General features: G+C 73.7%; 58 protein-coding genes and 4 tRNA genes (2 of these 62 running past the window's edge). 44 read left to right on the top strand and 18 right to left on the bottom strand.

Annotated elements, in window-relative coordinates; genetic code table 11:
• The 3 genes from ACFQPP_RS00695 to ACFQPP_RS00685 form a co-directional block, all read left to right on the top strand.
• Positions 1-543: the 3' portion of an alpha/beta fold hydrolase gene (locus ACFQPP_RS00695; protein ID WP_376914549.1), read on the top strand. 360 nt of this gene lie to the left of the window's left edge; the window shows 543 of its 903 coding nt (coding positions 361-903); the start codon falls outside the window, past its left edge; it ends in the stop codon at positions 541-543.
• 134 nt (positions 544-677) lie between these two features.
• On the top strand, positions 678-1,280 hold the full coding sequence (locus ACFQPP_RS00690; RefSeq protein ID WP_376914548.1) for a hypothetical protein: 603 nt from the start codon (positions 678-680) through the stop codon (positions 1,278-1,280).
• A 44-nt stretch (positions 1,281-1,324) separates the two neighbouring features.
• Positions 1,325-2,374: a biotin/lipoate A/B protein ligase family protein gene (locus ACFQPP_RS00685; RefSeq protein WP_376914546.1), complete on the top strand. Its 1,050-nt coding sequence runs from the start codon at positions 1,325-1,327 to the stop codon at positions 2,372-2,374.
• A gap of 90 nt (positions 2,375-2,464) precedes the next feature.
• Here the strand turns inward: ACFQPP_RS00685 and ACFQPP_RS00680 are convergent, their stop codons facing one another.
• The gene (locus ACFQPP_RS00680; RefSeq protein ID WP_376914545.1) at positions 2,465-2,941 is read right to left on the bottom strand and encodes a DUF4190 domain-containing protein; all 477 of its coding nucleotides are present in this window, start codon (positions 2,939-2,941) and stop codon (positions 2,465-2,467) included.
• Between the two features lie 59 nt (positions 2,942-3,000).
• Between ACFQPP_RS00680 and ACFQPP_RS00675 the strand changes: the two genes are divergently transcribed.
• From ACFQPP_RS00675 to ACFQPP_RS00665, 3 genes are all read left to right on the top strand, one after another.
• Positions 3,001-3,885, top strand: coding sequence for a TerC family protein (locus tag ACFQPP_RS00675; protein WP_376914544.1), 885 nt, complete (start codon positions 3,001-3,003; stop codon positions 3,883-3,885).
• A 150-nt stretch (positions 3,886-4,035) separates the two neighbouring features.
• Positions 4,036-4,109 (top strand) — tRNA-Gly (locus ACFQPP_RS00670).
• Between the two features lie 119 nt (positions 4,110-4,228).
• Entirely contained in the window at positions 4,229-4,810 is a 582-nt protein-coding gene (locus tag ACFQPP_RS00665) for an antibiotic biosynthesis monooxygenase (RefSeq protein WP_376914542.1), read from the top strand.
• A gap of 13 nt (positions 4,811-4,823) precedes the next feature.
• Here ACFQPP_RS00665 and ACFQPP_RS00660 read toward each other — a convergent pair whose 3' ends face one another.
• Positions 4,824-5,492, bottom strand: coding sequence for a response regulator (locus ACFQPP_RS00660; protein ID WP_376914540.1), 669 nt, complete (start codon positions 5,490-5,492; stop codon positions 4,824-4,826).
• The gene (locus ACFQPP_RS00655) at positions 5,458-6,756 is read right to left on the bottom strand and encodes a sensor histidine kinase (RefSeq protein ID WP_376914538.1); all 1,299 of its coding nucleotides are present in this window, start codon (positions 6,754-6,756) and stop codon (positions 5,458-5,460) included. The genes ACFQPP_RS00660 and ACFQPP_RS00655 overlap by 35 nt, the downstream gene beginning before the upstream one ends.
• A 147-nt stretch (positions 6,757-6,903) precedes the next feature.
• On the opposite strand from ACFQPP_RS00655, the gene ACFQPP_RS00650 reads away from it, so the two are divergent.
• A complete protein-coding gene (locus tag ACFQPP_RS00650; RefSeq protein WP_376914537.1) occupies positions 6,904-7,476 on the top strand; it encodes a DUF4352 domain-containing protein in 573 nt (190 codons plus the stop codon).
• An 88-nt stretch (positions 7,477-7,564) separates the two neighbouring features.
• Here ACFQPP_RS00650 and ACFQPP_RS00645 read toward each other — a convergent pair whose 3' ends face one another.
• The 3 genes from ACFQPP_RS00645 to ACFQPP_RS00635 form a co-directional block, all read right to left on the bottom strand.
• Entirely contained in the window at positions 7,565-7,975 is a 411-nt protein-coding gene (locus ACFQPP_RS00645; RefSeq protein ID WP_376914535.1) for a hypothetical protein, read from the bottom strand.
• A 38-nt stretch (positions 7,976-8,013) separates the two neighbouring features.
• A complete protein-coding gene (locus ACFQPP_RS00640) occupies positions 8,014-8,901 on the bottom strand; it encodes a DMT family transporter (protein ID WP_376914533.1) in 888 nt (295 codons plus the stop codon).
• A gap of 98 nt (positions 8,902-8,999) precedes the next feature.
• Complete coding sequence (locus ACFQPP_RS00635) at positions 9,000-11,975, bottom strand: alpha-mannosidase (protein ID WP_376914531.1); 2,976 nt, start codon at positions 11,973-11,975, stop codon at positions 9,000-9,002.
• A 224-nt stretch (positions 11,976-12,199) separates the two neighbouring features.
• On the opposite strand from ACFQPP_RS00635, the gene ACFQPP_RS00630 reads away from it, so the two are divergent.
• From ACFQPP_RS00630 to treZ, 7 genes are all read left to right on the top strand, one after another.
• A complete protein-coding gene (locus ACFQPP_RS00630) occupies positions 12,200-12,859 on the top strand; it encodes a pentapeptide repeat-containing protein (protein ID WP_376914530.1) in 660 nt (219 codons plus the stop codon).
• 199 nt (positions 12,860-13,058) lie between these two features.
• Positions 13,059-13,505 (top strand): DoxX family protein, encoded by a 447-nt coding sequence (locus tag ACFQPP_RS00625; protein ID WP_376914528.1) that lies wholly within the window; start codon positions 13,059-13,061, stop codon positions 13,503-13,505.
• Between the two features lie 19 nt (positions 13,506-13,524).
• On the top strand, positions 13,525-13,998 hold the full coding sequence (locus ACFQPP_RS00620) for a YbaK/EbsC family protein (protein ID WP_376914527.1): 474 nt from the start codon (positions 13,525-13,527) through the stop codon (positions 13,996-13,998).
• The gene (locus tag ACFQPP_RS00615) at positions 13,998-14,828 is read left to right on the top strand and encodes an InlB B-repeat-containing protein (protein WP_376914525.1); all 831 of its coding nucleotides are present in this window, start codon (positions 13,998-14,000) and stop codon (positions 14,826-14,828) included. Before ACFQPP_RS00620 ends, ACFQPP_RS00615 begins: the two co-directional genes overlap by 1 nt.
• Before the next feature lie 116 nt (positions 14,829-14,944).
• Positions 14,945-17,275, top strand: a complete 2,331-nt coding sequence (glgX, locus tag ACFQPP_RS00610) for a glycogen debranching protein GlgX (RefSeq protein WP_376914524.1) — start codon at positions 14,945-14,947, stop codon at positions 17,273-17,275.
• Positions 17,275-19,581, top strand: a complete 2,307-nt coding sequence (gene treY, locus ACFQPP_RS00605; RefSeq protein ID WP_376915280.1) for a malto-oligosyltrehalose synthase — start codon at positions 17,275-17,277, stop codon at positions 19,579-19,581. Before glgX ends, treY begins: the two co-directional genes overlap by 1 nt.
• A gap of 139 nt (positions 19,582-19,720) precedes the next feature.
• Complete coding sequence (gene treZ / locus ACFQPP_RS00600; RefSeq protein WP_376914522.1) at positions 19,721-21,502, top strand: malto-oligosyltrehalose trehalohydrolase; 1,782 nt, start codon at positions 19,721-19,723, stop codon at positions 21,500-21,502.
• 160 nt (positions 21,503-21,662) lie between these two features.
• Here the strand turns inward: treZ and ACFQPP_RS00595 are convergent, their stop codons facing one another.
• Positions 21,663-22,640 carry a helix-turn-helix domain-containing protein gene (locus ACFQPP_RS00595; RefSeq protein ID WP_376914520.1) on the bottom strand — a complete coding sequence of 326 codons (978 nt, stop codon included), beginning with the start codon at positions 22,638-22,640 and terminating at the stop codon, positions 21,663-21,665.
• A gap of 99 nt (positions 22,641-22,739) precedes the next feature.
• Between ACFQPP_RS00595 and ACFQPP_RS00590 the strand changes: the two genes are divergently transcribed.
• The 3 genes from ACFQPP_RS00590 (at position 22,740) to ACFQPP_RS00580 (ending at position 25,844) form a co-directional block, all read left to right on the top strand.
• Positions 22,740-23,024: a hypothetical protein gene (locus ACFQPP_RS00590; RefSeq protein ID WP_376914519.1), complete on the top strand. Its 285-nt coding sequence runs from the start codon at positions 22,740-22,742 to the stop codon at positions 23,022-23,024.
• A gap of 158 nt (positions 23,025-23,182) precedes the next feature.
• Entirely contained in the window at positions 23,183-24,169 is a 987-nt protein-coding gene (locus tag ACFQPP_RS00585; protein ID WP_376914517.1) for an EamA family transporter, read from the top strand.
• 268 nt (positions 24,170-24,437) lie between these two features.
• Positions 24,438-25,844: an amidohydrolase gene (locus ACFQPP_RS00580; RefSeq protein WP_376914515.1), complete on the top strand. Its 1,407-nt coding sequence runs from the start codon at positions 24,438-24,440 to the stop codon at positions 25,842-25,844.
• A gap of 18 nt (positions 25,845-25,862) precedes the next feature.
• Here the strand turns inward: ACFQPP_RS00580 and ACFQPP_RS00575 are convergent, their stop codons facing one another.
• Positions 25,863-26,321, bottom strand: a complete 459-nt coding sequence (locus ACFQPP_RS00575; protein WP_376914514.1) for a hypothetical protein — start codon at positions 26,319-26,321, stop codon at positions 25,863-25,865.
• A gap of 13 nt (positions 26,322-26,334) precedes the next feature.
• Positions 26,335-26,904 (bottom strand): hypothetical protein, encoded by a 570-nt coding sequence (locus ACFQPP_RS00570; RefSeq protein ID WP_376914512.1) that lies wholly within the window; start codon positions 26,902-26,904, stop codon positions 26,335-26,337.
• A 125-nt stretch (positions 26,905-27,029) separates the two neighbouring features.
• Here ACFQPP_RS00570 and ACFQPP_RS00565 point away from each other — a divergent pair, with 125 nt between their 5' ends.
• The 3 genes from ACFQPP_RS00565 to ACFQPP_RS00555 all read left to right on the top strand — a co-directional run bounded on the left by ACFQPP_RS00565 (position 27,030) and on the right by ACFQPP_RS00555 (position 30,747).
• Positions 27,030-29,117, top strand: coding sequence for an acyl-CoA dehydrogenase (locus ACFQPP_RS00565; RefSeq protein ID WP_376914510.1), 2,088 nt, complete (start codon positions 27,030-27,032; stop codon positions 29,115-29,117).
• 107 nt (positions 29,118-29,224) lie between these two features.
• Entirely contained in the window at positions 29,225-29,836 is a 612-nt protein-coding gene (locus ACFQPP_RS00560) for a cyclodeaminase/cyclohydrolase family protein (protein WP_376914508.1), read from the top strand.
• Positions 29,833-30,747, top strand: coding sequence for a tetrahydrofolate dehydrogenase/cyclohydrolase catalytic domain-containing protein (locus ACFQPP_RS00555; protein WP_376914507.1), 915 nt, complete (start codon positions 29,833-29,835; stop codon positions 30,745-30,747). The genes ACFQPP_RS00560 and ACFQPP_RS00555 overlap by 4 nt, the downstream gene beginning before the upstream one ends.
• A gap of 36 nt (positions 30,748-30,783) precedes the next feature.
• Here the strand turns inward: ACFQPP_RS00555 and ACFQPP_RS00550 are convergent, their stop codons facing one another.
• Together ACFQPP_RS00550 and ACFQPP_RS00545 are read right to left on the bottom strand one after the other, a co-directional pair.
• Positions 30,784-31,149: a hypothetical protein gene (locus ACFQPP_RS00550; RefSeq protein WP_376914506.1), complete on the bottom strand. Its 366-nt coding sequence runs from the start codon at positions 31,147-31,149 to the stop codon at positions 30,784-30,786.
• A gap of 99 nt (positions 31,150-31,248) precedes the next feature.
• The gene (locus ACFQPP_RS00545; protein WP_376914504.1) at positions 31,249-32,259 is read right to left on the bottom strand and encodes an isopenicillin N synthase family dioxygenase; all 1,011 of its coding nucleotides are present in this window, start codon (positions 32,257-32,259) and stop codon (positions 31,249-31,251) included.
• Positions 32,260-32,375: 116 nt separating this feature from the next.
• Here ACFQPP_RS00545 and ACFQPP_RS00540 point away from each other — a divergent pair, with 116 nt between their 5' ends.
• The 3 genes from ACFQPP_RS00540 to ACFQPP_RS00530 all read left to right on the top strand — a co-directional run bounded on the left by ACFQPP_RS00540 (position 32,376) and on the right by ACFQPP_RS00530 (position 33,695).
• On the top strand, positions 32,376-32,612 hold the full coding sequence (locus ACFQPP_RS00540; protein ID WP_376914503.1) for a hypothetical protein: 237 nt from the start codon (positions 32,376-32,378) through the stop codon (positions 32,610-32,612).
• Positions 32,609-33,274, top strand: a complete 666-nt coding sequence (locus ACFQPP_RS00535) for a response regulator (protein ID WP_376914502.1) — start codon at positions 32,609-32,611, stop codon at positions 33,272-33,274. Before ACFQPP_RS00540 ends, ACFQPP_RS00535 begins: the two co-directional genes overlap by 4 nt.
• 109 nt (positions 33,275-33,383) lie before the next feature.
• The gene (locus ACFQPP_RS00530; RefSeq protein WP_376914501.1) at positions 33,384-33,695 is read left to right on the top strand and encodes a hypothetical protein; all 312 of its coding nucleotides are present in this window, start codon (positions 33,384-33,386) and stop codon (positions 33,693-33,695) included.
• A 24-nt stretch (positions 33,696-33,719) separates the two neighbouring features.
• Here ACFQPP_RS00530 and ACFQPP_RS00525 read toward each other — a convergent pair whose 3' ends face one another.
• Positions 33,720-34,166 carry a hypothetical protein gene (locus tag ACFQPP_RS00525; protein WP_376914500.1) on the bottom strand — a complete coding sequence of 149 codons (447 nt, stop codon included), beginning with the start codon at positions 34,164-34,166 and terminating at the stop codon, positions 33,720-33,722.
• Between the two features lie 117 nt (positions 34,167-34,283).
• Between ACFQPP_RS00525 and ACFQPP_RS00520 the strand changes: the two genes are divergently transcribed.
• A complete protein-coding gene (locus ACFQPP_RS00520; protein WP_376914499.1) occupies positions 34,284-34,868 on the top strand; it encodes a 1-acyl-sn-glycerol-3-phosphate acyltransferase in 585 nt (194 codons plus the stop codon).
• Between the two features lie 42 nt (positions 34,869-34,910).
• Here ACFQPP_RS00520 and ACFQPP_RS00515 read toward each other — a convergent pair whose 3' ends face one another.
• Together ACFQPP_RS00515 and ACFQPP_RS00510 are read right to left on the bottom strand one after the other, a co-directional pair.
• Positions 34,911-35,234: a DUF1653 domain-containing protein gene (locus tag ACFQPP_RS00515; protein WP_376914498.1), complete on the bottom strand. Its 324-nt coding sequence runs from the start codon at positions 35,232-35,234 to the stop codon at positions 34,911-34,913.
• Between the two features lie 76 nt (positions 35,235-35,310).
• A complete protein-coding gene (locus ACFQPP_RS00510; RefSeq protein ID WP_376914497.1) occupies positions 35,311-35,664 on the bottom strand; it encodes a hypothetical protein in 354 nt (117 codons plus the stop codon).
• Between the two features lie 117 nt (positions 35,665-35,781).
• Between ACFQPP_RS00510 and ACFQPP_RS00505 the strand changes: the two genes are divergently transcribed.
• Positions 35,782-36,096 (top strand): hypothetical protein, encoded by a 315-nt coding sequence (locus tag ACFQPP_RS00505; protein WP_376914496.1) that lies wholly within the window; start codon positions 35,782-35,784, stop codon positions 36,094-36,096.
• An 82-nt stretch (positions 36,097-36,178) separates the two neighbouring features.
• On the opposite strand, the gene ACFQPP_RS00500 is transcribed toward ACFQPP_RS00505, so the two are convergent.
• The 3 genes from ACFQPP_RS00500 to ACFQPP_RS00490 form a co-directional block, all read right to left on the bottom strand.
• A tRNA-Phe gene (locus ACFQPP_RS00500) sits at positions 36,179-36,251 on the bottom strand.
• A gap of 63 nt (positions 36,252-36,314) precedes the next feature.
• A tRNA-Asp gene (locus tag ACFQPP_RS00495) sits at positions 36,315-36,389 on the bottom strand.
• A gap of 16 nt (positions 36,390-36,405) precedes the next feature.
• Positions 36,406-36,478, bottom strand: a tRNA-Glu gene (locus ACFQPP_RS00490).
• Positions 36,479-36,795: 317 nt separating this feature from the next.
• Here ACFQPP_RS00490 and ACFQPP_RS00485 point away from each other — a divergent pair.
• On the top strand, positions 36,796-38,181 hold the full coding sequence (locus tag ACFQPP_RS00485; protein ID WP_376914495.1) for a M23 family metallopeptidase: 1,386 nt from the start codon (positions 36,796-36,798) through the stop codon (positions 38,179-38,181).
• A 79-nt stretch (positions 38,182-38,260) separates the two neighbouring features.
• On the opposite strand, the gene ACFQPP_RS00480 is transcribed toward ACFQPP_RS00485, so the two are convergent.
• Complete coding sequence (locus ACFQPP_RS00480) at positions 38,261-38,791, bottom strand: inorganic diphosphatase (protein WP_376914494.1); 531 nt, start codon at positions 38,789-38,791, stop codon at positions 38,261-38,263.
• A gap of 45 nt (positions 38,792-38,836) precedes the next feature.
• Between ACFQPP_RS00480 and tilS the strand changes: the two genes are divergently transcribed.
• From tilS to lysS, 18 genes are all read left to right on the top strand, one after another.
• On the top strand, positions 38,837-39,832 hold the full coding sequence (tilS, locus tag ACFQPP_RS00475) for a tRNA lysidine(34) synthetase TilS (protein ID WP_376914493.1): 996 nt from the start codon (positions 38,837-38,839) through the stop codon (positions 39,830-39,832).
• Between the two features lie 116 nt (positions 39,833-39,948).
• Positions 39,949-40,704 (top strand): hypothetical protein, encoded by a 756-nt coding sequence (locus ACFQPP_RS00470; RefSeq protein WP_376914492.1) that lies wholly within the window; start codon positions 39,949-39,951, stop codon positions 40,702-40,704.
• 147 nt (positions 40,705-40,851) lie between these two features.
• A complete protein-coding gene (hpt, locus tag ACFQPP_RS00465; protein ID WP_376914491.1) occupies positions 40,852-41,403 on the top strand; it encodes a hypoxanthine phosphoribosyltransferase in 552 nt (183 codons plus the stop codon).
• Positions 41,404-41,410: 7 nt separating this feature from the next.
• Entirely contained in the window at positions 41,411-42,184 is a 774-nt protein-coding gene (locus ACFQPP_RS00460) for a hypothetical protein (RefSeq protein WP_376914490.1), read from the top strand.
• A gap of 95 nt (positions 42,185-42,279) precedes the next feature.
• Complete coding sequence (gene ftsH, locus ACFQPP_RS00455) at positions 42,280-44,253, top strand: ATP-dependent zinc metalloprotease FtsH (RefSeq protein WP_376914489.1); 1,974 nt, start codon at positions 42,280-42,282, stop codon at positions 44,251-44,253.
• Positions 44,254-44,255: 2 nt separating this feature from the next.
• Positions 44,256-44,825, top strand: coding sequence for a GTP cyclohydrolase I (gene folE / locus ACFQPP_RS00450; protein ID WP_376914488.1), 570 nt, complete (start codon positions 44,256-44,258; stop codon positions 44,823-44,825).
• Positions 44,822-46,003, top strand: coding sequence for a dihydropteroate synthase (folP, locus tag ACFQPP_RS00445; protein WP_376914487.1), 1,182 nt, complete (start codon positions 44,822-44,824; stop codon positions 46,001-46,003). The genes folE and folP overlap by 4 nt, the downstream gene beginning before the upstream one ends.
• On the top strand, positions 46,000-46,509 hold the full coding sequence (gene folK, locus ACFQPP_RS00440) for a 2-amino-4-hydroxy-6-hydroxymethyldihydropteridine diphosphokinase (RefSeq protein WP_376914486.1): 510 nt from the start codon (positions 46,000-46,002) through the stop codon (positions 46,507-46,509). Before folP ends, folK begins: the two co-directional genes overlap by 4 nt.
• The gene (locus ACFQPP_RS00435) at positions 46,506-46,955 is read left to right on the top strand and encodes a DUF3180 family protein (RefSeq protein WP_376914485.1); all 450 of its coding nucleotides are present in this window, start codon (positions 46,506-46,508) and stop codon (positions 46,953-46,955) included. The genes folK and ACFQPP_RS00435 overlap by 4 nt, the downstream gene beginning before the upstream one ends.
• A 273-nt stretch (positions 46,956-47,228) precedes the next feature.
• Positions 47,229-47,717, top strand: coding sequence for a PH domain-containing protein (locus tag ACFQPP_RS00430; RefSeq protein ID WP_376914484.1), 489 nt, complete (start codon positions 47,229-47,231; stop codon positions 47,715-47,717).
• Positions 47,714-49,627, top strand: coding sequence for a PH domain-containing protein (locus ACFQPP_RS00425; RefSeq protein WP_376914483.1), 1,914 nt, complete (start codon positions 47,714-47,716; stop codon positions 49,625-49,627). Before ACFQPP_RS00430 ends, ACFQPP_RS00425 begins: the two co-directional genes overlap by 4 nt.
• Complete coding sequence (locus tag ACFQPP_RS00420; RefSeq protein ID WP_376914482.1) at positions 49,624-50,343, top strand: DUF2520 domain-containing protein; 720 nt, start codon at positions 49,624-49,626, stop codon at positions 50,341-50,343. The genes ACFQPP_RS00425 and ACFQPP_RS00420 overlap by 4 nt, the downstream gene beginning before the upstream one ends.
• Entirely contained in the window at positions 50,331-51,179 is an 849-nt protein-coding gene (gene panC / locus ACFQPP_RS00415) for a pantoate--beta-alanine ligase (RefSeq protein WP_376914481.1), read from the top strand. Before ACFQPP_RS00420 ends, panC begins: the two co-directional genes overlap by 13 nt.
• A gap of 172 nt (positions 51,180-51,351) precedes the next feature.
• Complete coding sequence (locus ACFQPP_RS00410) at positions 51,352-51,936, top strand: RNA polymerase sigma factor (protein ID WP_376914480.1); 585 nt, start codon at positions 51,352-51,354, stop codon at positions 51,934-51,936.
• Positions 51,933-52,814 (top strand): hypothetical protein, encoded by an 882-nt coding sequence (locus tag ACFQPP_RS00405; protein WP_376914479.1) that lies wholly within the window; start codon positions 51,933-51,935, stop codon positions 52,812-52,814. Before ACFQPP_RS00410 ends, ACFQPP_RS00405 begins: the two co-directional genes overlap by 4 nt.
• An 87-nt stretch (positions 52,815-52,901) precedes the next feature.
• Positions 52,902-54,128 (top strand): hypothetical protein, encoded by a 1,227-nt coding sequence (locus ACFQPP_RS00400; RefSeq protein ID WP_376914478.1) that lies wholly within the window; start codon positions 52,902-52,904, stop codon positions 54,126-54,128.
• Between the two features lie 622 nt (positions 54,129-54,750).
• Positions 54,751-55,047 (top strand): hypothetical protein, encoded by a 297-nt coding sequence (locus tag ACFQPP_RS00395; protein ID WP_376914477.1) that lies wholly within the window; start codon positions 54,751-54,753, stop codon positions 55,045-55,047.
• 43 nt (positions 55,048-55,090) lie between these two features.
• Positions 55,091-55,116, top strand: the 5' portion of a protein-coding gene (lysS, locus tag ACFQPP_RS00390; RefSeq protein ID WP_376914476.1) for a lysine--tRNA ligase. The gene runs 1,705 nt beyond the window's last position; only the first 26 of its 1,731 coding nucleotides appear in the window; it begins with the start codon at positions 55,091-55,093; its stop codon lies off the right edge, out of view.

The following is a 55,116-nucleotide window of genomic DNA, read 5'->3' as shown; positions in this document are numbered from 1 at the left end:
CACTCGTGGGGCTCGCTCACGCTGCAGCGCCTCCTCAACCGCCACGCACCGCTCATCGACGCGGCCGTGCTCTCGGGCACGGCGTACCGGCTGCCGGGGTGGATGACGGCCGGCGACCTCAACGTGCGCCACAAGCACCTCGGCGACACGGGCTACGAGTGGCTGTCGCGCGATCCGGCCGTCGTGCAGGCGTTCCAGGAGGATCCGCTGACCTTCCCCGCCGACGTCGTCAAGCTCTTCGGCGTCGTCGAGGCCGCGCGCCTGCTGGGCGTGCCCGCGCGCTCGCTCGGCACCGACATCCCGCTGCTGGTCGCCGTCGGATCCGACGACACGCTGGGCGGCGAGGCCTCCGCGCGCCGTCTCGTGCGCGCCTACGAGGAGCGCTCGGGCCTCACCGACGTCACGCTGCGCGTCTACCCGGGTGCGCGCCACGAGATCTTCAACGAGATCACGAAGGCGAAGGTGCTGGAGGACGTGACGACGTGGCTCGACGCGCACCTCACGGCCGACCGCACGGGGCGCCGCTCGGCGCCCACGCCGTAGGGCCTCGCTCGAGGTCGAGGTCGAGCGAGATCCAGCCCGCACCTGAGCCCGAGCCCCGAGCCCGATCGAGCCCGCGCGCCACGCGCGATGCGGATGTGCCGCGCATCCGCGCGACGCAGGAGCACCATGGGGGCATGGACGAGGTCCCGCACCCGCGGGCCTGGCGCGTCGCGGCGCCGGCCCTGCTGGGCTGGAACGTGCTCGGCGGCGTCGTCGGCGGCGTGGCCGTCGTCGTCGCGGTGCAGCTCTCGCCGAGCGGCGGCGCCTTCGCGCCGGGCGCGCCGTCGCTCACGGTGCTGGTCGTGGGCGTCGCCGCGATGCTCGGCGCCGTCGGCGGCCTGCTCGGGGGCGGCACGCTCGTGCTCGCGCGAGGCCGCAGGCCCACGCGCCGCACGCTCGCGCGCGGCACCGTCGCAGGCGTCGCCGTGTGCGCGCTCGTCGCCGTCGCGGCGCTCGTCGTGCCGATCATGCCCGACGCCACGCGGCCCCTCGCCGTCGCCATCGGCCTGGTGATCGGCGCCGTCATGCTGGGGCTCGCCTTCCGCTCGCACGAGGTGCAGTGGCAGGAGCGCGAGCCCGCGCATCGCGACCTGCATCCCGGCGACGCGCCCGTGTACGCCACAGACCCCATCGGAGACCTCGTCGATCCCGAGGCTCGCGGCTCCGAGGCTCGCGGCCCCGAGGCTCGCGGGGGCGAGGCTCGCGGTGGCGACGCCACCACCGCATCCGAGCGCTGACGCCGCCTAGGCTGGATGCCGTCCCACGCAGGCGAGGAGGCACCGTGCACGGCGAGTACAAGGTCCCAGGCGGCAAGCTCGTGGTCGTCGACGTCGAGGCCGACGGCGACCGCATCACGGCGTTCCGGCTCTCGGGCGACTTCTTCCTCGAGCCCGACGACGCCCTCGAGCAGATCGACGCCGCCGTGCTCGGCCTGCCCGCCACGGTGACGGCCGCCGAGATCGGCACCGCCATCCGCGAGGGGCTCCCCGACGGGGTCACGATGCTGGGCCTCACGCCCGAGGCCGTCGGCGTCGCCGTGCGGCGCGCGCTCGCGAAGGCGACGTCGTTCGCCGACTACGAGTGGCAGGTCATCGACGACGAGCCGCGCCTGCCGATCCTGCACGTCGCGCTCGACGAGGTGCTCGCCAACGAGGTGGGCCAGGGGCGCCGCGGACCGACGCTGCGCTTCTGGAACCTGTCGGGACCCGCCGTGTACATCGGCTCGTTCCAGTCGTACCGCAACGAGGTCGACCCCGAGAGCGCCGAGCGCTTCGGCATCCCCATCATCCGCCGCATCTCCGGCGGCGGCGCGATGTTCTCGGAGCCCGGCAACGCCATCACGTACTCGATGTACGTGCCTGCCGACCTCGTGCAGGGCATGAGCTTCGCCGACTCGTACGCCTTCCTCGACGCCTGGGTCATCGAGGCGCTGCAGGGGCTCGGCATCGACGCGCGCTACGCCCCGCTCAACGACATCACGTCGCCGCAGGGCAAGATCGGCGGCGCCGCGCAGAAGCGCCTCGGCTCGGGTGGCGTGCTGCACCACGCGACGATGTCGTACGACATGGATGCCGAGAAGATGGTGCAGGTGCTGCGCATCGGCCGCGAGAAGCTATCCGACAAGGGCACGACGAGCGCGAAGAAGCGCGTCGATCCGCTGCGCTCGCAGACCGGCATGGCACGCGACGCCGTGCAGGATGCGCTGAAGGCGACGTTCCGCAGGCTCACGAACGCGACCGACGGCACGCTGAGCGCCGACGAGCTCGCCGCGGCCGACGAGCTCATCGCCTCGAAGTTCTCGACGGAGACCTGGCTGCACCGCGTGCCGTAGCGGCGCGGTGGGCCCCGCGGCGCCGTGGGCTCAGCAGGCCCCGCGGCGCCGTGAGCGCCGCAGGCTCCGCGGCCGTGCGCGCGCTGGCGCTCAGACGGTCGAGGTGACGGCGGACGCCATCCAGCCGAAGAAGGTCACGACGTGCAGCAGGATCCAGCCCGCGGATCCGAGGATGCCGAGCGCGCCGAGCACGATGGCCCACACGGCGCGCCCGCCACCCGCGAGCCGCTGCATGCGTGCCGCTGCGCCGAACTGGATCGCCACGATGCCGGGCACGAGGGTGAACCAGTTGAGCACGGGCACCATCGACACGACGAGGGCCACGACGCCCCATACGAGCGCACGCGTCGCGAAGCGCGTCGACCGCTGCGACTCGAGCATCGCATCGGGCACGGGCCGGAACTGCCTGGGCGCCGCGTAGCGCTGCTGCGCCGCCCACGCCGACGGCGCGTGCTGCTGCTGCGTCGGCTGCTGCACGACGTCCCATCGCGACGGCTGCACCCATCCCTCGGGCGTCGGATGCGGGGCGCGCTGCGGGTCGCCCGGTGGCGGAGGGGTGGTGGTCACCGCGTCATCGTGCCACGCGTGTCCGAGCGTTCCCAGCGATCTTCGGCCAGGATCGACCCATGCTCGACTTCTCCCTGGAGTTCACCCCCGACCTCGTCGCGGTCTTCCTCACCCTCTTCGTGCTCGAGGTCGTCCTCGGCGTCGACAACGTCATCTTCATCTCGATCCTCGCCGCCAAGCTGCCGGCCGACCAGCAGGCGAAGGCGCGGAACCTCGGCCTCACGCTCGCGATGGTCATGCGCGTGCTGCTCGTCCTGCTCGCCGGCTGGATCATCACGCTCACGCAGCCGCTGTTCACGCTCGGCTTCCTCGACGGCACCCCGTTCGACGCGGAGTTCTCGGGCAAGGACCTCATCCTGATCCTCGGTGGCGGATTCCTGCTCTACAAGGCGGTCACCGAGATCCACCACAAGCTCGAGGGCGCCGACGACCACGGCACGGGCGCGGCCGCCAAGGCGACCTTCGGCGCGGTGCTGGCGCAGATCCTCGCGCTCGACCTCGTGTTCTCGCTCGACTCCGTCATCACCGCCGTCGGCATGACCGACCGCATCGTCGTCATCATCACGGTCGTCGTGCTGTCGTTCGCGATCATGCTCGTCGCCGCGAAGCACATCTTCACGTTCGTGAACAACCACCCGACCGTGAAGATGCTCGCGCTCGCCTTCCTGGTGCTCATCGGCGTCTTCCTCGTGGCCGAGGGCTTCGGCTTCCACATCGAGAAGGCGTTCATCTACGGCCCGATGGCGTTCGCCGTGCTGGTCGAGGTGCTGAACCTCGCGTACGCCGCGCGCAAGCGGAAGCGGGCCGACGCGGCGAAGGCCGACGCGCCGAAGCCCGAGGCCGTGCGCCTGCACTCGGGCTACACCGTGGAGGAGGAGCGCGAGGCGCTGCAGTCGTCGTCGAAGGCGACCACCGCCGAGCCCTCGCCGAAGCGCACGCGGTAGTCGCGCGCACGAGATGAGCGTGCGCGGCACGTCGAGGGTGCATTCCACTCGGCGGGCCGCTCACGCTCATCTCGTGCCGACCCCGCGGCCGATGCGCCCGCTGCGACGGACGTGGCGTACGATGGCTCCTGCTGCCCTCGGGCGGCGCTCGGGGATGTAGTTCAATGGCAGAACTGGTGCTTCCCAAGCACCCAGCGCGGGTTCGATTCCCGTCATCCCCTCCAGTGGGCCTCGCGACCGCCACCGCGTCGCGGCCCATCTGACGACGCGGTCGCATCCGCTCGGCACACCCTCCTGGCGGAGCAGCATCCGCCGTCGAAGGCCTTCGACCCGAGGGGATGCCATGTCCGAGCCCATCACCGTCGCCATCGAGCGGCAGGTCGACCCGACGAAGCAGCGCTACGCGCTCAGCTGGGTGCGGCAGGGCATCGACCTCGCGCACACGTACCCGGGCTTCCTCGGCTCGGGATGGGTGCAGGTGCGCCCCGGCAGCGACACGTGGCACATGCTGTACCGCTTCGACTCGCCCGCGAGCCTGCACGCGTGGGAGGCGAGCGACGAGCGCCGCCTGTGGCTCGACGCTGGCGCCGACTTCGCGCGCGAGGCGAGCGTCGAGCGCCGAAGCGGCATCGAGGGATGGTTCGACTCGGCGGCAGGCGAGGGCGTGCCCGGCGACCGCGTCGAGGTGCGCGCCGCCGAGCCCGTGCCGCCGCGGTGGAAGCAAGGCGTCGTCGTGTGGCTCGGCTTCTTCCCCGTCAACGTCGTCGTCACGCTGCTGCTCGGCCTCATCCCCGGCTTCGCCGACCTGCCGATCGTGCTGCGCCTGCTCGTCACGAGCCTCGTGCTCACGCCGATCATGGTCGGCTTCGTGCTGCCGGCGGTGACGCGGCTCTTCCGGCCGTGGCTGCTGCGCGGGCGCGACTGAGGAGAGGGCGGGCTCAGACCTCGTCGAGGAGCCCGTGGCGCACGACGAGCGCCGTCGCCTGCGTGCGGTTCTCGACGCCGAGCGCATGCTGGATGCGTGCGAGGGCCTCCTTCACGCGCGTCGCGCCGGAGTGGAGCCTCGCGGCGAGCTCGGGGTTCGTCAGACCCTCGGGCAGGAGCCGCAGGACCGCGCGGTCGAGGTCGGAGAGCCTCGAGACGGCTGCCTCGACGCGGCGACGCTCGACCAGCCGCGCGGGATCCGCAGCCTGCCGCGCGATGAACGCGCCGACGAGGGGCGAGAGCACGACCTCTCCGCGCATCGCCGCATCGACGGACGCCTGCCAGCCGCTCGAGACGTCGACCTTGTGCAGGAAGCCGTCGAGGCCGACCTCGAGCGCATCGCGCACGACGCGGTCGTCGAGATGGGCCGTCATGAACACGACCCGCGGCCGTACGACGCCGGAGCGACGCAGCGCGGCGATCGCGGCGATGCCGCTCGCATCCCCGAGCCGGACGTCGACGAGCAGGACGTCGGAGAAGTGCGCAGCGACGAGCGGTGCGATGCCGGCGGGCTCGGCCGCCTCGCCCACGACCTCGTAGCCCTCGACGCCGTGCACGAGCTGCCGGAGCATGCTCACGACGAACGCGTCATCCTCGACGATCGCGATCCTGACGGGCGGCACGGTCCGATCCTAGGTCGGTCCTCGGACTCGCCCATGGCAGCCAGGCGTCGACGACGTGCCTGCCGCGTGCGTCGACGCCCGCCTCGAGCGTGCCGCCGACGGCGACGGCCTGCGCGCGCATGCGTGCGACGCCCGTGCCGGAGCCGATCGCCGAACCGTCGCCGAGCGCGTTCTCGACGAGGATGCGGACGCCGCGGCGCTCGTCGCCCGAGACGGTCACGGCGACGGCATCGCCGGGCGGCGCGTGCTTCGCGGCGTTCGTGAGCGCCTCGGAGAGGATCCAGTACGCGGTGCGATCGAGCGCGGGCGTCAGCGCCGTCGTGCCCGTGAGCACCACGCCGGCCTCGACGCGGTGTCCCGCGGCACGGGTCTCCTGCACGAGGGTCACGGCGTCGGCGAGGCCGCGCTCGGGCAGGGCGGACGCGGGTGCGTCGGCGTGGCCGAAGCCGCCGTCGATGGCGCGCTGCACGTCCTGCAGCTGGATGCTCGCCTGGCGCGCCTGGGCGACGAGCTCGTCGGCGGTCGCACGCGCATCCGCGGACAGGTCGGACTGCTCGCGCAGCACGGCGGCCTGCAGCTGCACGTGCGTGAGGGTGCGCGCGACGCCGTCGTGCATGGCCTGCGAGAGCTCGGCGCGACGATCGCCCACGTCGAGCCGATCGGAGAGGCGATCGGCCCGACGCTCGACCCGACGCGCGTCGCCCTCGGCGCGGCGCGCTCGGGTCGATGCGCGCACGATGAGCCCGTAGGCGACGGCGAGCGCGGCGACGGCCACCACGGCCACGAGCGTGATGGCGACGGCGACCGAGGCGTGCTCGTCGCCGACGAGGCGAGCGACGGCGCCGTCCCGGCCGCGCAGCAGATCGCGGCCGGTGGCCACGGCGACGAGCGCGGCGGCGATGCCCGCCTGGATCCACCGCGTCCTGCCGCGGCCATGCGCGAGCACGCTGCCGAGCATCAGCGCCGCCATGAGGGCGTCGAGCTGCAGCACGAGCACGACGACCGCGCTGGCGGCGAGGGCGAGCCACGGCAGTCGCCGTCGGGCGAGGAAGCCGAACGACAGCACGACCGCGCCGAGCCAGATGGGCACGCCGAGCGGCTCGAGCGAGAACCTCCCGCTGGCGAACGACGCAGCCCCGGGGGCGCCGACGAGCGACAGGGTCGCCAGGGCGGCGATCGCCGCGATGCCGAGCAGCGACGTCGCGACGAACGCGGCCACCTGCAGGGCGCGTCGGCTGCGGGATGGCGGATGCGGCTCGGGCACGTCCGCATGCTAGCCGCGAGCACCCACGCGCCAGGGCGTCCGACCCGGTCGCGATCCGCGACCGATCGGCCGCGAGATGCGACCGAGACGGCCTGCCGAGGATGCGGCACGGCGTCGCACGCTGGTCTCCGACCAGGAGGAGATCCCATGCACATCGCATCCAGCACCATCCGCCGCACCCTCGCGGCAGCAGTTCCCGTCGTCGCCGTCGGCCTCGCGCTCGTGGGCTGCGGCGCATCCGCATCCGCTCCCGCCGCCGAGTCGCCGGCCCCTGCCGCGAGCGACGCAGCCTCGACCGAGCCCGCGGCACCTGCCGAGGAGGCACAGCCCGCCGTCGGCCAGGTCGTCTCGGTCGACGGCTGGGACTTCACCGTCGTGTCGGTCGGCGCGGCGCAGGAGGCCGTCGGCTCGGGCCCGCTGTCGGCGGACGCGCAGGGCGTCTACGTGCCCGTGAGCGTGACCATCACGAACACCGCGAACGAGGCGCAGCTGCTCACGAGCGACGCCGTGGCCATCGTCGATGCGAACGGCGCCGAGTACTCGGCCGACTCGACGGCGGCGATCTACGACGAGTCGGCGATCGAGGTCTTCGGCGAGGTGAACCCGGGCATCACGCTCACGGGCCCCGTCTACTTCGACGTGCCCGACGGCACGGTGCCCACCGCGGTGACCTTCACGGGCGCGCTGTTCGGTGGAGAGACGGTGACGGTCGCGCTCTGACCGTCGCCGGTCGGCGGCTGCGGCGTCCGCCCGCGATCGCCGCGTCGCGCCCCGCATCCCTCGACGGCGATGCGGGGCGCGGCAGCGCTCAGCCGGTCGGCAGCGTCGGCCAGCGCACGACGCCGAGCTCGACCCACACGAGGGTCGCCGCGACGGCGAGGCACGCCACGAGCACGTTCGTGCCCGCGAGGGCGATGTAGGCGCGGCGCCGCCTGCCCGTCGAGATGCGGTGCAGGCTCCACGACAGCGGCGCCGCGATGAGCGCGACGAGCAGCGCGATCGACGGCGCGACGAGGTGCGGGATGCATGCGAGCACGACGAGCGCGATCGTGCCGGCGACGGCCGCCCACGGCGGGCGCTCGGCCTGGTCGGCGAGGGTGGCGGCGTCGGCGTCGGCCGCCGCCTCCGACGCGTCGTCGAGCTCGATGCGCTCGGGCAGCGGCACGCGCACGATCGGCGGCACGTCGCCGCGGCGCAGGCGCTCGATCTCGTCGTCCACGGCTCCATCCTCCCGCGCCCGTTCGCGGGGGTGGCGCGCTACTGCTGCACGATGGCGCCCGTGTCGGGTGTCACGGGTGGATCCCTGCGGGCCGTGAGCGCGACGCCCGCCGACGCGACGACGACGATGCCGAGCGCCAGCACCTCGACCCCGCCGATGCGCTCGCCGACGATCACGAGCGCGAAGAGCCCGGCTGCGACGGGCTCGAGCGACATGAGCACGCCGAACACGCGAGGCGGGATGCGTCGCAGGGCCGCGAGTTCGAAGGCGTACGCGAGGGCGCTCGACAGGATCGCGACCCCGAGCGCCGGCAGCAGCAGCCACGGCTGCGCCGCGACGCCCGTCACGGCGCCGACCGCGCCGAACGGGGTCGACACGAGCGCCGCGATGCACATCGCGACCGTGAGCCCTCCGACGCCCGGCACGAGCTCGCCCACCGCGTGCGACGACAGGATGTACGCCGCCCAGCACGCGCCCGCGGCGACCGCGAGGGCGACGCCCAGCGGATCGAGCGCGCCCGTGAGCGACTGCACGCCGATGATCGCGACGCCGCCGCCCGCGAGCAGCACCCACGCCGCATCCACGACGCGACGCGACAGCACGAGGGCGAGCACGAGCGGGCCCAGCAGCTCGAGGGTGACGGCGAGCGCGAGCGGGATGCGCGAGGCGGCGACGTAGAACAGCAGGTTCATGCTGCCGAGCGCGACGCCGAGCAGCACGACGGCGCGCCATGTGCGGCGATCCCATTCGCGCACCTTCGGCCGCGCGATCGCGAGCAGGATGAGCGACGCGAACGCGAGCCGCAGCCAGGTGACGGCGGCGGGGTCGAGGTGCTCGAAGAGCAGCTTGGCGATGGCGGCGCCCGCCTGCACCGAGCAGATGCCCGCGAGGACGAGCGCGATGCCGGAGCCGCCACGACGATCCATCCGCACCCTCCGACGCTACCCGGCGAGATGCGCACCACGGCGCCACGGCAGGCCCGCATGCGTCGTGCCTGCCCGCTCGGGCGCGCATCTCGCCGCCGTCAGGACTCCAGCACGAACGTCGCGATCTCGAACGGCCGCAGCGAGACGGCGGCGAGGTCGGCGGGCACGGCATCCGCGTCGAGCGCGCCCGCGGCGTCGACGCGCCGCTCGAGCATGTCGGTGCGCCATGCGGCCCCGTGCGGGATGGCGACGTCGAGCGCCGTCGTCGTGGCGCGCCCGAGCGACTCGTACACGCGCACCACCGTGCCGTCGGAGTCGTATGCGGGAGCGATCGTCTCGACGATCACCCCGGCATCGGATGCGGTGACGAGCGGCGGCATCGCATCCGCGCGCGCTCGCACGACGCGCACGGGCGCCTGCAGCCGGTAGCCGTCGGCGATCACCTCGTGCAGGGCGCCGGGCGCGTAGGGGCGGATGGCGTAGGCGAACGCGTGCTCGCCGCGATCGGCCGTTCGGTCGGGGAAGGTCGGCGAGCGCAGCAGCGCGAGGGAGACGAGGCCGTGCTTCGCGCGATGCCCGTACTTGCCGTCGTTGAGCAGCGCGAAGCCGCCCGTGGCGTCCTCGACGGCGAGCCAGCGATGCGCGCACACCTCGAACTGCGCCCGCTCGACGCTGTCGCGCTCGGTCGTGGGCCTGCGGATGTGGCCCATCTGGATCTCGCACAGCGCCTCGTCGCCGTACCGCGTCGGTCGGTGCTCGGCGCGCAGCATGCGATGCGTCTGCCGCCAGTCGACGCGCGTCTCGAACCGCACCGCGCCCTGGCCCGCCTCGAGCACGACGTCCTGCTCGATGCGCACCTTCGGCCCCACGAGCACGTGACGCCGCACGGCGCGCGGCCCGTCGACGTGCCACGACCGCTCGGCGACGCGCAGCGGCCTGCCGGGCGCCGCGGCGGCCTTCGGCGAGATGTCCCAGGCGTCGAACGGGATGCGCAGCGGGTCGCGATGCAGCACGAGGCGGTTGAGGCCCTCGCCCGCGTGCTCGAACCCGTCGGCGTCGACGAGCGAGACGATGGCACCCGTCGCGTCGTCGAACCGCACGGTGAGCAGGCCGTTCGCGAGCCCGGATGCGTCGGCGACGAGCTGCGGATGCTCGGGCTCGGGCACGAGCGCGGCCGTCGCGTAGGGCGGCACCTGCGCGCGCATCCATCGCCCGTCGACGCGCACGGGCTCGTCGCGCGCGACGGGAGCGAGGTTGAGGGCGGCCGGCGCGTCGCCGTCGGCGGGGAGCGCCTCGACGAGCGAGGCGATGCGCGCCTCGACGACGCCCGCGAGCCGCGCGAACGCCTCGACGGACTCGCGGTGCACGCGCGCGATCGACGAGCCGGGCAGGATGTCGTGGAACTGCTGCAGCAGGGCCTCCTGCCAGACGGGCTCGAGCTCGTCGCGCACCTGCGCGCGCACCGCGGGGCCATGCGCGGACGCGAGGGCCTCGACGTCGTGCAGCAGCCGCTCGAGCGTGCGGTTCCAGCGCTTCGTGGCCGCCTGCGTCGTGTACGTGCCCTGGTGCTTCTCGAGGTAGAGCTCGCCGCGGTGCGTGTGGCGCACGTCGCGCGTGGCGAGGTCGCGGAAGAAGTCCGATGCGCTGCCGCGGGCGACGCGGGGGAGGCCCGCGATGCCTGCGCCCGCCTCGCGATCGAGCAGCTCGTGGTGCACCTCGCTCGGCCCGCCGCCGCCATCGCCGCCGCCGTAGACGAGCAGCGCGGTGCCGAGGTCGCGCTCCGGATGCCGCCGCAGGCCCTTCAGCAGCCCGTCCGCGGCCGCGCGACTGTTGTAGTCGCCCTCGGGCGGCATGTGCACGAGCACCTCGGAGCCGTCGATGCCCGCCCAGCGGAACGTGCGATGGGGGAAGTCGTTGACCTCGTTCCAGGCGAGCTTGATGGTCTGGAACCACTCCATGCCCGTGCCGCGCAGGATCTGGGGGAGCGCGCCCGAGTAGCCGAACGTGTCGGGCAGCCAGCACAGCCGCAGGTCGTCGTCGGCGAGCCCCAGCTCGCGCTGCAGGAAGCGACGGCCGACGACGGCCTGGCGGATGAGCGACTCGCCGCTCGGCAGGTTCGTGTCCGGCTCGATCCAGAACGAGCCCTGCGCCTCGACGCCGCCGGACGCGACGGCGGCCTTGAGGCGTGCGAAGAGCGCCGGCTGCTCGTCGCGCATCCACTGCATCTGCTGCGGCTGGCTCGTGCCGTAGACGTAGCCGGGGCGGCGCTCGACGGCGTCGAGCTGTCGTGCGTAGGTGCGCGCGGCCTTCCTGCGTGTCTCGCGCAGCGGCCACAGCCACGCCATGTCGAGATGGCCGTGCCCGACGGCCGTGTAGGCGAGGTCGCTCGTCGACGGCGCGGCGAGGGCGGGGGCGAGGGATGCGCGAGCCGCCTCGAGGTCGCCTGCGCCAAAGCGCGACCAGGCCGCGTCGAGCGCGGTGCGGAGGCTGCGGCGCAGCGCCGCGTCGTCGGTGCTGCCGGCGAGCATCGTGAGCGTGAGCTGGTCGAAGTAGAGGGCGTACGCCGTCTCGTCGCGCACGGCGAGGTGCGCGCCGTGGAAGACCGCCCTGCCGACGGGGTAGATGAGCAGGCCGTTGTACGTCGCGTCGGCGTAGAGGTCGATGGGCCGCGCGGCGTCGACGCCGCGCACGGTGCGGAAGCGGCCGCCGGGATGCGGCAGGTCGCCCTGCAGGTAGACGGTGCTCACGGCGTCGAGCACGTCGCCCGCCGCGTCGTGCACGAGCGCCTCGCCGCGGATGCCCAGCAGCACCTCCGCGCGCGGATCGGCCGGCGCGGGGCCGGTGAGGTGCAGCCATCCGCACTCGAAGACGTCGCCCCACGCCGTGCCCGGTCGGATGGGCCGGAAGTCGCTCGGCTGCCAGTCGCCGAACCGCGTCGGCTCGGGCGAGACGAGGATCGACGCCTGCAGCGGGGCGATGCGGTGCCAGATGCGCGCGCGCATCGCACGGAGCCTGCGATACGCGGTGGGCTGCTCGGCGGGGAGGCCGACGAGCCAGCTGGCGAGCGCCCGCACGGCACCTCCTTGCATGTCGAGGCCGCGGCCGGGCGCGAGGCGCCAGGCGGATCGGCGTCAGCGTACGGGCATCCACCGCGCGCCGCCTGGGCGTGGCGCGCACGCTCGGCATGTGCGCAGGGCGGCAGCCGGCGGTCGCCCGCGTGCATGCCGCCGCGGGCATCGGCGTCGCGTGCGAGCATGGCCGGGCCCGCCGATGGGCGGGCGACGACGAGAGGATGCGCATGCCGAGCGACCGACTGCCGGCGCCGATCGAGCCCTCGCTGCGACTCGCGAGCCTCGAGGACGTGCGCGGCGACGCGATCCGCCCCGGCGCGGTGCTCGACCGCGCGCGCATCGTCGACGTGGACTCCGTGGACGCGGACCTCGACGAGCTCGCGCTCTCCGAGTGCGTCGTCGAGCGCTGGCAGGCCACGGGCGCGCGGCTGCGGCACGCGCGCATCGCCGAGTCGCGCATCGAGCGGCTCGACGCCGCGACGCTCGACGCGTCGCGCAGCGCGTGGCGCGACGTCGAGATCGTCGCGTCGCGCATCGGATCGATCGACCTGTCGGATGCGAGCATCCGGTCGCTCGTGCTCGTCGGCTGCAAGCTCGGCCACGTCAACCTGCGCGCGGCGCGCGTGCGCGACCTCACGGTGCGCGACTGCACCGTCGACGTGCTCGACGTCGGCGACGCCGAGCTCGAGCGCGTCGCGTTCCCCGGCTCGACGGTCGCGACGCTCGAGCTGCCGCGCGCTCGCCTCCGGCACGTCGACCTGCGCGGTCTCGAGCCGCGCGCCGTCTCGCCCGTCGCGGCCCTCGCGGGCGCGACGATCGACCGCGACCAGCTCGCGCTGCTCGCGCCCGCCTTCGCCGACCACCTCGGCATCCGCGTCGTCGGCTGACGTCGCCCGCCCCGCGGTTCCGCATCGCAGGCGATCCGGCGGGGCGAGGGGCATCGTCCCTCGCCACCCGTGCATCGCCTGCGAAGCGCGAACCCCCTCCCGGCCAGCCCCGGACCCCGCACCTGCCCGCCGGGCATAGCCGCGGCAGAGGTGCGGCGGGGAGACTGCCGCGCGTCCTCCCGTCGACCGAAGGGTCCCCATGCGTCCGCTGTCCGCATCCGCTCCGCTCGCCACCGACCTCGCGCTGCTCGTGCTGCGCCTCGTGATCGGCGGCGTCATGGTCGCGCACGGCGCGCAGAAGCTCTTCGCGCAGGGGCTCGACGCCACCGTCGCGGGCTTCGCGGGCATGGGCGTGCCGATGCCCCAGATCGCCGCGCCGCTCGTCATCGGCGTCGAGCTCGTGGGCGGCGCGCTCATCGTGCTGGGTGCCGCGCTGCCCATCGTGGGGCTCCTCGTCGCGATCGACATGGCCGTCGCGCTCGCGCTCGTGCACGCGCCGTTCGGCGTCTTCGTCGCCGAGGGCGGCTGGGAGCTCGTGGCGGCGCTCGGCGCGGGCGCGCTCGCGCTCGCGGTCGTGGGCGGTGGCCGCATCGGCGTCGACGGCATGCTCGGCGGTCGCTCGCGGCGCCGTCGCGCTCGCGCCTGAGTCGAGGCAGGATGGCGGCGTGACCATCCCCGCGAAGGCCGTCGCCCTCCAGCAGCAGCTCGCCGCACTCGGCGTCGACGTCGAGATCATCCGCTTCCCCGGCGGCGTGCACACGGCGAAGGCCGCCGCGGAGGCGTTGGGCATCGAGGTGGGGCAGATCGCGAACTCGCTGATCTTCTGGATGGCGGATGCGCCGCTCCTCGTCATGACGAGCGGCAGGCACCGCGTCGACACGGCGAAGCTCGCCGCCGAGCTGGAGGAGGGCCCGATCGAGCGCGCGACGCCCGAGCAGGTGCGAGCGGCGACGAGCCAGGTCATCGGGGGCGTCGCGCCGCTCGGACATCCCGCGCCCATCCGCACGATCGTCGACGTCGCGCTCGCCGAGCACGACCGCATCTCGGCGGCCGCTGGCACGCCGGACACCGTCTTCCTCTGCACCTTCGACGAGCTCGTGCGCGTCACCGGCGGCGAGGTGCGCGTCGTCGGCGACTGATGCGCGCGAACGCGGACGGCCAGGGCGCCCAGGCGCCCACGCCGCCGGCACGCGCGGGCTGCTCCTCCACCGGCTGGAACCGCTCGTTCGCCGACGTCACGAGCGACCTCACGGTCGCCGCGACGTACGAGGCGAACGACTACCTCGTGTCGTTCGACGCGGCCGGCGGCACCGTCGTGTCGGCGCCGCTGCAGGTCACGTTCGACGAGCCCTACGGCGCGCTGCCCGTGCCCGAGCGCGCCGGCTACGACCTCGACGGCTGGGTGCTCGCGCTCGAGGACGGCTCCGTCTCGACCGTGGACGCCGACACGATCGTCTCGACGCCGTCCGACCACGTGCTCGAGGCAGCGTGGCGGCTGGACGCCACCGTCGACTCGATCGTGCTCACCCCCTCCGGCACCGAGGTGGCGCAGGGCGGCTCCGCGACGTTCGCGGCCGAGGGCTCCAACGACGCCGGCCTCTCGGTCGGCGACGTGACGGCCGACGTGACGCTCACCTCCGACGTCGCGACCGACGTCGTCGACGGCGCGACCGTCACGTTCCCGACCGCGAGCCCCCACACCATCACGCCCACGCACGTCGATGGCGCCACGGACGCGGTCGTCATCGAGGTGCAGGCGGCGGCGTCGCCCGCGCCGAGCGCACCCGTCCCGAGCGCACCCGCGCCGAGCGCACCCGCACCCGGCGCCCCGGCGCCGGGATCGCCCACGGCACCGTCGGCCGGCCACCTGCCGACCACCGGTGGCGAGCCGCTCGCGGTCGTCGCCGCCCTCGCGCTCCTGCTCATGGCAGGCGGCGCGCTCACGCTGCGCCGACACGCCACCCGCTGAGCCGGTCCCGTCCGGGCGCGAGCGCGCGCCCGGACGGGTCTCGCATCCCTACGCATCCCGCAGGCTCGAGCGCAAGTCCGATGGATGCTCACCATTCGCCCCGTAGTGTCGGCGAGGTGAGCGACGCACCTGAGGTCTGGCCCGGCACCGCATACCCGCTGGGCGCCACGTACGACGGCAATGGCACGAACTTCGCCCTCTTCACCGAGGTCGCGGAGCGCGTGGAGCTGTGCCTGTTCGACGACGAGGGCACCGAGACGAGGGTCGACCTCGTGGAGGTCGACGCCTACGTTTGGCACGGGTACCTGCCGAACGTGCAGCCCGGCCAGCGGTACGGCTACCGCGTGCACGGCCCCTACGACCCGTCGCAGGGCCTGCGCTGCAACCCGTCGAAGCTGCTGCTCGACCCGTACGCGAAGGCGACGAGCGGCGACATCGACTGGGGCCAGCCGCTCTTCTCGTACACGTTCGGCGACCCCGAGACCCGCAACGACGAGGACTCGGCGCCGTACATGACGCACTCCGTCGTCATCAGCCCCTTCTTCGACTGGTCCGGCGACCGCGCCCCGCGCATCCCCTACAACGAGTCGGTCATCTACGAGGCGCACGTGAAGGGGCTCACGCAGCTGCACCCCGACGTGCCCGAGGCGATGCGCGGCACCTATGCCGCCGTCGCCCACCCGAGCCTCATCGCCCACTACAAGAAGCTCGGCATCACCGCCGTCGAGCTCATGCCCGTGCACCAGTTCGTGCACGACTCGACGCTGCAGGAGAAGGGCCTCCGCAACTACTGGGGCTACAACACCCTCGCGTTCTTCGCCCCCCACGCCGAGTACGCCGCATCCGGCTCGCTCGGGCAGCAGGTGCAGGAGTTCAAGGGCATGGTGAAGGCGCTGCACGCCGAGGGCATCGAGGTCATCCTCGACGTGGTCTACAACCACACCGCCGAGGGCAACCACATGGGCCCGACGCTCAGCATGCGCGGCATCGACAACGCGGCCTACTACCGCCTCGTCGAGGGCGACCTGCAGCACTACATGGACTACACGGGCACCGGCAACACGCTCAACGTGCGCACGCCGCACTCGCTGCAGCTCATCATGGACTCGCTGCGCTACTGGGTCACCGAGATGCACGTCGACGGCTTCCGCTTCGACCTCGCGTCGGCGCTCGCACGCGAGTTCTTCGACGTCGACCGCCTCGCGACCTTCTTCGAGCTCGTGCAGCAGGATCCGGTGATCAGCCAGGTCAAGCTCATCGCCGAGCCGTGGGACGTCGGCCCCGGCGGCTACCAGGTCGGCAACTTCCCGCCGCTGTGGACGGAGTGGAACGGCAAGTACCGCGACACCGTCCGCGACTTCTGGCGCGGCGAGCCCGGCGCCGTCGGCGACTTCGCGAGCCGCCTCGCAGGCTCCGCCGACCTCTACGAGGACTCCGGCCGCCGGCCCTTCGCATCCATCAACTTCGTCACGGCGCACGACGGCTTCACCATGCGCGACCTCGTGTCGTACAACGAGAAGCACAACGAGGCGAACGGCGAGGACTCGAAGGACGGCGAGAGCCACAACCGCTCGTACAACCACGGCGTCGAGGGGCCCACCGACGACCCGTTCATCCTCTCGACGCGCGCCAGGCAGCAGCGCAACATGCTCGCGACGCTGCTGCTCAGCCAGGGCGTGCCGATGATCCTGCACGGCGACGAGCTCGGCCGCACGCAGCAGGGCAACAACAACACGTACGCCCAGGACTCCGAGATCGCGTGGATCGACTGGGAGAGCGCCGACCACCCGCTCATCGAGTTCACGGCCGCCGTCGCGCGCCTGCGGCACGAGCACCCCACCTTCCACCGCAAGCGCTTCTTCACGGGCTCGACGGTGCGCACGGGCGACGGCGAGCGCCTCAACGACATCGTCTGGCTGTCGCCGCAGGGCCAGCCGATGGAGTCGGAGGACTGGGAGCAGCCCGACGACAAGACCATCGGCATGTACCTCAACGGCAACGGCATCGCAGGCCGCGGCATGCGAGGCGAGCCGATCCACGACGACCACTTCCTGCTCTACTGCAACGCGTCCGAGCAGGACGTCGAGATCACGCTGCCCTCCGAGGAGTACGCGCCGCGTTGGACGGTCGCGATCGACACGGGCGGCGAGGTCGGCGCGCAGCCGCTCGCACCCGGTGCGACGGCGACGATCATGGCGCGCAGCCTCGTCCTCATGCAGGAGGCGCATCACGTCGAGAGCGACGACTCGTCGGTCGCCGCCTCGGTCGCGAGCCTCGCGCCCTCGGCCGTCGACGACGAGCCGTCGACCGCGACGGGCGCGATCGCGATCGGGCAGAGCCCACGCTCGGTGCCCGACCCCGCGGGCGACGCGATGCGCGCGGACGCCATCGCACGCGCCGAGCAGATCGAGCCCGCAGGCACCGACGACGCCGACGAGCGCGCGTGATGCGCACGCCCACGAGCACGTACCGGCTGCAGATCACCGCCGAGCAGACCCTCCACGACGCCGCAGGCCGGCTCGAGGCGCTGCACGACCTCGGCGTCGACTGGGTCTACCTCTCGCCGATCCTCGCGGCGGAGCCCGGATCCGACCACGGCTACGACGTGATCGCGCACGACCGCGTCGACGCGTCCCGAGGCGGGCCCGAGGGGCTCGCGGCGCTCTCGGCCGAGGCGCGCCGCCTCGGCATGGGCGTGCTCGTCGACATCGTGCCGAACCACGTGGGCGTCGCGACGCCCGAGCAGAACGCGTGGTGGTGGGATGTGCTGCGGCTCGGCCGCGAGTCGGCCCACGCCGACGCGTTCGACGTCGACTGGGCGCAGCACGACGGCCGCATCCTGCTGCCCATCGTGGGCGACGACGACCTGCTCGACGACGGCCGCGTCGACCACCTCGAGCTCGACGGCGACGTGCTGCGCTACTGGGACACCGCACTGCCCGTCGCGCCCGGCTCCGCGGCCGACGGCGACGACGCGAACGCGGTGCTCGCCCGTCAGCACTACGTGCTCGGCCACTGGCAGCGCGGCGACGACGAGCTCGCGTACCGTCGCTTCTTCGCCGTCACGACCCTCGCCGCCATCCGCGTCGAGGACCGCGCGGTCTTCGACGCGTCGCACGTCGAGATCCGCCGCTGGTTCGACGAGGACCTCGTCGACGGCCTGCGCGTCGACCACCCCGACGGGCTGCGCGACCCCGAGGGCTACCTCCGCGACCTCGCCGAGCTCACGAGCGGCGCGTACGTGCTCGTCGAGAAGATCCTCGAGCCCGGCGAGGAGCTGCCCGCGTGGCCGACGGCCGGCACGACCGGCTACGACGCCCTGGGGCTCGTCGACCGCGTGCTCACCGACCCGACGGCCGAGCAGGCCCTCGACGCCATCGAGACGCGGCTGCGCGGGCTGCCGCTCGACTGGCACGCGCTCATCCACCGCACGAAGCGCGGCATCGCCGACTCGATCCTGCACGCGGAGGTGCTGCGCCTCGAGCGCGAGGTGCGCGCAGCGCACGCCGACGCGCCCGACGACACGGCCGATGCGCTCGCCGAGCTGCTCGCATGCTTCCCCGTGTACCGCTCGTACCTGCCGCAGGGCGCCGAGCACCTGCACCACGCAGCCGAGGAGTCGGCGCACTGGCGTCCCGACCTCAGCGAGACCGTCGCGTGGCTGCTGCCCATCCTGCTCGACCCGGCCGAGCAGGCTGCGCGTCGCTTCCAGCAGACGAGCGGCATGGTCATGGCGAAGGGCGTCGAGGACACGGCGTTCTACCGCGCCGCCCGGCTGACGTCGCTCAACGAGGTCGGCGGCGACCCCTCCGTCTTCGCGATCGCGCCTGTCGACCTGCACGTCGCGCTGTCGCGCAGGCAGGAGCGCTGGCCGCACGCCATGACGACCCTGTCGACGCACGACACGAAGCGCGGCGAGGACGTCCGCGCGCGCATCACGACGATCGCCGAGGTGCCGCAGGCGTGGGAGGCGCTGCTCGACCGCATGCTGCCGCATGCGCCGCAGCACGACCGCCCGTTCTCGAGCCTGCTGCTGCAGGCCGTCGTCGGCGCCTGGCCGGCGAGCCGCGAGCGCCTCCTCGCGTACGCCGAGAAGGCGTCGCGCGAGGCCGACGCCCGCACGCACTGGACGGCACCCGACGCGGCGTACGAGGAGGGCCTCGTCGCCTTCGTCGACGCGTGCCTCGAGGGCGAGGGGCGTGCGGCGATCGAGGCGTTCGTCGCCTCCGTCGACCCCGGCTGGCGTGCCAACGTGCTCTCGGCCAAGCTGCTCGCGCTCGCGATGCCCGGCGTGCCCGACGTCTACCAGGGGTCGGAGGTGCGCGAGCTCTCGCTCGTCGACCCCGACAACCGACGGCCGATCGACTGGGCCGAGGCCGACGCGCTCCGCGAGCGCGCCGCGACCGAGCCCGCGCACGTCGACGACCTCGAGCACGCGAAGGTGCGCGTCGTGCGCGAGACGCTGCGCCTGCGCCGCGACCGACCCGAGCTCACGCGGTCGTACGCGCCCGTGCTCGCACGCGGTGCAGCCGCCGACCACGCCTTCGCCTTCGACCGCGGTGGCGCGATCGCCGTCGTCACCCGCCTGCCGCTCGGGCTCGCCCGGCGCGGCGGATGGGGCGACGCGGTGCTGCCCGTGCCCGAGGGGCGGTGGGTCGAGCTGCTCACCGGCCGCGAGGTCGATGGCGGCAGCGTGCCGCTCGCCGAGCTGCTGCGCGACCTGCCCGTGGCCCTCCTCGCACCCGCCGTCTGAGCGGCGCGCGGCTGCGCCTCGCAGCCGCGCGTCCCTGCGGGGCTGCGCGTCTCGGCCGTGCGTCGCTGCGGCATAGCACGCCCGAGCCGAACGCTCCTGCCCGTCGCGCGGGTCGCCAGGCGTTTGCCAGGGTGGAGGCATGGCCGACCACGAGTACCGAGTCTGGGCACCGCGAGCCGAGCGGATGCGCCTCGTCACCGAGCACGCATCCACCGAGATGGAGGCCGTCGGCGACGGCTGGTGGCAGCAGACGGGCCCGGCGGGTGAGTACGGCTTCCAGATCGGCGACGACGACGCCGTGCGCCCCGACCCGCGCTCCCGCAGGCAGCCGCGCGGCGTGCACGACCGGTCGCAGACCTTCGACCCCGGCGAGCACGACTGGCAGGACGCCGCCTGGACGGGGCGTCGCCTCGCCGGTGGCGTGATCTACGAGCTGCACGTCGGCACGTTCACGCCCGAGGGCACCTTCGACGCCGCCGCGACGCGCCTCGAGCACCTCGCGTCGCTCGGGGTCACGCACGTCGAGCTGCTGCCGGTCAACGCGTTCAACGGCACCCACAACTGGGGCTACGACGGCGTGCTCTGGTACGCCGTGCAGGAGCAGTACGGCGGGCCCGCGGGCTACCAGCGCTTCGTCGACGCCTGCCACCAGGCGGGCATGGCCGTCATCCAGGACGTCGTCTACAACCACCTCGGCCCGAGCGGCAACTACCTGCCGCTCTACGGCCCGTACCTCGGCGACGAGCGCAACACGTGGGGCGAGGTCGTGCAGGTGCGCGAGCCCGAGGTGCGCCGCTACATCGTCGAGAACGCGCTGTACTGGCTGCGCGACATGCACGTCGACGCGCTGCGGCTCGACGCCGTGCACGCGCTCGTCGACGACGCCGACGACCACATCCTCGAGGCGCTCGCCGTCGCGGTCGCATCCGAGTCGGCGCATCAGGGGCGCCCGCTGACGCTCATCGCCGAGTCCGACCTCAACGACCCGCGGCTCGTCACGCCGCGCGAGGGCGGCGGCTACGGGCTCGACGCGCAGTGGAGCGACGACTACCACCACGCCGTCCACGTCGCGCTCACGCGCGAGACGAGCGGCTACTACGCCGACTTCGAGCCGCTCGGCGCGCTCGCGAAGGCGATCGAGCGCGGCTTCTTCCACGACGGCACGATGTCGACCTTCCGCGGACGCGAGCACGGGCATCCCATCGACGTCGCGCACATGCCGTCGTGGCGCCTGGTCGTCAGCGCGCAGAACCACGACCAGATCGGCAACCGCGCCGTCGGCGACCGCACCGCCGAGGTGCTCGACGACTCGCAGCTGCTCGTCGCCGCGCTGCTGCTCTACGCAGGCCCGTACACGCCCATGCTGTTCCAGGGCGAGGAGTGGGCCGCGTCGAGCCCGTTCCAGTTCTTCACGTCGCACCCGGAGGAGGAGCTCGGGCGGCTGACGGCCGAGGGTCGCATCGCCGAGTTCGCCGAGATGGGCTGGGATGCCGACGTCGTGCCCGACCCGCAGGATCCCGAGACGTTCCGTCGCTCGCGGCTGCGCTGGGAGGAGATGGGCTCGGGTCGCCACGCCGTCGTGCTCGAGGGCTACCAGCGGCTCGCGACCCTGCGCCGCGAGTGGGCGGCGCTCACGGATCCGTCGATGGACGCGAATCGCGTCGTCGTCGACGAGGCGGCGCGCACGCTGCGCCTCTCGCGCGGCGGCTCGCTGCGCCTCGCCGGCTCATCCGATGCGGAGGCAGCGCCCGGCACGGGCCCGGTCGACGTGCTCGTGAACGTGGGCGACGCGCCGTGGGATGCGCCCGTGCCGCTCGGCTCGTCGCTGCTCTTCGGCACGGCCGACGCCGTGGCGCTCGACGACGGCGCCGTCCACCTGCCGCCGGGCAGCGGCGCGCTCGTGGCGCTGCCGATCGCCTAGCCGGCCGCCGCGGGGCGGGGTTCCCCCGCATCCGCGACACGAGGTGAGCGTGAGCGGGACGCCGAGGGTGCATTCCACCTCGCGGCCCGCTCACGCTCATCCCGTGCGGGCGTGCGGCCGTGCGGCCGTGCGGGCGTGCGGCTGTGCGGGCGTGCGGGCGCTAGGCCACGGGCTCCAGCGCCTGGCGCGTCAGCTGGAACCGCTGCCGGTAGGCGCTCGGCGTGGTGGTGAGCAGCTGCTGGAAGTGATGGCGCATGAGCGCGGCCGTGCCGAACCCGGCCTCGCCGGCGACGGCGTCGAGCGTCAGGTCGGTCGCCTCGAGCAGCTGCTGCGCCCTGCGCACCCGCTGGCTCGCGAGCCACGCGGCCGGCGTCGTGCCGAGCTCGTCCTTGAAGCGGCGCGCGAAGGTGCGCTCGCTCATGTGCGCGCGAGCGGCGAGGGACGCGACGGAGTGGTCGTCGGAGAGATGCGCCGACATCCAGGCCACGAGCGGCGCGAGGGTCTCGGCGCGCCGCTCGACGACGGGTCCGGTCGCGTACTGGCTCTGCCCGCCGTCGCGCTGCGGCGGCATGACCATGCCGCGTGCGATGGTCGACGCCGCCTGCGCGCCGAGCAGCAGCGTCACGAGATGCAGCGCGGCGTCGATGGCGCCCGCGGTGCCGGCGCTCGTGACGATGCGGCCGTGCTGCACGTACAGCGCGTCGCATGCGACGTCGATCGCGGGATGCTCGTCCTGCATGCGGTCGGCATGACGCCAATGCGTCGTGGCACGGCCGCCGTCGAGCAGCCCCGCGCGGGCGAGCACGAAGGCGCCCGTGCAGAGCGAGAGGATCCACGCGCCGCGCTCGTGCGCCCTGCGGATCGCATCGAGCACCTCGGTGCCGCACGTGTCCTCGGCGCAGTCGCGGAAGGCCGGGACGACCACGACGTCGGCCTCGTCGACGAACGCGAGGTCGTGGTCGACGTGGAGCGCGAAGCCGCCCTGGTAGTCGACGGCGACGCGCCCGGGCACGGGTGCGACGACGCGGAAGTCGAAGCGGGGCACCCCGTGCGCCGATCGGTCGTCGCCGAACACCTCGCAGGCGACGCCGACCTCGAACGGGTTGACGAGATCGTCGACGATGCATGCGACCTTCACGGCGCCTCCCGGATGCCTCGACCGCGTTGGCGGGATCTTGACGTACGACGGCAATCGTGCCACTGGTGGCAGGATCTCGCAAGGTGTGCACTTGCTGCCATGAACCTCCTCTTCGCCCTCCTCGTCGTCATCGCCGTCCTCTCCCTCGTCGCGCTCGCGTGGGACGTGCGTGCAGACGGCCACCGCGCACGGCCCGTCGACCCCGAGCTGCATCGGCGGCTCCGCACCCGCGAGGAGTCGCGTCGTGCGGCCCTCGAGGACGCGCGGGCCGCAGCGGCCGCTGCCCACTCGGCGCCCGTGCCGCCCGAGCTCGCCACGTGGCGCATCGCCCCGCACGTCGCGACGCGTCGCCCGCGCATCCGCGCGCAGCGCGTGCGCCACTGACGCCCGCGCGGATGCGCACGCAGCGGCGGCTCGCCTGCCATGTGCACACGAGACCGCGCTCAGCGCGCATCCCGGTCGGCAGGGCCGTGACGCTCGCCGCGCCACGCCGCTCGCGGTGGCATGCCGATCGCCGCCCGCCGACGAACCAGGATGGATGCATGCCTCCCCGCCATGTCGCCCTCGCGCTGCTCGTGGTGCTGCTGTGGGGCTCGAACTTCGTCGTCATCGACATCGGGCTCGAGGAGCTGCCGCCGTTCCTGCTGCTCGCGCTCCGGTTCGTCGTCGTGCTGATCCCCGCCGTCTTCCTCGTGCCGAAGCCCGACCTGCCGTGGCGCACGATCCTCGCCGTGGGCGCCACCATGTCGCTCGGACAGTTCGCGCTCCTCTACCTCGGCCTCTCGCTCGGCATGCCGCCCGGCCTCGCGTCGCTCGTGCTGCAGTGCCAGGTCGTCGTGACGATCGTCGTCGCGGCGCTCGCGCTCGGCGAGCGGCCCACGCGCATCCAGCTCGTCGGCATCGGCATCGCGGTGGTGGGCGTTGCGGTCGTGGCGCTCGGCCGCTCGGGCGACGTGCCGCTCGTCGCCCTGCTGCTCGTCGTCGCCTCGGCGGCGACCTGGGCGATCGGCAACGTCATCACGCGCAAGGCGGGCGCCGCGAGCGGCCTGGGCCTCACCGTCTGGTCGGCCGTCGTGGTGCCGGTGCCCATGGCGGCGCTCTCGCTCGCGGTCGACGGACCCGAGCGGATCGTGGAGGCGCTCGCGACCGTCAGCCCGCTCGGCATCGGCTCGATCGTCTACACCGCGGTCGTCGCGAGCCTCGTCGGCTACGGCATCTGGAACTCGCTGCTCGCACGCCATCCCGCGTCGAGCGTCGTGCCGTTCGCCATGCTGGTGCCCGTGATCGGCATCGCGACGAGCGTGCTCGTGCGCGGCGAGCGGCCGTCGGTCGCCGAGCTCGTGGGTGGCGGGGTGCTGCTCGTCGGCATCGCCGTCGCGAACGGCGTCGCCGCCCGCATCGTCGACGTCGCGCGGGGTCGACGTCGGGCGCCAGATCCCGAGACGGCGCCCATCACGATCGCGAGCGTGGTCGAGGATCCGCCGGCGGAGCGCGACGTCGACCCGGCCGCCCGCCCCGGCACCGCCTGACCCTCGCCAGCCACCAGCCTCGCACTGCGCCTCGCGCTTCGCGTCTCGTGCGCCGCGTCTTGCGTCTCGCGTCTTGCGCGTCGCGCACCACGTCTCGCGTCTCCCGTCTCGCGCATCGCGTCTCGCGTCTCCCGTCTCGCGCATCGCGTCTCGCGTCTCGCAGGCGATCCCGGCAGCGCAGGGAACATGCCCCTCGGCTGCCGGGATCGCCTGCGAAACGCACACCGCGCAGCGCGATCCGCAGCCACGGCGGCGCTAGCGTGACGAGGTGAGGATCACCCGCGCTCGCCTGCACGACGGCTCCGTCGTCGACCTCGACGTGGCCGACGGCCGCATCGCCGCCATCCGCCCCACCGCCGGTGCTGCGGGAGGCGACGTCGACCTCGACGGCCGCATCCTCGTGCCCGGCCTGTGGGACGAGCACGTGCACCTCGGCCAGTGGGCCACGCACCGGCGGCGCATCTCGCTCGCCGACGTCTCGAGCGCGACCGAGGCCGCAGCGCGCATCGGCGAGGGGCTGCGCAGGTACCCGAGCGACGAGCCCCTCGTCGCCGTCGGCATGCGCGAGGGGCTGTGGTCGGATGCGCCGAGCCGCGCCCTGCTCGATGCCGTCGCGGGCGAGCGGCCCGTCACGGCGATCAGCGCCGACCTGCATGCGACGTGGTCGAGCGCGGCGATGGGGCGGATGCTCGACGTCGACCTGCCGGAGGACGGCATGCTGCGCGAGCACGCGAGCTTCTCGGCGATGGCCCGACTCGAGGCGACGGTCGACGACGTGGCGCGGCGCAGATGGATCGGCGAGGCGCTCGACGATGCGACCCGACGCGGCGTCGTCGGCATCACCGACCTCGACCTCGACGACGCCGTGGGCGCGTGGGCGAAGCGCACCCCGCCGCCCATCCGGGTCGAGGTCGGCGTGTACCCGCACGACCTCGACGCCGCGGAGGCGCGCGGCGACCGCACGGGCAGGCGCATCCTCGAGCGCGTGCACGTCGGCCCGCTCAAGGTCATCACGGACGGCTCGCTCGGCACCCGCACCGCGTTCTGCCACGACCCGTACCCGGATGGGGGGCGCGGGGTCATGGAGGTCGCGCCGGCCACGCTGCGGGCCGTGCTCGAGCGTGGGCGACGGATGGGGCTGACGAACGCCGTCCACGCGATCGGCGACGCGGCGCTGGGCGAGGTGCTCGACGTCTTCGCCGACCTCGGCGTCACCGGCCGCATCGAGCACGCGCAGCTCGCGACCGACGCCGACGTCGCGCGCATGGGCGAGCTCGGCGTCACCGCATCCATCCAGCCCGAGCACATGCTCGACGACCGCGAGCTCATCGCCCTCTACTGGGCCGGTCGCGAGCGGCTCGCGTACCGCATCCGCTCGCTGCTCGACGCCGGGGTGCGCGTCATCCTGGGCTCCGACGCCCCGGTCGCGCCGCTCGACCCGTGGGTCGCGATGTCGGCGGCCGTGACGCGCACGCGCGACGGGGATGCGCCGTGGCAGCCGCACGAGGGCATCGACGTCGCCACGGCGATCGACGCGTCGACCCGGTCGCGAATCGCGGTGGGCGAGCCCGCCGACCTCGTCGCGATCGGCGCCGAGCTCGAGGCCGAGCGGCTGCGCACGATGCCCGTCGACCTGACGATCGTCGCCGGCGACGTCGTCCACTCCTCGCTGTAGGAGGCGGCGGCCGGATGCTCAGCCGGCGGAGAGGGGGCGCGTGACGTACTCCTCGGGGATCGTGCCGTGCTCGTAGTAGTGCAGGTAGATGCGCGTCGCCTCGGCGGCGTCGAACGTCTCGGTGTCGCGCACCTGCTGCGAGCCGTGAGGCCACGAGATCAGCACGGCCTGGGCGGCGCCGGTCGGCGCCCGTCCGACGACGACGTGCTGCGCCTCGCCCGCGGCCCCGGCCGCCGAGCGCATCTCGATGGTCATCCGCTCCGACGTCCCGGCCGACTGCAGGAAGCTGCTCGGCCAGTCGTCGGGCAGGCGATCCGCGAGCGATCGCCCCTCGGGCAGCCGCGCGAGCGAGACCGCGAAGAGCTCCTCGCCGTCGAGCGTCGCGAGGGCGCGCGCGATCATGGTCTCCGGGCCCCTGACGGTGCTGACCTCGAAGTGCGTGTCGCCGTTCGACGTGATCACGTGCGTGTGCGACATGGTGCCCCCCACGTTAGTCAACGCGGATGACGACGACGCTGATGACCTCGATCGCCTCACCGTCCAGCACGCCCCGTGCCGGGTTCGTGGCGCTCAACGCCTCATCGAAGAGCCGCTGCACGTGATTCACGCCCTCGTACCTCGCGCCTGCCGAGCCGCTCTTCACCTCGATGCCCTCGAACCGGTTGCTCTCGATCCGTACGAGCCCGTCGTAGTAGCGACTCTGATCCGAGCCATCGACGCGCACGCGCACCTGCTGTGCGTTCGGCGTCTCCCCGAAGATGCGCGCGTATCGGCGCAGACCCTCGGCCTCATGGTCCTTCGCGACGTGATCGCGCCCGGTGTAGCGCCCGCGTGCGTCTCGGCCATAGGAGCGCACGACCGCATCGACCCGTTCGCGGTTCGTGCTCGCGGTGCTCGAGGCGTCAGCGCGCATCGAGGCGTCGGTCTCGTCGGTACGATCGCGGATCCGGTCGGCTCCATCGCGCTGCCGGGCACCTCCGCCCACCTCCGCGCGCGGCCATGGCGCAGCACGTTGTCGAGTGCACACCACTGTGAAGCCGATCGACAGGAGGGTTCCCACAATTGCGATCGAGCCCGCTCGGCCGTCGCCTGTCGCGGACGACAACGCTCGCCACCGCCTCCACGACTCGGCGTACCGTCGCTGCCGACAGCGACATCCGACGACGGAAGAACCTGGAGGCACCGGTGGTCGACACCCTGTCCGCATCCGAGCCGCTCGAGGCCGACGAGGCGCACGCGCCGCTCGACCTCGCGCCCACGCCGCGCACCGGCACGATCGACGTCGACTGGCTCGGCCGCGATCTGCTGGGGCAGTGGGCCGACCGCCGCCTGGCCGCACGCGCCAAGGCCGCGAACCCCGACTACCAGCGCATCCTGAACCAGACGATGGAGGAGCACCGCGCACGCGTGCTCGGCCAGATGCGCCTGCTCGCCGACGACGGCGCCGTGCTCGTCGCCTTCCCCGCCTCGATCGGCGGCGAGGACGACCACGGCGGCAACATCGCCGGCTTCGAGGAGCTCGTGCTCGCCGACCCGTCGCTGCAGATCAAGTCGGGCGTGCAGTACGGCCTCTTCGGCGCCGCGGTGCTGCACCTAGGCACCGAGCGCCACCACGAGACGCTGCTGCCGCCCATCATGCGCTTCGACGTGCCCGGCGCCTTCGCCATGACCGAGACGGGCCACGGCTCCGACGTCGCCTCGATCGGCACGACGGCCACGTACGACGAGGCGACGGAGGAGTTCGTCATCCACACGCCGTTCCGCGGTGCGTGGAAGGACTACCTCGGCAACGCGGCGAACGACGGCGTGGCCGCCGTGGTGTTCGCGAAGCTCGTCACGAAGGGCGTCGACCACGGCGTGCACGCCTTCTACGTCGACATCCGCGATCCCGAGACCGGGGAGTTCCTCCCCGGCATCGGCGGCGAGGACGACGGCGTCAAGGGCGGGCTCAACGGCATCGACAACGGGCGCCTGCACTTCGACGGCGTGCGCGTGCCGCGCGTCAACCTGCTGAACCGCTACGGCGACGTCGCGGCCGACGGCACCTACTCGTCGCCGATCGCGAGCCCCGGTCGCCGCTTCTTCACGATGCTCGGCACCCTCGTGCAGGGTCGCGTCTCGCTCGACGGCGCCTCGGTCGTCGCGTCGAAGGCGGCGCTCGCGATCGCCATCCGCTACGGCACGCAGCGACGCCAGTTCACGTCGTCGAGCGATGTCGAGGAGGAGGTGCTGCTCGACTACCGCAGGCACCAGAAGCGCCTGTTCACGCGCCTCGCCAAGACGTACGCGATGTCGTACGCGCACGACCGCCTCCTCGCCGAGTTCGACGGCGTGTTCTCGGGTCGCACCGACACCCCGGAGCACCGCGAGGATCTCGAGACCCTCGCGGCGGGCCTCAAGGCGCTGTCGACGTGGTCGGCGCTCGACACGCTGCAGGAGGCCCGTGAGGCATGCGGCGGCGCCGGCTTCCTCGCCGAGAACCGCCTCACCGCGCTGCGTGCCGACCTCGACGTCTACGCGACGTTCGAGGGCGACAACACCGTCATGCTGCAGCTCGTCGGCAAGCGCCTCCTCGGCGACTTCGCCAAGCAGTTCAAGGGCGCGTCGGCTGCGCAGCTCGCGCAGTTCGCCGCGAAGGAGTTCGCCGGACGTGCCGCCGCGCAGGTCGGCCTGCACCAGGTCGCGCAGGACGTGCGCGACCGCGGGCAGGCGGCGACGGCGTCGCGCGCCCTGCGGCAGACGGCGGTGCAGCGCGAGCTGCTCACCGACCGCGTCGAGACGATGGTCGCCGAGATCGCCGGGCGCCTGCGGCACGTGCCGCGCGGCGACGCGGCGAAGTCGTCGAAGGCCTTCAACAACGTGCAGAACGAGCTCATCGAGGCCGCACGCGCCTGGGCCGAGCTGCAGCAGTGGAAGGCGCTCACCGAGGCCGTCGAGCGGATGTCGGGCGAGACGGCGCGCGTCATGACGTGGGTGCGCGACCTCTTCGCGCTCACCCTGCTCGAGCGGCACCTCGCCTGGTACCTCTCGAACGGTCGTCTCTCGGGGGCGCGCGCCAAGGTCGTCGGCTCGACGATCGAGCGCCTGCTCGTGAAGATCCGCCCGCACGCGCTCGACCTCGTCGACGCGTTCGGCCTCGGCGACGAGCACCTGCGCGCGCCCATCGCATCGGGCGCGGAGGCTGAGCGTCAGGACGAGGCGCGGGCGTACTACGAGGCGCAGCGCGCCGCCGGCACGCTGCCGACGCCCGAGAAGCAGGCCGAGCGCCGCTGACACGGCATCGACGCGAGGGCGGGGCATCCGGGATGGATGACCCGCCCTTCGCGCGTGCGGGCCTGGGGCGCACCCGCGGCGCTCGCGGCCCGGTATCGTCGCAGCACGTGAGCGAGAGTCTGTGGGATGCGACCGGCGACGAGCTGCTGCGGCGCACGGCATCGGCGGATCCGACCCCGGGCGGCGGCTCGATCTCGGCGCATGCCGCCTCGCTCGGCACGGCGCTCGTGCTCATGGCGATCGACGTGACGCTCGCCGCGAAGGGCACCGGCGAGGACGCCGCCGCGACGCTGCAGGATGCTCGGCGCAGCGGTGCGGGCATCCTCGAGACCCTGCGCGCCGCGGTCGACGCCGACGTCGAGGTGTTCGAGACGCTCATGGGCGCCTACCGCATGCCGCGCGGCGACGACGCCGAGCGCGCCGACCGCTCGGCCGCGATCCGCGTCGAGACGGTCATCGCGACCGTCGCGCCGCTCGACGTCGCCGACGCCGCCCTCGAGGCCGTCGCGTTCTCGGTGGCCGTGGAGCCGCTCGTGAAGGCCGACGTGCGCAGCGACGTGCTCGCCGGTCGCGACCTGCTGCTGGGCGCCGCGCGAGCAGCCGTGCGCACCGCCGACGTCAACCTCGCGAGCCTCGACGACGAGCCCGCGCTGCACGAGCGCAGGCAGCGCGCGTGGGATGCGATCGTCACCGCACTGTCGAGCGAGGAGCCCGCATGACCGCGACCGTCGTCGATCCGTCCGAGGTCGCTCGCGCCTATCGCGACGAGGTCCGGGCATCCGTGTCGGCGCTCGCCGAGCGGGGCCGCACGCTGCGCGTCGTCGGCATCCTCAGCCAGCACGACGGGCCTGCGGCCACGTACGCGCGGCACGCGGTGCGCGGATGCGAGGCCGTGGGCATCGCCATGGAGGTGCGGCACGTGGGCGCCGACGAGGTCGAGGGCGCGATCGCCGCGGCGAACGCCGACCACGACGTCGACGGCATCTTCCTCTACTACCCGCTCATGGATCCCGTCGCCGACCGGTGGCTGCGCGAGCTCGTCGACCCCCGCAAGGACATCGAGGGCATGCACTCGTTCTGGAGCCGGCTGCTCTACGAGAACCGCCGCTTCGTCGACGAGGGAGGGCTGCAGCGCGCCATCCTGCCGTGCACGCCGCTCGCGATCCTCAAGCTGCTGCAGCACGCCGGCATGCGCGGCGAGGGCACCGAGGCGCCGCTCGAGGGCATCACGGCGTGCGTCATCAACCGGTCGGACATCGTCGGCAGGCCGCTCGCGGCGATGCTCGCGAACGACGGCGCCCGCGTGCACTCGCTCGACGTGCACGGCTCGCTGCTGCTCGAGCCCGCCATCGGCAGGCACACGCACGACGTGCGCGACTCGACCGCGACGCGTGCCGAGGCGCTCGCGCAGGCCGACGTCGTCGTGTCCGCGGTGCCCGCCGCGGCGTTCGAGCCCATCACGGGTGCCGAGCTGAAGCCCGGCGCGCTGCTCGTGAACGTGGCCGAGCGGCGCAACTTCGACGAGTCGGCGATGGAGGTCGCGTCGGCGTTCGTGCCTCGCGTCGGCCCGCTGACGGTGACGATGGCGACGCGCAACCTCGTGCGGCTCGTGGAGACCCTCGGCCGCTGACCGCCCGCGGGCCTCGCCCCCGGCTCGGGCTGCGGCTCAGGCGGGGGAGTCGACGATGCCGACGAACCGCGAGCCGATGCCCTCGACCTCGGCCCGCACGGTGCCGGCGGCGCGGCGCGGCGGCTCCGACGGGTCGTGGCGGTCGCACACGACGGCCGACAGCCGCGGCCACCACTTCTTCGGGCGCTCCCACTCGGTGAGCCCGCACACCACGCATTCGAGCCGCACCCACACGGGGCGTGCGTCCGCGCGCCGATTCGCGCGCGACTGCACGAGCCATGCGGGCGGGTCGGCCTCGATCGCGGCCAGCTCCGCCTCGCGCATCGTCGCCGGGATGCCGTGCCGCTGCGCCATCTCGACGGGGATGTCGAGCCGGATGGCGGCCTCGCGTCGCGTGAACATCCCACCAGCGTAGGCGCGCCCGCGTGCGCCGCACTCGGGTGGACGCCCGCTGCGGGTCCCTGCACGCTCCTGGGGCGGAGCCCAGGCGCTCGCGCCCGCTCAGGCCGCTGCGGCGCGCCGAGCCACGAGGTCGCCGTGGTGGATGGCTGCGACGTCGGGGTGGGCGCGCAGCCGCGACTTCAGAGCGTTCTCGCCGTAGGTGGCGTGGATGGGGTTCGCGGGATCCTGCGAGACGCCGCGAGCCTCGGCCGCGAGCTCGGGCGGCAGGTCGAGCAGCGGGATCTGCGCATCGAGCGCCGGGTTGAGGAAGAACGGGATCGACACGCGATCGGTGCCGGAGGGCGGGGAGAGCACGCGGTGGCGCGTGGCCTGCAGGTAGCCGCCCGTGGCGTGCTCGAGCAGCTCGCCGATGTTCACGACGAAGGCTCCGTCGATCGGCGGCGCGTCGATCCACTCGCCGTCGACCTCGACCTGCAGCCCGTCCTTGCCCGGCTCGACCCACAGGAGCGTCAGCACACCGGAGTCCTTGTGCGCGCCGACGCCCTGGCCCGCGCGGCCGGCGTCCGAGCCGGGGTAGCGCACGATCTTGATGAGCGAGAAGGCATCCTCGAACGCGGCGTCGAACGCGTCGGCGGGCGCGCCGAGCGACTCGGCCCACGCGGCGAGCAGCCGCTGGCCGACCGCCGTGAGGCGGTCGTGCCACTCGCGCACGACGACCTCGAGCTCGGGCAGGGCCCCGGGCCACAGGTTCGGCCCCTGCAGGCGCCAGTAGTCGGCGTCGGTGCGATCGACCGCGGGGCGCTCGGGGCCGATGTCGATCTGCTCGCGCCAGTCGACCTTGCCCTCGGTGCGCTCGCCGCCGACGCGCGTGTAGCCGCGGAACTGCGGGCTCCCGACGTTCTCGATGCTGCGCTTCTGCTCGTCGGGCAGCGCGAAGAACGCGCGGGCGAGGCCGTGGACGCGGCCCTGCAGGTCGGGGTCGATGCCGTGGCCGACGAGGTACAGGAAGCCGACGTCGTGCGTCGCCTCGCGCAGACGCGTGCGGAACGCGGCTGCGGACGCCTCGCCGCGATCGAGGTCGGAGAGGTCGAGGACGGGGAGGTTCGCCATGGCACGCACGCTAGCGGCGCCCGCCGACAGGTGGCACGCTCGCGTCGTCATGTGACGCGGGCAGCGCACCCCGCGGCACCCGCCCGGCCCGCACGTCGTCCGTCGCGCGCGCCGACGTGCGCGTCGTGCTCGCGCGCGGCGACGCCGGCGTGCGCGCCGAGGTCGTCGACGACGGGTGCGCGGCCCCCACGAGCCGCGGCGCGGGGGCAGGCACGGGCGCGGGGGCAGGCACGGGCGCGGGCGCAGGCATCCTGGGGATGCGCGAGCGCGCCGCGCTGCTGGGCGGCACCCTCGACGCCGCCGAGCGCGGTGCGGGCTTCGCCGTCGTCGCCACGTTCCCGGAGGCCACATGATCACCGTCGCGATCGTCGACGACCAGGCGCTCATCCGGGCCGGGCTGCACGCTCTCGTCGACTCGGAGGACGACATGCGCGTCGTCGGCGAGGCCGCGACGGGCGACGAGGCCGTGGCGCTCGTGCGCGCCGAGCGACCCGACGTCGTGCTGATGGACATCCGCATGCCCGGGCACGACGGGCTGTGGGCGACGCGTCGGATCGTCGCCGACCCTGCCTCGTCGGGCACGCGCATCGTCGTGGTGACGACGTTCGAGCTCGACGAGCTCGTGAGCGACGCCATCGTGGCCGGCGCGAGCGGCTACGTCGTGAAGGACGCCGACCCCGTCGACCTGCTGCGCGCCGTGCGCGTCGCTGCGGCGGGGGATGCGCTGCTGAGCCCGAGCGTCACGCGTCGGCTGCTCGAGCGGGTCGCGCAGGGCATCCGCCCCGTCGACGACGCGGCGCTCGAGGGCCTGACGGAACGCGAGCGCGAGGTGCTCGCCCTCGTCGGCGAGGGGCTCAGCAACGAGGAGATCGCGCACCGCCTCTTCCTCAGCCCGCTCACGACGAAGACGCACGTGTCGCGCATGATGGGCAAGCTCGGCGCGCGAGACCGCGTGCGACTCGTCGTGCTCGCGTACGAGTCCGGGCTCGTGCGCCCCGGGTGGGCGCAGGGCTGAGGTGCCTCCCGCGGGAGGTGCGCGATGCATCCCGCAGCCGGACGCGGCCGTGCCGCTCGCGGCGCGAGGCTGGCGGAGCGGCCACGGTGGTCGCACCGAGGAGGACGCCATGCTCACCACCATCACCCCCGCCCTGCTGCACGCCGGCCACGCGGTCGCCGACGCCGCGGCGCGATTCGGCCCAGGCGGCGGCCCCGGCGGCGGCCTCTGGCCGCTCGCGATCCTCGGCCCGATCCTGTGGATCGCGCTCATCGTGACGCTCGTGCTGCTCTTCCGTCGCACGATGCAGCGCCGGCCCTTCGTGCACGCCGCGGCGGCGGGAGAGTCGGCGCTCGCGACGCGGTTCGCGAACGGCGACATCGACGAGACCGAGTACCGTTCGCGGCTCGCGGTGCTGCGCTCGGAGCGCGCGAGCCGCTGACCGGTCCGTGCGGCCCGCGAGGCCCTACGCCGAGGCGGCGGCGGCTTCGCGGGCCACCGCGCGCCGCACGAACCACAGCACGAACGCCGCCTCGACGACGGGCATCGCGTCCGGAGCCACGAGCGCGGGGAGGTGCCGCGTGAAGCCCTCCGAGCGCATCTCGCCGATCACGGCATCCCCTGCGTGCAGCGCGAACGCGGTCGAGAGGAACGCCCTCGTCCGGCGCACCTCGAAGACGTCGCTCGGCGCGCGCACCTCCCAGCGCATGCGCCAGGCGGACAGGCTCGACGCGACGATGCGATCCCGTCCGTCGAGCGACGCCGCCCACCGTCCGCCCGCGCCGTCCTTCCGGAACGACCACGTCTCGTCGTCGACGCGCACCTCTGCGCGGTCGCGGAGCCACTGCTGCGCGACCGTCGCGACGAGTCGCCCATCGGCCGTCACGTCGTCGCCGCTCCACGCGAGTCGCATGGCGCGACGCTACGCCGTGCCGCCGGGCGGCGCCAGGCCCGGCGTCCGGGCCTGCGACGGCATGCGCCGCCGCGTACCGTGGGGTGAGCCGATGGGGGATCGATGACGCAACGACGCATGCCGGTACGACGAGCGATCGCGCGCCTCTACTGGCGCTGCAGCCGATGGACGCTCGTGCGCGAGCAGCCGCCCGTCTCGGGCTCGCGCATCGTGCTGGGCGCCCCGCACACGTCGAACTGGGACTTCGTGCTCATGCTGGCCATCGCGTGGTCGCACGGCATCGCGCCGCGCTTCCTCGGCAAGCACCAGCTCTTCCAGGGCCCGGCCGGCTGGATCATGCGCAGGCTCGGCGGCATCCCCGTCGACCGCCGCGACCCGTCGCGCATCGTCGACGAGGTCATCGCGCTCATCGAGAGCGGCGAGGAGATCCAGCTCGTCGTGACGCCCGAGGGCACGCGCGGCGCCGGCACGCACTGGCGCAGCGGGTTCCACCGCATCGCGGTCGCGACGGGGTTGCCCGTCACGCTCGGCTACCCCGACGTCACGACGATGACCGCGGGCCTCGGACCCACGCTGCGCATGACGGGCGACGTGTCGACCGACATGGATCGCATCCGCGCCTTCTACGCAGACAAGGCCGGCGTGCGCCCCGAGCTGCGCACCGAGCCCCGGCTCAGCGGCGAGGATCCCGTGCGGGCCTGAGCTCTCGCTCGTGCAGCGTCCTGGCCGCCGCGGCGGGGATGCTCAGCGGCCCGTCGCGTCGGAGGCGGTCGTGGCCTCGGATGCCCCGAGGGCGTCCGATGCGCGCGCGTCGTCGGGTGCGCCCGCGGCGCCCGACGCAGCCGGCTCGGCGACGTCGTGCACCGGGCGGAAGCGCGGGCCGTCGTAGCCGTCGCGCTGCACGCGCTCGACGAACATCGCGACCGGCCGGACCCAGAGCGCGCGGTCGCCGTATCCCTGCCGGTACACGACGACGCGCTCGCCCGTCTCGGAGTGCGTGGCGACGTCGAGCACCTCGTAGCGGGCGCCTCTGAAGTGCGCGTACGTGCCCGGGGCCGGTTCGCTCATGCATGCATCCTCGCAGGACGCGGGCGTGGGAGCGCGACGGCGCCTCGCGAGGCCGGACGGGCGAGCGAGGAGACCGCTAGCGGCGTGCGGTGAGGGCGTCCATGTGGGCGTGCGACTCGCGCATGAGGCGCGTGGCGTCGGCCTCGCTCATGAGCAGCATGCCGCGTGACGATGCGGCGGTCTCCATGAGGGCCTCGAGCCACACCTGGCTCAGCTCGGGCACGCGCGAGCCCGAGAAGGTGAACGCGAGCGGGATGGACGGCGCCATCCACAGGCTCGCGCGCCCCGACCCGTGCTCGGCGTCGATCTCCCACGACAGCAGGAAGCACTCCTGCCGCCGCAGCTTCGCTGCGACCGCGACCTTGACGTGCGCGAGCATGCGATCGTCGATCGCGTACTCGGTCGCGCCGCCGTAGATCAGGTGTCCCATGTGCGCGACGGTACTCCGCGCCGAGGCGGGTCGTTCCGTGGTCGAAGCACGCAGCGTCGACCTGCTCGAGCGTCGCGGATGCGGCGAGCGTCCAGTCGAGGACGCGACCCTGGAGCCATGCCGATCTGGACCCTGGCCGCGATCCTCGTCTTGATGCTGGCGGCCGGTGCCGGGCCGTGCCTGCGGCTCGCCGCCATCGCTCGAGGAGAGCTGCAGCCGGGCACCGCGGAGGGCCGACGCCGAGCACGACGCCTGGCGCGCACCAGCGTCGCGATCATCCTCTGCGCGCTGCCGCTCGCTGCCACGCTGTGGCTGATCGGCTCGCCGGGCGACGCGTGGTGGCTGGCGCCGCCGGCCGTGATCCTCGCAGCGGCGATCGTCGCCGTGGCCATCGTGGCGCGGCGACGACGCCGCGCCGCCGACGGCGCGTGAGCGTGCACGCGGCCGGGCACGAGAGAACCCCCGCGATGTAGAAGCTACGCGGGGGTTCAGCAGCGGCGTAATGACCGCTGCGTGGCTCCGACGGGCGTCGATCCCGTGACCTCACGATTTTCAGTCGTGCGCTCTACCAACTGAGCTACAGAGCCGGAACGGCAGCCGAGGCTGCCGTACCTAGCGTGAACCCCCCGCTTTCGCGAGGGGTCGCACCGCGACCCTGACGGGACTTGAACCCGCGACCTCCGCCGTGACAGGGCGGCGCGCTAACCAGACTGCGCTACAGGGCCTTGCATCATCGACCAGTGACCCCAACGGGATTCGAACCCGTGCTGTCGCCGTGAAAGGGCGATGTCCTAGGCCGCTAGACGATGGGGCCATGTGTCTAGGACTCATGGCTACCGAGGGAAGACTCTACGGGCAGATCGACGCCGCTGCAAATCGAGCGATCCGACGCCCGTCCTCGGCGTGTCACGGGTGCCGCCGAGGGCAGCCGGAGCGCGGCGCCCGCGACCTCGTCGCGGGGGTCGCCAGCGTGTCGGCGCCCGTGCATGCCAGCATGGTCCCGACGGCTCGAGAGCACCCTCGGGCCCCGTCCGCCCGTCGGTGGCGCGGCGCGCATCCTTGACTCTCAACCTTCGGTTGATAGTCTGCTGCTGCCCGCGCCATCCCCCAGCTCGTGTCGAGGTCTCCCGCATGCACCGCACCGCGCAGACGCCGCGTCGAACGCTGCGCGCCCGCGCCGGCCTCCTCGCCGCAGTCGCCGTGACCTCCCTCGCCATCACGATCGTGGCACCGGGCAGCCCGGCGCAGGCGGTCGACGCGTACGGGTTCCCGACGTGGAACGAGGTCGAGGCGGCGCGCAGCGACGTCGACGCCCAGCAGGCGCAGATCACCGAGATCCGCGACCTCATCTCGCGGCTCGAGTCCGAGCAGGCCGCCGCCGAGGAGGTCGCGAACCAGCGTGCGCAGGAGGCCGCCGCCGCGCAGGAGCGCTACGACGAGGCCGCCTTCACATCCGACCGGCTCGTCGAGCAGGCGGATGCCGCGCAGCGCGTCGCGCAGCAGTCGCAGCTCGCCGCATCGCAGCTCGCCGCGCAGCTCGCGCGCACCGGCGGCACGGGCGACCTCAGCGTCGAGCTCTTCGCCAACCCCGGCAGCGCCGACGAGTGGCTCTACCGCCTGAGCCTGCTCGACAGCTCGGCGTCCACGGCCGACACGCTCTACACGCAGGCCCAGCAGGATGCGAACACCGCGCAGTCGCTGCAGGACCAGGCATCCGTCGCTCGCGACGAGCGCGAGCGACTGAGCACGGAGGCGAACTCGGCGCTCGAGGCCGCGACCGCGGCCGCCGCAGAGGCTGCCGCGGCCGTCGAGCGCTCGAACGCGCACAAGGCCGAGCTCGAGGCGCAGCTGAGCGTGCTCGAGGAGGACCGAGCCGCGACCGAGGCCGACTACAACGCCGGGCAGGCGTTCTACGAGGAGCAGCGCCGCCAGGAGGAGCTTCGTCGCCAGGAGGAGCAGCGGCAGCGCGAGGCCGCGGCAGCCGCGGCTGCAGCAGCGGCGGCAGCGGCTGCGGCGCAGAACCCCGGCGGTGGCGGCGGTGGCGGCGGTGGCGGCGGTGGCGGCGGTGGCGGCGGTGGCGGCGGCTACGCCGGGCCCGGCGTCTCCGGCTCCGGCTGGACGTCGCCGCACTACGGCCGCATCTCGTCGGGCTACGGCTACCGCGTCGACCCCGTGACGGGCTCGTTCTCGAAGCTCCACGCCGGCCTCGACATCGTCGCGGGCTGCGGCACGCCGATCTACGCGGCCGCGTCGGGCACCGTCGCGGTGCGCGGCCAGGACTCGTACGGCGCGAACATGGTCTGGATCGACCACGGCGGCGGCGTGCAGTCGCGCTACTACCACATGGCCGCGCCCTCGCCCCTGGGCTACGGCGCCTCGGTCGCTGCCGGCCAGGTCGTCGGCTACGAGGGCTCCACCGGCTGGTCGACGGGCTGCCACCTGCACTTCGAGGTGCGCGTCAACGGGGGTGCGCAGGATCCCCTGTCGTTCCTGCGCGCACGCGGCGCGAACATCTGACGCACCCGGGCCGGCCCGCGCACGCGACGAGGGCGGCGCATCCGATGGATGCGCCGCCCTCGTGGCGATCGTGGATGCGTCAGCGACCGGGGGCGGGAGCCTCGACCGTGGCGTCGCCGTCGTGGTCGGAGGCCTTGAACGCCTCGTAGCCGGCCTGCACGGTGGCCTCGGCGGCGGCGACGCCCTCCCAGCCGCCGACCTTCGCCCACTTGCCGGGCTCGAGGTCCTTGTAGTGCACGAAGAAGTGCTCGATCTCGGCACGGAGGTGCTCGGGCACGTCGTCGATGTCCTGGATGTGGGCCCACCGCGGGTCCTTCTCCAGCACGCAGATGACCTTGGTGTCGATGCCGCCGTCGTCCTCCATGTTGAGCTGCCCGACGGGGCGCACCTTCACGAAGACGCCCGGAGGCACGGAGTGGTCGAGCAGCACGAGGGCGTCGACCGGGTCGCCGTCGAGACCGAGGGTCTCGTCGAAGAACCCGTAGTCGGTGGGGTAGACGAAGGTCGTGAAGAGCACGCGGTCGAGGTAGACCCTGCCCGTCTCGTGGTCGACCTCGTACTTGTTGCGGCTCCCCTTGGGGATCTCGATGACGACGTCGTACGCGGCCACGGGCGCTCCTGTCTCACGGTTCGGAATCGGCAATAAGGTTAGGGCATGCCCTCCTCCGACGACCGTCGTCCGCGGCTGACGCCGGCGGTCGCCGACACCCGTCGTGCCGTGCGCGAGTCGCTCGCCGGCATCGACGAGGGCTCGCTGGTGCTCGTGGCGCTCTCCGGCGGCCCCGACTCGCTCGCGCTCGCGGCGGCGGCGGCCTTCGAGGGCCCGCGCGCCGGGATGCGCGTCGGTGCGGTCGTCGTCGACCACGGCCTGCAGGAGGGGTCGGCCGAGGTCGCCGAGACCGCGGCGCAGCAAGGGCGCGACCTGGGTCTCGAGCCCGTGGTCGTGCGCCGGGTGACGGTCGACGGCCACGGCGGCCCGGAGGCTGCCGCGCGCCAGGCTCGCTACGCGGCGCTGCTCAAGGCGCGTGCCGAGATGGGTGCCGCCGCGGTGCTGCTCGGGCACACGCTCGACGACCAGGCCGAGACCGTGCTCATCGGGCTCGCGCGCGGATCCGGGCCCGAGTCGCTGTGGGGCATGCACCCCGCGATCGGCTTCCTGCGCCGGCCGTTCCTCACCGTGCGACGCGCCGACACGAGGGCCGCATGCGGCGACCAGGGTCTCGAGCCGTGGCACGACCCCCACAACCACGACGAGCGGTTCCTGCGCGCACGGGTCCGCGACCGCGTGCTGCCGATCCTCGACCAGGAGCTCGGCGGCGGCGTCGTCGAGGCGCTCACCCGCACGGCCGACCAGCTGCGCGAGGATGCCGAGGCGCTCGCGCACTTCGCGCAGGAGCAGATCGGCGATCTCGTCGCGCACGCCGAGGGCGGCCTCTCGCTGCACGCCGGCGCGCTCGCAGCCAATCCGCCCGCCCTGCGCCAGCGCATCATCCGCCTCGCGGTGCAGAGCGAGTTCCACGTCTCGCTCTCCCGCCAGCAGACGCTCGAGGTGTCGAGGCTCGTCACCGACTGGCACGGCCAGGGGCCGATCCACCTGCCGGGCATCCGCGTCGCTCGCGAGGGCTCGCTGCTGCTCCTCACCGCGGCCTGAGCGCCGGCGACGCGCTCCTGCGCGCGTCGGAGGCGGGGTGCGACCGCGGTCGCGAGCCGGACATGACGGGGTGGATGCACGCACCGCATCGCCCGCCTCATCCCGACAGGACTCGCATGGCACGCTCCCTCCCCGCGCTCGGCCTCGCGGCCACGCTCTCGATCGCCCTCGTCGGCTGCGCCTCGACGGGTCCGGCAGACGCCGCAGCCGCGCCCACGCCCACGCCCGCCGCGCCCGGGGCGAGCGCCGAGCCGTCGGCGGCGGCGCCCACCGAGCCGGCGCCCTCGGAGCCGGAGGGCGTCGACAGGAGCGACTGGCTCGAGTACGCGACCCACGACGGCGACCTGACCTACCGCTACCCGGCCGACTGGACGCTCGAGAGCGAGTCGACCTTCTTCTCGCCGGACGCCGACCGCGACGACGTCGAGGATCCGTACGAGCGGTGGATGGACGCGTCGACGCTGATCGCGCCGAACGGGCAGCAGCTGCTGCACTCGTACGACTTCGTCGATCTCGGCGGCGCGTGCGGCGATCCCGTGAACTTCCAGCCCATCGAGATCCTGTCGGACGAGCCGCATCCGGCCATCGCCGACACGTCGATCGTCACGGCAGCGCTCCGCTCCGTCGACGGCCGCTGGATGTTCGGCGTCGGCCTCGTGGGCGGCGACGTCTCCGCGATCGACACCTGCGTCTTCCGCTTCACGGCCGGCAGCAGCGACGGCGGGCTCTTCCTCGGGACGCTGCCGGACCTGATCTCGACGGCCGAGGACCCGCTCTGGACGGTCGACACGCTCGACGACGCGACGGCGTACATGGAGACCGGCGAGTACGCGACCATCGTCGAGATCCTCCGCTCCGCGCGTCTCGCGTAGGCCGTCGATCCGCGCGGATGCGCACCCAGCGGGGCATCGATGGCACATCGCACGCGAAGCCCCGCTCCGTGCGCATCCCGGCGCGGCGGGGGAGCGCGCGCCGGTAGGTTGGGAGCCCCGAGTCGACCAGCCAGGAGAGCGCATCCCATGGACCTCAAGGACATCGAGCAGGACCTCGCAGGCGTCCTCCACACCGAGGAGGAGCTGCACGCCCGCCTCGAGGAGCTCGCACGCGAGATCGAGCGCGACTACGAGGGCCGGTCGATCCTGCTCGTGGGCGTGCTGCGCGGCGCCGTCATGGTCATGGCCGACCTCTCGCGTGCGCTCAAGCGCGACGTCGAGATGGACTGGATGGCCGTGTCGTCCTACGGCTCGGGCACGACGTCGAGCGGCGTCGTGCGCATCCTGAAGGACCTCGACACCGACATCTCGGGCCGCGACGTGCTCATCGTCGAGGACATCATCGACTCGGGCCTGACGCTGTCGTGGCTGCAGGGCAACCTGCGCTCGCGCGGTGCCGCATCGGTCGAGATCTGCACGATGCTGCGCAAGCCCGACGCGCTCAAGGTCGAGGTCGACGTGCGCTACTGCGGCTTCGACATCCCGAACGACTTCGTCATCGGCTACGGCCTCGACTACGCCGAGCGCTACCGCAACCTGCGCGGCGTCGCCGTGCTCGCGCCCCACGTCTACGAGTGACGGCATCGTGAGCGCGCGCACGACGACCACCCGCTCGACACGGACGCTCGCGGCAGCGGTCGCCGCGGCCGTGGCGGGGCTCGCGCTCGCAGGATGCGCCGGGTCGTCGGAGACGCCGGCGAGCGATGAGCCGTTCCCCACGAGCTACACGGCACCACCGCCGACGCCCGTGGGCTCGCCGACGCCCGAGCCCGTCGCCGTGGAGTCGGCGCTGCCGGCCGTCATCGCCGGCGTCGACACCACCGGATGGCAGCAGGTGGCGCCCGTCGACGCGCAGTCGCCGACGTTCCGCATCCCTCCGGACTGGACGACGCAGCCCATCCCCGCGGGGCTCGCGGTGCTGCGGGGCGACGGGCAGCAGCAGCTGCAGCTCACGGTGGTGCCGACCGCGCAGGCGCAGGTGGGGGACGGCCGTTGCCTCGACGCCTCGGGCGCCGCCGTCGCATGGAGCACGAGCAGGCTCGACCTGCAGCCCGTCACGGTGACGGGCGCCACCGACGTCGCGTTCGGCGCGGCTGCCGTCGAGCTCGGCGGCACCTGGGTCATGAGCGTCGGCCTGCTGCCCGCGGAGGCCGCGCAGACGCCGCGCTGCCCCGTCGTGCACGGCTTCGGCGCTGGCGACGCCTTCGTGAGCTTCGGCAGCGAGCCGATCGTGCAGGGAGCCGGCCCGGGGGCAGCGTGGGTCGTCGACTCGCTCGAGGCCGCGCAGGCCTACGTCGGCACCCCGGAGTACGCGACGATCCGGGCCGTGCTCATGTCGCTCGAGCTCCCGGCGCCGTAGCGCGTCCATCCATCGGCTGCCCACAGCGAACAGCGCGCGGACGCCCGGTCGCGCCCGGGTAGCCTGGTCGGCACCGACGTGACGCAAGGACTCCCTTGAACTTCAAGAAGCTGCTGCGCGGCCCCATCCCGTGGGTCGTGCTCGCCCTCATCATCGGCGTGTTCGCACTCACGCTCTTCACCACCCCGACGTTCCGCGACGTCACGACGGACGAGGGCCTCGAGCTCATCGAGTCGGGGGCGGTGCAGGAGGCCGAGATCATCGACGTCGAGCAGCGCGTGACGCTCGTGCTCTCGGAGACCGACGACGACCTCGGCACCGATCGCGTGCAGTTCCAGTACGTCGAGCCGCGCGGCGAGGCGATCGTCACGGCGATCGACGACGCCGACCTGCCCGACGGCTTCGACGACAGCGTGCCGCAGGGCAACTGGTTCCTGTCGATCCTCGGCATCCTGCTGCCCGTGCTGCTGCTCGGCGCGCTCTTCTACTTCATCATGACCCGCATGGCCGGTGGCGGCCGCGGCGTCATGCAGTTCGGCAAGTCGAAGGCCCAGATGGTCTCGAAGGACATGCCGCAGGTGAAGTTCTCCGACGTCGCCGGCGCCGACGAGGCCGTCGAGGAGCTCTCCGAGATCAAGGAGTTCCTGCAGGACCCGGCGAAGTTCCAGGCCGTCGGTGCCCGCATCCCCAAGGGCGTGCTGCTGTACGGCCCTCCCGGCACGGGCAAGACGCTGCTGGCGCGTGCCGTCGCCGGCGAGGCGGGCGTGCCCTTCTACTCGATCTCCGGCTCGGACTTCGTCGAGATGTTCGTCGGCGTCGGCGCGAGCCGCGTCCGCGACCTGTTCGAGCAGGCGAAGCAGAACGCGCCGGCGATCATCTTCGTCGACGAGATCGACGCCGTCGGCCGCCACCGCGGCGCCGGCATGGGCGGCGGGCACGACGAGCGCGAGCAGACGCTCAACCAGATGCTCGTCGAGATGGACGGCTTCGACGTCAAGACGAACGTCATCCTCATCGCCGCGACGAACCGCCCCGACATCCTCGACCCCGCGCTGCTGCGCCCGGGCCGCTTCGACAGGCAGATCGGCGTGGATGCGCCCGACATGGCCGGGCGAGAGACCATCCTGCGCGTGCACGCCAAGGGCAAGCCGATGGCCGACGACGTCGACCTCGCCGTCCTCGCCCGCAAGACGCCCGGCTTCACGGGCGCCGACCTCGCGAACGTGCTGAACGAGGCCGCCCTGCTCACGGCGCGCACCAACCAGAAGCACCTGACGAACGCCTCGCTCGACGAGGCCGTCGATCGCGTCATGGCCGGCCCCCAGCGCCGCACGCGCGTCATGAACGACAAGGAGCGTCTCATCACGGCGTACCACGAGGGCGGTCACGCGCTCGCGGCGGCGGCGATGAACCACTCCGACCCCGTCACGAAGGTCACCATCCTGCCGCGCGGCCGCGCGCTCGGCTACACGATGGTCATGCCCGTCAACGACAAGTACTCCGTGACGCGCAACGAGCTGCTCGACCAGCTCACGTACGCCATGGGCGGTCGCGTCGCCGAGGAGATCGTCTTCCACGACCCCACCACGGGCGCCTCGAACGACATCGAGAAGGCCACGGGCATCGCGCGCAAGATGGTGACCGAGTACGGCATGACGGCGTCGCTCGGCGCCGTGAAGCTCGGCGGCGGCAGCGGCGAGGTGTTCATGGGCCGCGACATGGGCCACGGCCGCGACTACTCGGAGGACGTCGCGCGCGAGGTCGACGGCGCGGTGCGCGCGCTCATCGAGCAGGCGCACGACGAGGCGTGGACGGTGCTGAACGCCAACCGCGTCGTGCTCGACCGACTCGCCACCGACCTCATGGAGAAGGAGACCCTCGACCACCTCCAGCTCGCCGAGATCTTCGCCGACGTGCAGAAGCTCACGCCGCGCGGCCAGTGGCTGTCGAGCGAGGCCCGCCCCGTGAGCGACCAGCCGCCGATCTCGCTGCCGGTGTCGCAGCAGGTCGACGAGGCCGTCGACGTCGACGCGGCCGAGCCTGGCGCGGAAGGCCCGAGCGGAGGCTGACGATGGCGGTCGATCGGGCGCGCGTCGCGGCGGCGGTCGGCGAGCTGCTCGCCGCCATCGGCGACGATCCCACGCGGCAGGGGCTCACCGAGACGCCTCGTCGCGTCGCGGAGGCCTACGCCGACTACTTCTCGGGCGTGGGCGTCGACGCCGCCGAGCATCTGGCCGACTCGACGAGCCTCGACGGCGAACGCGGCGAGCTCGTGCTCGTGCGCGGCATCGAGCTGCGCTCGATCTGCGAGCACCACCTGCTGCCCTTCCTCGGCACGGCGCACGTCGCCTACCTGCCCGGCGAGCGCATCGTGGGCCTCGGCCGCATCCCCGCGGTCGTCGACACGGTCGCAGCCCGCCCGCAGATCCAGGAGCGCCTCACCGAGGAGGTCGCCGACGCGCTCGTGCGCGGTCTCGCGCCGCGCGGCGTGCTCGTGGTCGTCGAGGCGTCGCACGGCTGCGTCACGGCCCGCGGCGCACGGCAGGTGCGCTCGTCGACCGTGACGGTCGCGAGCCGCGGCGTGCTCGCCGAGCCGCTCGAGCGCGCCGAGATCATGGCGCTCATCGGGGAGTCGCGGTGACGCGCATCCTCGGCGTGCTCAACGTCACGCCCGACTCGTTCAGCGACGGCGGCAGGTTCGAGGACGCCGGCGCGGCGATAGCCCACGCGCGCCGGATGCGGTTGCAGGGCGCCGACGTCGTCGACGTCGGCGGCGAGTCGACGAGGCCGGGCGCGACGCCCGTCGCGGTCGACGCCGAGCTCGCACGCATCCTGCCCGTCGTGCGCGCGCTCGCGCAGGGCGGCACGGCGGTCTCGATCGACACGATGCATGCCGACACGGCGCGAGCTGCGGTCGAGGCGGGCGCGACGATCGTCAACGACGTGTCCGGGGGCCTCGCCGACGCCCGCATGGCGTCGGTCGTCGCCGACGTGGGCGCGACGTACGTCGTGACGCACTGGCGCGGCCACGACCTCGCCGAGGGCACGACGTATCGCGACGTCGTCGCCGAGGTGCGCGACGAGCTGTCGGCACGCGTCGACGCCGCGATCGCGGCAGGCGTCGACGCCGCGCGCATCGTCGTCGACCCCGGGCTCGGGTTCTCGAAGGGCGCCGACGACAACTGGCGCCTCGTCGCCTCGCTCGACCGCATCGTCGACCTCGGGATGCCCGTGCTCGTGGGCGCGAGCCGCAAGCGCTTCCTCGGCGCGCTCCTGGCCGAGGGGTCGCCGATGGAGGCCCGCGACCACGGCACGGCGGCGCTGTCGGTGCTCGCCGCGCAGGCGGGTGCCTGGGGCGTGCGCGTGCACGACGTCGTCTCGACGCGCCGCGTGCTCGACGTGCTGGATGCGGTCGACGCCGTGCGCTCGCCGGCGTCGCCCGTGCGCGTGGCGGGCTCCCGAGACCGCATCGAGCTGCGCGGCCTCGAGGCGTTCGCCCATCACGGGGTCTTCGAGCACGAGCGCCGCGACGGGCAGCGCTTCGTCGTCGACCTCGACGTCACCGTCGACCTCGCGGCGGCCGCGCGCGGCGACGACCTCGCCCGCACCGTGCACTACGGCCAGCTCGCCGAGGCGGTCGTGGCCGCCGTCGAGCGCGACCCCGTCGACCTCATCGAGACCGTCGCCGAGCGCGTCGCCGCCGTCGCACTCGGGCACCCGGGCGTCGAGCGGGCGCGCGTGCGCATCCGCAAGCCCGACGCACCCATCACGGTGCCGTTCGACGACGTCGCCGTCGTCATCGAGCGCGGGCGCGCATGATGCTGCGCGAGGCCGAGGCGGTGCTGTCGATCGGCGCGAACCTCGGCGATCGTGCCGCGCTCGTGCGCCAGGCGATCGACCTCCTCGACCGGGCCCCCGGCATGCGCGTCACGGCTCGCTCCGGCCTGTGGGAGTCGCCCGCGTGGCATCCGGACGGCGCGACCGACGCCCCCGACTACGTCAACGCCGTCGCGATCGTGCGCACGACGCTCGAGCCGCTCGACCTGCTCGACGCCGTGCACGCCATCGAGGACGCCCTGGGTCGCGTGCGCGCCCAGCGCTACGGCGACCGCACGATCGACGTCGACGTCGTCGCCATCGGCGGCACGGTCTCCGACGATGCCCGGCTCACGCTGCCGCATCCGCGCGCGCACGAGCGGCAGTTCGTGCTGCAGCCGTGGCTCGAGGTGCAGCCGAGCGCCGAGCTGCCGGGGCACGGCGGCATCGCCGAGCTCGCCGAGTACGCCCACGGCGACGTGTGGCCCTACCGGGGCGGCGGCGGATGAGCCGCACGTCACCGGTGACGCTCGTGCTCACGGCCATCGTCGCGGCGGTCGTCGGCTTCGTCGTCGACAGCGTGCTCACGGGCTCGGGGAGGCCGGTGCTGCCGATGCCGCCGACCCTCGGACTCGTGCTCGCCGTCCTGGGCGTCGTCGTCGTGCTGTGGGCGTGGCCCGTGCGGCGGATGGTGCGCGGCGGTCGCGCCGTGGGCTTCCGCCAGGCGACGAGCGCGCTCGCGCTCGCGAAGGCCTCCGCGCTCGTCGCGGTCGTCGCCGGCGGCTGGGCGGGCGGAGCGCTGCTGTTCGTCGTGACGCGCGCCGTCGTGCCCGGGCAGATCGTGACGATGGGGCTCGTGACGCTCGGCGGCGCGATCGTGCTGCTCGTGGCGGCGCTGCTCGCCGAGTCGTGGTGCGTGCTGCCGCCCGACGACGAGGGCGCGTCGCCCGCCTGACCCGCCGTGCCTGCGGTGCGCGGGTCTCGTGACGCGTGCTCGCCTGGGGGCTCGCGCGCTCCTCGACCAGCCTCATGCTGCTGGTCGAGGAGGCCGTGCGCGCAGCGCACAGCCGTCACGAGACCCGCGGTCGCCGCGATGCGCGCGGAGCGGCACCTCGAGCGCGCATCGCACGCGAGGCCCCGCTCCATGCGCATCCCGGCGCCGGTTCCCCCGCTCGGCGTCCACCGCACGACGGAACCGGCATCCAGCCCGCACGCCTAGCCTGGGGACATGGAGCGCATCGACCTCGTAGGCGACTGGCGACGCGTGAGCCCGCGGTACGCATGGGCCGAGCTGTGGACGGCGGCGATCTGGGGGCTCGTGCTCGCAGCGGCGCTCGGCACCTTCCTCTGGTTCGTCACCGACTGGCCCCGATGGATCGTGGTCGTCGGGGCGGTCGCGCTGCTGCTGCTGCTGTCGCTCTCGGGCCTGCTCGGCTTCCTGCGGGTGCGCACCATCGGCTTCGCGATGCGCGACGACGACCTGCTCGTGCGCCGCGGGATGCTGTTCCGCCGGTTCGTGAGCGTGCCGTACGGCCGCATGCAGGTCGTCGACGTCACGCAGGGCCCGCTCGAGCGGATGCTCGACCTCAAGACGCTGAAGTTCGTCACGGCGGCGGCGACGAGCGCCGTGACGATCCCGGGGCTCCCGGGCTCGGACGCCGAGGTGCTGCGCGACGAGCTCGTCGCCGTCGCCGAGTCGCGCCGGGCCGGGCTGTGACCGACGAGCGCGCGCCGCACGAGCCGGCCGCCGCATCCCTCGCTCCCGTCGGCGAGCAGCCGCCGGAGGCGGCGCAGGAGAAGGCGCTCGCGCTCGTCGACGGCGACTGGCACCGGCTGCATCCGGCGACGCCGCTGCTGCGGGGAGGCCTCGCGCTCATCGTCGTCGCGTTCTTCCTGCTGAACACGCTGCGTGATCGCCTCGTGGCGTTCTTCCTGCCGCAGGACCTCGACTTCGACGGCGACGCGCCCGACGCCATCGAGGCCGCCGAGGCGCTCGCCGCGAGCGGCACCCTCATCTGGGTGATCGCCGGCCTCCTCGCCCTGCTCGCGGCCTGCGTCGTCGGGTTCTGGCTCGCGTGGCGCGTGCACCGGTTCCGCGTCACGGGCGACGTCGTCGAGGTGCGTCAGGGGTTGCTCTTCCGCACGCACCGGCGCGCGCCGCTCGCACGCATCCAGGGCGTCAACCTCGAGAAGCCGTGGTTCGCGCGCGTCTTCGGCGCGTGCAAGCTCGAGGTGCAGTCGGCGGGCGCCGACGCCAACGTCGAGCTCGCCTACCTGTCGAACGGCCTCGCGGACGCGCTGCGCTACGAGATCCTCGCCCGATCCTCCGGCCGCACGGCGCAGCAGCTGCAGCAGCAGACCGGCTCGCGCGCCCAGCGGGTCGTCGACGACTTCCTGCGCCCCGACGCCGAGCTCGACGGCATCGAGCAGGGCTCGCTCGTGCGGCTGCGGCCGGGCACCGTCATCCTGTCGTCGCTGCTCGACGTGGGGCTCGTGCTCGGCGTCCTCCTCGCCGTCGCGGCGGTCGTCGCCATGATCGTCTTCGACATCCCGTGGCTGCTCTTCACGCTCATCCCCACGGTCTTCTCGATCGTGAGCATCACGGTGCGCACGCTGTCGCAGAAGCTGCGCTACTCGATCGCCCGCACGCCCGACGGCATCCGCCTCGCCTACGGCCTGCTGTCGACGACCACCGAGGTGCTGCCGCCGGGGCGCGTCTTCTCGATCGCGGTGAGCCAGCCGCTGCTGTGGCGGCCGATGGGCTGGTGGAAGATCACGTTCACGCGGGCGACGAAGACGACCGATCCGTCCTCGGGGCAGCAGCGGCAGTACGCCAACATGCTGCTGCCCGTCGGCTCGCGGGCCGACGTCGACCTCGTCATCGGGCTCGTGCTGCCCGGCCTCCGAGGCACGGCGCTGCTCGACGAGGGCCTCGTGGGCGTGGGACGCCGGGATGCGGCTGCGGCTGCGGCTGCGGATGCGGCTGCGGATGCGGATGCCGTCGCGGCTGCCGAGGCCGCGGCGCACGGCGGCGACGGGTACGTGACGACGCCGCGCTCGGCGCGCATCCTGAGGCCGCTCTCATGGCGCCGCAACGGCGTCGCGATCGCGCCCGACGCCCTGCTGCTGCGCAAGGGTCGCATCTGGCGCTCGCTCGGCATCGTGCCGCTCGCGCGCACGCAGTCGTTCGCGATGCACCAGGGCCCCATCGAGGGGGCGCTGGGCGTCGCGCACCTCGCGGTGCACGTCGTCGGCAACGCGTTCTCCCCGACGATCGGCGCCCTGGCGGTCGCCGACGTGCAGCGCGTCTTCGGCCGGGCGCGGGAGGTCGTGCCCGAGGCGATCGGCGCCGACACCACCGAGACGTGGCACGTGCGCCGCGACGACGACGCGCCGCAGCCCGACGGCTCCACGCCGTCGATGCCGGGCCCGGTCGCCGACTCCGGTACCGTCGTGGGGTCCGCCACCGGCACCGCCGACCAGGAGCCCTCGCCCGTGATGCACCGCCCGCAGCAGCCAGGCGCCGAGCGCGCCGGTGCCGCGCATCCGCACGCCGCGCACCCCGACGCCGAGCGCCCGCATGCCGCGGGGCCCGAGGCCCCGCACGCCGACGAGCACCGCGCGTGAAGCCCGCGCGTCTCGGCGTCGGCATCGTCGGCGCCGGCAACGTGGGGCCCGTGCTCGCCGCGGCGCTCGCCGGTGCTGGGCACGCGCTCGTCGGGATCTCGGGCGGGGGCGACCGCGTCGACGTCATGCTGCCCGGCCTGCCGGTGCTCGACGTGCCGACGATCGTCGAGCGCGCAGAGCTCGTGCTGCTCGCCGTGCCCACGGCGCAGCTGCCCGGCCTCGTCGAGGGGCTCGCGGCCACGGGCGCGTGGCAGCCGGGCCAGCTCGTCGTGCACACGGCCGCCGAGCACGGCGTGGAGGTGCTCGAGCCCGCACGCGCCGCCGGCGCCATCCCGCTCGCCATCCATCCCGCGATGGCGTTCACGGGCACGACGCTCGACCTGGCGCGCCTGCGCGACGCCGTGTGCGCCGTGACGGCGCCCGCGCCCGTGCTGCCCATCGCGCAGGCGCTCGTCGTCGAGCTCGGGGCGGAGCCCGTCGTGGTCGCGGAGGCCGACCGCGCCGACTACGCGAGGGCCGTCGCGCTCGCGACCGAGGTGGGGGAGCGCGTCGTGGGCGATGCGCTCGCGCGCCTCGGTGCCATCGGCGTCGAGCGGCCCGTGCGGCTGCTCGGCCCCATCGTGCGATCGAGCGTCGAGCGCGCCCTGTCGCGTGCGCCGTCGCATCCCGAGGATGCGCTCGGCGACGACCTGGAGGGATCGCCATGGACACCCTGACGACGATCGGCGAGGTGCGATCCGCGGTCGCCGCCGCGAAGGCGGCCGGGCAGCGCGTCGCGCTCGTGCCGACGATGGGGGCGCTGCACGAGGGGCACCTCGCGCTCGTCGAGGCCGCCGCCGAGCACGCCGACGTCGTCATCGTGTCGATCTTCGTCAACCCGATGCAGTTCGGCCCCAGCGAGGATCTCGCGCGGTACCCGCGCGACCTCGACGCCGACCGCGAGCGGCTCGCGGCGGCGGGGGTGGCGGCGGTGTTCGCGCCGACGGTCGACGTCATGTACCCGGGCGGCGCGGCGTCCTCGACCGTCGTCACCGCCGGCCATCTGGGCACGGTGCTCGAGGGGCGCAGCCGGCCCGGCCACTACGACGGCGTGCTCACGGTCGTGTCGAAGCTGCTGCACATCGTGGGCCCCGACGTCGCCGCCTTCGGCGAGAAGGATGCGCAGCAGCTCTTCCTCGTGCGCCGCATGGTCGCCGACCTCGACGTGCCGGTCGAGGTCCTCGGGGTGCCGACGGTGCGCGACGCCGACGGCCTGGCGCTGTCGAGTCGCAACCGCTTCCTCTCCGCCCACGACCGCAGCACCGCGCTCCACATCGCGCGCGCGCTCGAGGCGGCGGGTGCCTCCGCCGATCGCGGCGTCGAGACGATGATCGCGGCGGCGCAGGGCGTGCTGCAGTCCGACTCCGGGGTGCAGCTCGACTACCTCGCGATCGTCGATCCCACGACGTTCCTCCTCGTCGGCGACGACCACCGGGGACTCGTGCAGGTGCTGATCGCCGCTCGCGTGGGCGCGGTGCGCCTCATCGACAACGCGACGTACGCCATCCCCTGACCCGACGCATCCGCGGTGCTCGGCCCGCTCCGATGTCGGATGGGGCCGACGATCTCGGATCGTGTGACCTCCGGCGCGTGCCGGACATGCCTGGGTGGAGGGGCGGACGCGTCGCGACGCGCCCGGGCTGCACCCAGCGTGACCGCAGGTGGAGTCCCGGACAATCCAGGACGTGACCGCCGACGAGCCCGACGCGCAGCTGTGGGCTGCCGTCGTGCGCGGCGACGGAGTCGCCTTCGCGGCCGTCTTCGACCGCCATGGCGACCGGGTCTGGCGACACGTGTGGAGGATGATGCAGCACAGGCAGGACGCGGAGGACGTCGTCTCGGCGACGTTCGCCGAGGCGTGGCGCAAGCGCGCGAGGGTGCGCATCGTCGACGACTCCCTGCTGCCGTGGCTGCTCGTCACGGCGACGAACTGCGCCCGCAACGCCGGTCGCAGCCGCCGCCGGCTCGACCGGCTCATCGCCCACATCCCGAGGGCCGACGACGCCCCCGATGCCGCCGACGTCGTGGGCGACCGGCAGGAGGCCGCCGACGCGAAGACTGCCGTCGCCGCGGCGCTGCGGGCGCTGCCGCCCGCCGACGCGTCGCTCATCGCCCTCGTGATGCTCGAGGAGGTGCCGCTCGCCGACGCCGCGCGCGCGCTCGGCATCGGCTACGGCGCGGCGAAGACCCGCATCCATCGCGCACGCGCGCGCATGCGGGCGCAGCTCGAGGCGGCAGGCATCGCCCCGGCGCTGGAGGAGGTGCCATGAGCCACGAGACCGAGCCCGGGATGGACGACGAGTTCGCCGCGCGCATGCGCCGCGGCCTCTCGGCGATGGCGCCCCGCGAGGTCGCGCGCACGCGCCGCATCCGTCGCACGGCCGCGAGCGGTGTGCTCGGCGTGCTCGCGGTGGCCGTCGTCGCCGTGCTCGGCGGACAGGTGCTCGGCCTGCCGGGCGACGGCAGCGTCGAGGCCGTGCCGACGCCCACGCCGACCGTCGTCGACACGCCGAGCCCCGTGCCGTCGTCCGACCCCGCGCCGACCGCCTCGCCCGGGCCCTCGCCCGGGCCCTCGCCCGAGCCCGACCCGGAGCCCACGCCGCCCCCGGGCTTCGAGGGCGTCGCGGCGGGCGTGCCCGTCGTGACCGACACGCTCGACACGTCTGGCGGCGTCGGATACGGCGACACGGGGGCTGCCGGGGACGAGCCCTACCTCCTGCACGACGTGTATGTGCTGTGCCGCGGAGCAGGCGTCGTCGAGACGCCGAGGGTGGCGGTCGACTGCGCCGAGGAGGCGCCGATGACCGTGATCGCCCAGCTCAACGTCGTGACCTACGAGTCGTGGGGCACGCGTCCGCTCGTGACGCTGAGCGACGACTTCACGGGCACCGTCCGCGTCGTCGACTCGGGGGAGATCCCGGGCGGCGTCGGCACCGGTGGCGTCGCAGCCGCATGGGTGACGTGCCCGGCGGCGCTGACGATCGGCGGGTCCGCCTTCTCGTGCACCTGGACCCAGGGGTCGCTGATCGCCGCCGAGGAGGCGGCGTGGGGCATCCCGTACTCGGCCGACCAGCTCGTGCCACCGATCGTCCTCGACGACCCGACGGCACCGCAGACCATCCGGCTCGTCCTCGATCCATCGTCGTGACCGGATCGTGACGCGCCGGGCGTGACCCCGCTCGCGTCCCGGACATGTCGGGATGCGCGGCACGGGGCCGCAGGACGGGGACGACCCATGGCATGTCGAACGCACGCGGTGCTCGCCGCCGCGCTCCTGGTGGCGACGCTCGCCGGATGCGCGTCGGCGGCGCCCGAGCCGCCGGTCGAGTCGGAGACGGTCGGCTCGTCGGCGTCCCCCGAGCCGACGCCCACCCCCGAGCCGAGCCCCGAGCCCACGAGGTTCACGACGCAGAACGGCACGGCGTCGTTCCTCGTGCCCGACGGGTGGACGGTCGAGGACACGAGTCTCCTCGATCCGCTGAGCGCCCACGGCGGCCCCGTGTGGCAGAACTCGGTGGCGCTGCTCGACGCCGACGGCGTGCGTCGCGCGACCTACGGCGACGGCTACTCCGACGACGTCGGTGCGGCCGACGAGCGCGAGCTCGTCCGCTCGATCCCGATGGCGCACGGGCTGCACGCGGCGGCGTGGTGGTCGTCGACGCTCGATGGTGAGATGTGGCTCGCGACCGCGACCGTCGTGCACGACCTCGAGAGCCCGGGGACGTCGTTCCTGGCTGACGGCCTCGACCGGCTGCATCACTTCGGGGCCGACCTGTCGACGGTGCCCGAGTGCGCATCCGTCGTCGACGAGGCGTCGGCGGTCGCGTGCCTCGAGGCGCCCGGCACGACGGTTGCGCTCGAGCTGCTCGCGACGCTCGAGCTCGTCGCGGTGCCGTGGGACGCCATGCCAGAGGGCGTCGACCCGCAGGCCGACGTGCCGTGGGTCGACCACGCCTCGCCGGACGGCGGTGTCGCGTTCTCGCATCCCGCGTCGTGGTGGGTGAAGCCGCCGATCGTCACCGAGCCGGGCGTCCACGTCGCGACGCTCATGACGCCCGACGGGTACGAGGCACTCGTGGTGCGGCACTCGACGGCGCGGCCGCAGGACGCAGCGTCGACGTGTCCGCCGTCGTCGGGCCGGGGGCCGCTCACCATCCTCGCGGCTGAGGCCGTCCATCCCGTCGCCGACCCTGCGCTCGACCCCGGCCCCCTCGAGCTCGCGACGTTCGACGTCGAAGCGGGCGACGTGGGCCTCGCCATCCTGCCCGCCGAGCGCGTGGAGCAGGGCTGCTTCGATCCGCTGATCCCCGTGGGCGAGGGCAGCGTGCAGCTCTCGACGCCGTACGGGACCGACGCGCCCGGCATGATCGACGACCGGTTCCCCGGTGGCGTCGGCTTCGTCGGCTCGTACGAGCACGAGGTCATGCTCGAGGTCGCCCGCTCGCTCGAGGTCCGACCGTGATCGCGGGCGCGACCCGTGGCGTGCCGTGTCGCGATGCGCGGGGCGGGGCCTCGCCAGCGGCCCGGGTGCTCGCCGCTGCGCTCGCGGTGGCGACGCTCGTCGGATGCGCGTCGGCGGCGCCCCAGCCCTCGGTCGAGTCGGAGACGGTCGGCTCGCCGGCGAGCCCCCAGCCCACTCCCGCGCCGACCCCCGAGCCCACGAGGTTCATGACGCAGAACGGCACGGCGTCGTTCCTCGTGCCCGACGGGTGGACGGTCGAGGACGTGAGCGCGCTCGATCCGCAGGGTCGCGACGGGATGCCCGCGTGGAGGAACGCCGTGGTCGTGCGCGACGCCGACGGCTCGCCGCGCGTCCGGTACGCCGACGGGTTCCCCGGCGACCCGGGCGCCGCCGCCGAGCGCGAGGTCGTGCGTTCGTCGCCGACCGCCGACGGCCTCCGCGCGGCAGCCTGGTGGGAGGTGACGGGTGGGGTTCGCCAGGTCCGCGCCGGCGTCGTCGGCGACGCGATCGACCCGCACGGCGGCCTCCTGCCAGATGGCTTCGACCGGCTGCATTACTTCGGGGCCGACCTGTCGACGGTGCCCGAGTGCGCATCCGTCGTCGACGAGGCGTCGGCGGTCGCGTGCCTCGAGGCGCCCGGCACGACGGTGCGCTCGAGCTGCTCGCGACGCTCGAGCTCGTCGCGGTGCCGTGGGACGCCATGCCAGAGGGCGTCGACCCGCAGGCCGACGTGCCGTGGGTCGGCCACGTCTCGCCCGACGGCGGCATCGTGCGCGCATCCACGCCCTACCAGACGGACGCCCCTGGTCTCGTCGACGACCGGTACGCCGACCGTCGCCTGCCGGTCGGCTCGCACGAGCATCGGGTCATCGTCGAGGTGCTCGGCACGCTGCGCATCTCCAGCGTCGCCGCCGCCTGACGGATGCGGGCGCGTCGGCCGCCCCGCCGTAGGATCGGTGTCCGTGAGCGACGAGACCCCGATCCCCGC

The sequence above is a fragment of the Agrococcus sp. GCM10030265 genome (genome assembly GCF_042666675.1).
In the GTDB taxonomy this organism is placed as follows: domain Bacteria; phylum Actinomycetota; class Actinomycetes; order Actinomycetales; family Microbacteriaceae; genus Agrococcus.
The sequence above is the reverse complement of the archived record's forward strand: the minus strand, read 5'-3'. Positions and strand labels throughout refer to the sequence as shown.

What these genes read in the sequence shown, in the direction of transcription:
- hpt (WP_376914491.1), top strand. Translation starts at nt 40,852, where the DNA reads ATGGACCTCAAGGACATCGAGCAGGACCTCGCAGGCGTCCTCCACACC.
- treY (WP_376915280.1), top strand. Translation starts at nt 17,275, where the DNA reads ATGCGCACGCCCACGAGCACGTACCGGCTGCAGATCACCGCCGAGCAG.
- treZ (WP_376914522.1), top strand. Translation starts at nt 19,721, where the DNA reads ATGGCCGACCACGAGTACCGAGTCTGGGCACCGCGAGCCGAGCGGATG.
- ACFQPP_RS00590 (WP_376914519.1), top strand. Translation starts at nt 22,740, where the DNA reads ATGAACCTCCTCTTCGCCCTCCTCGTCGTCATCGCCGTCCTCTCCCTC.
- ACFQPP_RS00545 (WP_376914504.1), bottom strand. Translation starts at nt 32,259, where the DNA reads ATGGCGAACCTCCCCGTCCTCGACCTCTCCGACCTCGATCGCGGCGAG.
- ACFQPP_RS00550 (WP_376914506.1), bottom strand. Translation starts at nt 31,149, where the DNA reads ATGTTCACGCGACGCGAGGCCGCCATCCGGCTCGACATCCCCGTCGAG.
- ACFQPP_RS00675 (WP_376914544.1), top strand. Translation starts at nt 3,001, where the DNA reads ATGCTCGACTTCTCCCTGGAGTTCACCCCCGACCTCGTCGCGGTCTTC.
- ACFQPP_RS00515 (WP_376914498.1), bottom strand. Translation starts at nt 35,234, where the DNA reads ATGAGCGAACCGGCCCCGGGCACGTACGCGCACTTCAGAGGCGCCCGC.
- ACFQPP_RS00535 (WP_376914502.1), top strand. Translation starts at nt 32,609, where the DNA reads ATGATCACCGTCGCGATCGTCGACGACCAGGCGCTCATCCGGGCCGGG.
- ACFQPP_RS00640 (WP_376914533.1), bottom strand. Translation starts at nt 8,901, where the DNA reads ATGGATCGTCGTGGCGGCTCCGGCATCGCGCTCGTCCTCGCGGGCATC.
- folE (WP_376914488.1), top strand. Translation starts at nt 44,256, where the DNA reads ATGGCGGTCGATCGGGCGCGCGTCGCGGCGGCGGTCGGCGAGCTGCTC.
- ACFQPP_RS00510 (WP_376914497.1), bottom strand. Translation starts at nt 35,664, where the DNA reads ATGGGACACCTGATCTACGGCGGCGCGACCGAGTACGCGATCGACGAT.
- ACFQPP_RS00505 (WP_376914496.1), top strand. Translation starts at nt 35,782, where the DNA reads ATGCCGATCTGGACCCTGGCCGCGATCCTCGTCTTGATGCTGGCGGCC.
- ACFQPP_RS00665 (WP_376914542.1), top strand. Translation starts at nt 4,229, where the DNA reads ATGTCCGAGCCCATCACCGTCGCCATCGAGCGGCAGGTCGACCCGACG.
- ACFQPP_RS00615 (WP_376914525.1), top strand. Translation starts at nt 13,998, where the DNA reads ATGCGCGCGAACGCGGACGGCCAGGGCGCCCAGGCGCCCACGCCGCCG.
- ACFQPP_RS00585 (WP_376914517.1), top strand. Translation starts at nt 23,183, where the DNA reads ATGCCTCCCCGCCATGTCGCCCTCGCGCTGCTCGTGGTGCTGCTGTGG.
- ACFQPP_RS00630 (WP_376914530.1), top strand. Translation starts at nt 12,200, where the DNA reads ATGCCGAGCGACCGACTGCCGGCGCCGATCGAGCCCTCGCTGCGACTC.
- panC (WP_376914481.1), top strand. Translation starts at nt 50,331, where the DNA reads ATGGACACCCTGACGACGATCGGCGAGGTGCGATCCGCGGTCGCCGCC.
- ACFQPP_RS00485 (WP_376914495.1), top strand. Translation starts at nt 36,796, where the DNA reads ATGCACCGCACCGCGCAGACGCCGCGTCGAACGCTGCGCGCCCGCGCC.
- ACFQPP_RS00430 (WP_376914484.1), top strand. Translation starts at nt 47,229, where the DNA reads ATGGAGCGCATCGACCTCGTAGGCGACTGGCGACGCGTGAGCCCGCGG.
- ACFQPP_RS00400 (WP_376914478.1), top strand. Translation starts at nt 52,902, where the DNA reads ATGGCATGTCGAACGCACGCGGTGCTCGCCGCCGCGCTCCTGGTGGCG.
- ACFQPP_RS00405 (WP_376914479.1), top strand. Translation starts at nt 51,933, where the DNA reads ATGAGCCACGAGACCGAGCCCGGGATGGACGACGAGTTCGCCGCGCGC.
- ACFQPP_RS00690 (WP_376914548.1), top strand. Translation starts at nt 678, where the DNA reads ATGGACGAGGTCCCGCACCCGCGGGCCTGGCGCGTCGCGGCGCCGGCC.
- ACFQPP_RS00435 (WP_376914485.1), top strand. Translation starts at nt 46,506, where the DNA reads ATGAGCCGCACGTCACCGGTGACGCTCGTGCTCACGGCCATCGTCGCG.
- ACFQPP_RS00555 (WP_376914507.1), top strand. Translation starts at nt 29,833, where the DNA reads ATGACCGCGACCGTCGTCGATCCGTCCGAGGTCGCTCGCGCCTATCGC.
- ACFQPP_RS00530 (WP_376914501.1), top strand. Translation starts at nt 33,384, where the DNA reads ATGCTCACCACCATCACCCCCGCCCTGCTGCACGCCGGCCACGCGGTC.
- folK (WP_376914486.1), top strand. Translation starts at nt 46,000, where the DNA reads ATGATGCTGCGCGAGGCCGAGGCGGTGCTGTCGATCGGCGCGAACCTC.
- ACFQPP_RS00525 (WP_376914500.1), bottom strand. Translation starts at nt 34,166, where the DNA reads ATGCGACTCGCGTGGAGCGGCGACGACGTGACGGCCGATGGGCGACTC.
- ACFQPP_RS00650 (WP_376914537.1), top strand. Translation starts at nt 6,904, where the DNA reads ATGCACATCGCATCCAGCACCATCCGCCGCACCCTCGCGGCAGCAGTT.
- ACFQPP_RS00470 (WP_376914492.1), top strand. Translation starts at nt 39,949, where the DNA reads ATGGCACGCTCCCTCCCCGCGCTCGGCCTCGCGGCCACGCTCTCGATC.
- ACFQPP_RS00625 (WP_376914528.1), top strand. Translation starts at nt 13,059, where the DNA reads ATGCGTCCGCTGTCCGCATCCGCTCCGCTCGCCACCGACCTCGCGCTG.
- tilS (WP_376914493.1), top strand. Translation starts at nt 38,837, where the DNA reads ATGCCCTCCTCCGACGACCGTCGTCCGCGGCTGACGCCGGCGGTCGCC.
- ACFQPP_RS00520 (WP_376914499.1), top strand. Translation starts at nt 34,284, where the DNA reads ATGCCGGTACGACGAGCGATCGCGCGCCTCTACTGGCGCTGCAGCCGA.
- ACFQPP_RS00575 (WP_376914514.1), bottom strand. Translation starts at nt 26,321, where the DNA reads ATGTCGCACACGCACGTGATCACGTCGAACGGCGACACGCACTTCGAG.